52 protein-coding genes and 1 tRNA gene (1 of these 53 only partly in view) are annotated in these 56768 nt (G+C 66.6%); 18 read left to right on the plus strand and 35 right to left on the minus strand.

Annotated elements, in window-relative coordinates; translation table 11 throughout:
* Positions 1-752 precede the first annotated feature (752 nt).
* The 3 genes from ABD243_RS17535 to ABD243_RS17545 form a co-directional block, all read right to left on the minus strand.
* On the minus strand, positions 753-1019 hold the full coding sequence (locus ABD243_RS17535) for a GlsB/YeaQ/YmgE family stress response membrane protein (RefSeq protein ID WP_091256129.1): 267 nt from the start codon (positions 1017-1019) through the stop codon (positions 753-755).
* 569 nt (positions 1020-1588) lie between these two features.
* Entirely contained in the window at positions 1589-1981 is a 393-nt protein-coding gene (locus tag ABD243_RS17540; protein WP_344367653.1) for a hypothetical protein, read from the minus strand.
* A 188-nt stretch (positions 1982-2169) separates the two neighbouring features.
* Positions 2170-2508, minus strand: a complete 339-nt coding sequence (locus ABD243_RS17545; protein ID WP_091256138.1) for a hypothetical protein — start codon at positions 2506-2508, stop codon at positions 2170-2172.
* 131 nt (positions 2509-2639) lie between these two features.
* Between ABD243_RS17545 and ABD243_RS17550 the strand changes: the two genes are divergently transcribed.
* The 3 genes from ABD243_RS17550 to ABD243_RS17560 all read left to right on the plus strand — a co-directional run bounded on the left by ABD243_RS17550 (position 2640) and on the right by ABD243_RS17560 (position 6557).
* Complete coding sequence (locus ABD243_RS17550; protein ID WP_116765659.1) at positions 2640-3458, plus strand: pyruvate, water dikinase regulatory protein; 819 nt, start codon at positions 2640-2642, stop codon at positions 3456-3458.
* A 151-nt stretch (positions 3459-3609) separates the two neighbouring features.
* A complete protein-coding gene (gene ppsA, locus ABD243_RS17555) occupies positions 3610-6015 on the plus strand; it encodes a phosphoenolpyruvate synthase (RefSeq protein WP_344367654.1) in 2406 nt (801 codons plus the stop codon).
* Positions 6016-6254: 239 nt separating this feature from the next.
* Complete coding sequence (locus ABD243_RS17560; RefSeq protein WP_091256143.1) at positions 6255-6557, plus strand: DUF4193 domain-containing protein; 303 nt, start codon at positions 6255-6257, stop codon at positions 6555-6557.
* 1078 nt (positions 6558-7635) lie between these two features.
* Here ABD243_RS17560 and ABD243_RS17565 read toward each other — a convergent pair.
* The 4 genes from ABD243_RS17565 to ABD243_RS17580 form a co-directional block, all read right to left on the minus strand.
* Complete coding sequence (locus ABD243_RS17565; protein ID WP_344367657.1) at positions 7636-8031, minus strand: hypothetical protein; 396 nt, start codon at positions 8029-8031, stop codon at positions 7636-7638.
* Between the two features lie 126 nt (positions 8032-8157).
* Positions 8158-9675: a recombinase XerD gene (locus ABD243_RS17570; protein ID WP_344367659.1), complete on the minus strand. Its 1518-nt coding sequence runs from the start codon at positions 9673-9675 to the stop codon at positions 8158-8160.
* Entirely contained in the window at positions 9665-10003 is a 339-nt protein-coding gene (locus tag ABD243_RS17575) for a helix-turn-helix domain-containing protein (RefSeq protein WP_344367660.1), read from the minus strand. Before ABD243_RS17575 ends, ABD243_RS17570 begins: the two co-directional genes overlap by 11 nt.
* A complete protein-coding gene (locus tag ABD243_RS17580; protein WP_344367661.1) occupies positions 10000-11106 on the minus strand; it encodes a tyrosine-type recombinase/integrase in 1107 nt (368 codons plus the stop codon). Before ABD243_RS17580 ends, ABD243_RS17575 begins: the two co-directional genes overlap by 4 nt.
* Positions 11107-11718: 612 nt before the next feature.
* On the opposite strand from ABD243_RS17580, the gene ABD243_RS17585 reads away from it, so the two are divergent.
* Positions 11719-12816, plus strand: coding sequence for an ATP-binding protein (locus tag ABD243_RS17585; RefSeq protein ID WP_344367662.1), 1098 nt, complete (start codon positions 11719-11721; stop codon positions 12814-12816).
* A gap of 69 nt (positions 12817-12885) precedes the next feature.
* Here the strand turns inward: ABD243_RS17585 and ABD243_RS17590 are convergent, their stop codons facing one another.
* The 3 genes from ABD243_RS17590 to ABD243_RS17600 form a co-directional block, all read right to left on the minus strand.
* Entirely contained in the window at positions 12886-15279 is a 2394-nt protein-coding gene (locus tag ABD243_RS17590; RefSeq protein WP_344367663.1) for an ATP-binding cassette domain-containing protein, read from the minus strand.
* A gap of 119 nt (positions 15280-15398) precedes the next feature.
* Positions 15399-15818, minus strand: a complete 420-nt coding sequence (locus ABD243_RS17595) for a VOC family protein (protein WP_344367664.1) — start codon at positions 15816-15818, stop codon at positions 15399-15401.
* The gene (locus ABD243_RS17600) at positions 15815-16288 is read right to left on the minus strand and encodes a helix-turn-helix transcriptional regulator (protein WP_344368078.1); all 474 of its coding nucleotides are present in this window, start codon (positions 16286-16288) and stop codon (positions 15815-15817) included. Before ABD243_RS17600 ends, ABD243_RS17595 begins: the two co-directional genes overlap by 4 nt.
* Positions 16289-16402: 114 nt before the next feature.
* On the opposite strand from ABD243_RS17600, the gene ABD243_RS17605 reads away from it, so the two are divergent.
* From ABD243_RS17605 to ABD243_RS17625, 5 genes are all read left to right on the plus strand, one after another.
* Entirely contained in the window at positions 16403-17653 is a 1251-nt protein-coding gene (locus tag ABD243_RS17605; protein ID WP_344367665.1) for a type III polyketide synthase, read from the plus strand.
* Positions 17654-17751: 98 nt separating this feature from the next.
* Positions 17752-18429: a class I SAM-dependent methyltransferase gene (locus tag ABD243_RS17610; protein ID WP_237563307.1), complete on the plus strand. Its 678-nt coding sequence runs from the start codon at positions 17752-17754 to the stop codon at positions 18427-18429.
* Positions 18422-19600, plus strand: a complete 1179-nt coding sequence (locus tag ABD243_RS17615) for an FAD-dependent oxidoreductase (RefSeq protein ID WP_344367667.1) — start codon at positions 18422-18424, stop codon at positions 19598-19600. The genes ABD243_RS17610 and ABD243_RS17615 overlap by 8 nt, the downstream gene beginning before the upstream one ends.
* 55 nt (positions 19601-19655) lie before the next feature.
* Entirely contained in the window at positions 19656-20681 is a 1026-nt protein-coding gene (locus ABD243_RS17620; RefSeq protein ID WP_344367669.1) for a hypothetical protein, read from the plus strand.
* A 9-nt stretch (positions 20682-20690) separates the two neighbouring features.
* Positions 20691-21362: a peptide deformylase gene (locus ABD243_RS17625; protein WP_344367670.1), complete on the plus strand. Its 672-nt coding sequence runs from the start codon at positions 20691-20693 to the stop codon at positions 21360-21362.
* Here ABD243_RS17625 and ABD243_RS17630 read toward each other — a convergent pair.
* Entirely contained in the window at positions 21359-23428 is a 2070-nt protein-coding gene (locus ABD243_RS17630; RefSeq protein ID WP_344367671.1) for a S9 family peptidase, read from the minus strand. The genes ABD243_RS17625 and ABD243_RS17630 overlap by 4 nt on opposite strands.
* Before the next feature lie 217 nt (positions 23429-23645).
* Between ABD243_RS17630 and ABD243_RS17635 the strand changes: the two genes are divergently transcribed.
* The 5 genes from ABD243_RS17635 to ABD243_RS17655 all read left to right on the plus strand — a co-directional run bounded on the left by ABD243_RS17635 (position 23646) and on the right by ABD243_RS17655 (position 27633).
* Positions 23646-24086 (plus strand): VOC family protein, encoded by a 441-nt coding sequence (locus ABD243_RS17635; protein WP_344367672.1) that lies wholly within the window; start codon positions 23646-23648, stop codon positions 24084-24086.
* A gap of 123 nt (positions 24087-24209) precedes the next feature.
* Positions 24210-25133, plus strand: coding sequence for a putative RNA methyltransferase (locus ABD243_RS17640; protein ID WP_344367673.1), 924 nt, complete (start codon positions 24210-24212; stop codon positions 25131-25133).
* 206 nt (positions 25134-25339) lie between these two features.
* On the plus strand, positions 25340-25801 hold the full coding sequence (locus ABD243_RS17645; RefSeq protein ID WP_344367674.1) for an NfeD family protein: 462 nt from the start codon (positions 25340-25342) through the stop codon (positions 25799-25801).
* A gap of 98 nt (positions 25802-25899) precedes the next feature.
* Positions 25900-26871: an SPFH domain-containing protein gene (locus ABD243_RS17650; protein WP_344367675.1), complete on the plus strand. Its 972-nt coding sequence runs from the start codon at positions 25900-25902 to the stop codon at positions 26869-26871.
* Between the two features lie 414 nt (positions 26872-27285).
* Positions 27286-27633, plus strand: a complete 348-nt coding sequence (locus ABD243_RS17655) for an RNA polymerase-binding protein RbpA (protein ID WP_026266329.1) — start codon at positions 27286-27288, stop codon at positions 27631-27633.
* A gap of 111 nt (positions 27634-27744) precedes the next feature.
* Here the strand turns inward: ABD243_RS17655 and ABD243_RS17660 are convergent, their stop codons facing one another.
* From ABD243_RS17660 to ABD243_RS17745, 18 genes are all read right to left on the minus strand, one after another.
* Positions 27745-28479, minus strand: coding sequence for a polyprenol monophosphomannose synthase (locus ABD243_RS17660; RefSeq protein WP_091256196.1), 735 nt, complete (start codon positions 28477-28479; stop codon positions 27745-27747).
* A 442-nt stretch (positions 28480-28921) separates the two neighbouring features.
* Positions 28922-30598 (minus strand): amidohydrolase, encoded by a 1677-nt coding sequence (locus tag ABD243_RS17665; protein WP_344367676.1) that lies wholly within the window; start codon positions 30596-30598, stop codon positions 28922-28924.
* Between the two features lie 105 nt (positions 30599-30703).
* Positions 30704-33613 carry a DEAD/DEAH box helicase gene (locus ABD243_RS17670; RefSeq protein WP_344367678.1) on the minus strand — a complete coding sequence of 970 codons (2910 nt, stop codon included), beginning with the start codon at positions 33611-33613 and terminating at the stop codon, positions 30704-30706.
* A gap of 24 nt (positions 33614-33637) precedes the next feature.
* Positions 33638-34432 (minus strand): twin-arginine translocase subunit TatC, encoded by a 795-nt coding sequence (gene tatC, locus ABD243_RS17675; protein WP_344368079.1) that lies wholly within the window; start codon positions 34430-34432, stop codon positions 33638-33640.
* A 48-nt stretch (positions 34433-34480) separates the two neighbouring features.
* Positions 34481-34750, minus strand: a complete 270-nt coding sequence (gene tatA / locus ABD243_RS17680; protein ID WP_344367679.1) for a Sec-independent protein translocase subunit TatA — start codon at positions 34748-34750, stop codon at positions 34481-34483.
* Between the two features lie 35 nt (positions 34751-34785).
* Positions 34786-35142, minus strand: coding sequence for a hypothetical protein (locus ABD243_RS17685; RefSeq protein ID WP_344367680.1), 357 nt, complete (start codon positions 35140-35142; stop codon positions 34786-34788).
* Positions 35143-35147: 5 nt separating this feature from the next.
* On the minus strand, positions 35148-37178 hold the full coding sequence (locus ABD243_RS17690) for a helix-turn-helix transcriptional regulator (RefSeq protein ID WP_344367681.1): 2031 nt from the start codon (positions 37176-37178) through the stop codon (positions 35148-35150).
* Positions 37179-37337: 159 nt separating this feature from the next.
* The gene (locus tag ABD243_RS17695) at positions 37338-37733 is read right to left on the minus strand and encodes an FKBP-type peptidyl-prolyl cis-trans isomerase (RefSeq protein ID WP_091254229.1); all 396 of its coding nucleotides are present in this window, start codon (positions 37731-37733) and stop codon (positions 37338-37340) included.
* A gap of 40 nt (positions 37734-37773) precedes the next feature.
* Positions 37774-38709, minus strand: a complete 936-nt coding sequence (locus tag ABD243_RS17700) for an FKBP-type peptidyl-prolyl cis-trans isomerase (RefSeq protein WP_344367682.1) — start codon at positions 38707-38709, stop codon at positions 37774-37776.
* Positions 38710-38820: 111 nt separating this feature from the next.
* Positions 38821-40185, minus strand: a complete 1365-nt coding sequence (gene pafA, locus ABD243_RS17705; protein ID WP_344367683.1) for a Pup--protein ligase — start codon at positions 40183-40185, stop codon at positions 38821-38823.
* Between the two features lies 1 nt (position 40186).
* A complete protein-coding gene (prcA, locus tag ABD243_RS17710; RefSeq protein ID WP_091254221.1) occupies positions 40187-40894 on the minus strand; it encodes a proteasome subunit alpha in 708 nt (235 codons plus the stop codon).
* 1 nt (position 40895) lies between these two features.
* Positions 40896-41729, minus strand: a complete 834-nt coding sequence (prcB, locus tag ABD243_RS17715) for a proteasome subunit beta (protein WP_091254259.1) — start codon at positions 41727-41729, stop codon at positions 40896-40898.
* An 84-nt stretch (positions 41730-41813) separates the two neighbouring features.
* Positions 41814-42017 carry a ubiquitin-like protein Pup gene (locus tag ABD243_RS17720; RefSeq protein ID WP_026266331.1) on the minus strand — a complete coding sequence of 68 codons (204 nt, stop codon included), beginning with the start codon at positions 42015-42017 and terminating at the stop codon, positions 41814-41816.
* Between the two features lie 92 nt (positions 42018-42109).
* Positions 42110-43783, minus strand: coding sequence for a depupylase/deamidase Dop (gene dop / locus ABD243_RS17725; protein WP_425547242.1), 1674 nt, complete (start codon positions 43781-43783; stop codon positions 42110-42112).
* Positions 43780-45591, minus strand: coding sequence for a proteasome ATPase (gene arc, locus ABD243_RS17730; protein ID WP_344367684.1), 1812 nt, complete (start codon positions 45589-45591; stop codon positions 43780-43782). Before arc ends, dop begins: the two co-directional genes overlap by 4 nt.
* 84 nt (positions 45592-45675) lie before the next feature.
* Positions 45676-46755: a tRNA (adenine-N1)-methyltransferase gene (locus ABD243_RS17735; RefSeq protein WP_344367685.1), complete on the minus strand. Its 1080-nt coding sequence runs from the start codon at positions 46753-46755 to the stop codon at positions 45676-45678.
* Positions 46756-46857: 102 nt separating this feature from the next.
* Entirely contained in the window at positions 46858-48045 is a 1188-nt protein-coding gene (locus tag ABD243_RS17740; protein ID WP_344367686.1) for a site-2 protease family protein, read from the minus strand.
* Positions 48038-48799 (minus strand): HAD family hydrolase, encoded by a 762-nt coding sequence (locus tag ABD243_RS17745; protein WP_344367687.1) that lies wholly within the window; start codon positions 48797-48799, stop codon positions 48038-48040. The genes ABD243_RS17740 and ABD243_RS17745 overlap by 8 nt, the downstream gene beginning before the upstream one ends.
* 153 nt (positions 48800-48952) lie before the next feature.
* Between ABD243_RS17745 and ABD243_RS17750 the strand changes: the two genes are divergently transcribed.
* Complete coding sequence (locus ABD243_RS17750; protein WP_116765682.1) at positions 48953-49858, plus strand: PAC2 family protein; 906 nt, start codon at positions 48953-48955, stop codon at positions 49856-49858.
* Positions 49859-49896: 38 nt separating this feature from the next.
* Here ABD243_RS17750 and mshC read toward each other — a convergent pair whose 3' ends face one another.
* Together mshC and ABD243_RS17760 are read right to left on the minus strand one after the other, a co-directional pair.
* Entirely contained in the window at positions 49897-51177 is a 1281-nt protein-coding gene (mshC, locus tag ABD243_RS17755; protein WP_344367688.1) for a cysteine--1-D-myo-inosityl 2-amino-2-deoxy-alpha-D-glucopyranoside ligase, read from the minus strand.
* A gap of 15 nt (positions 51178-51192) precedes the next feature.
* Positions 51193-52026, minus strand: coding sequence for an undecaprenyl-diphosphate phosphatase (locus tag ABD243_RS17760; protein WP_344367689.1), 834 nt, complete (start codon positions 52024-52026; stop codon positions 51193-51195).
* 52 nt (positions 52027-52078) lie between these two features.
* Here ABD243_RS17760 and ABD243_RS17765 point away from each other — a divergent pair, with 52 nt between their 5' ends.
* A complete protein-coding gene (locus ABD243_RS17765; protein WP_344367690.1) occupies positions 52079-53014 on the plus strand; it encodes an aldo/keto reductase in 936 nt (311 codons plus the stop codon).
* A 67-nt stretch (positions 53015-53081) separates the two neighbouring features.
* Here ABD243_RS17765 and ABD243_RS17770 read toward each other — a convergent pair whose 3' ends face one another.
* Complete coding sequence (locus ABD243_RS17770) at positions 53082-53357, minus strand: hypothetical protein (RefSeq protein WP_091254200.1); 276 nt, start codon at positions 53355-53357, stop codon at positions 53082-53084.
* Between the two features lie 39 nt (positions 53358-53396).
* Between ABD243_RS17770 and ABD243_RS17775 the strand changes: the two genes are divergently transcribed.
* Positions 53397-53630, plus strand: a complete 234-nt coding sequence (locus ABD243_RS17775) for a DUF5703 family protein (protein ID WP_018772920.1) — start codon at positions 53397-53399, stop codon at positions 53628-53630.
* A gap of 31 nt (positions 53631-53661) precedes the next feature.
* Here ABD243_RS17775 and ABD243_RS17780 read toward each other — a convergent pair whose 3' ends face one another.
* Positions 53662-54825, minus strand: a complete 1164-nt coding sequence (locus tag ABD243_RS17780) for an acyl-CoA dehydrogenase family protein (RefSeq protein ID WP_344367691.1) — start codon at positions 54823-54825, stop codon at positions 53662-53664.
* A 14-nt stretch (positions 54826-54839) separates the two neighbouring features.
* Complete coding sequence (locus ABD243_RS17785; protein WP_344367692.1) at positions 54840-56156, minus strand: M20/M25/M40 family metallo-hydrolase; 1317 nt, start codon at positions 56154-56156, stop codon at positions 54840-54842.
* 164 nt (positions 56157-56320) lie between these two features.
* On the opposite strand from ABD243_RS17785, the gene ABD243_RS17790 reads away from it, so the two are divergent.
* A tRNA-Leu gene (locus ABD243_RS17790) sits at positions 56321-56403 on the plus strand.
* Between the two features lie 52 nt (positions 56404-56455).
* Here the strand turns inward: ABD243_RS17790 and ABD243_RS17795 are convergent.
* A protein-coding gene (locus ABD243_RS17795) for a S1 family peptidase (RefSeq protein WP_344367693.1) crosses the window boundary here: on the minus strand, positions 56456-56768 show its 3' portion. 536 nt of this gene lie beyond the right edge of the window; only the last 313 of its 849 coding nucleotides appear in the window; its start codon lies off the right edge, out of view — the gene reads right to left on this strand; it ends in the stop codon at positions 56456-56458.

The following is a 56768-nucleotide window of genomic DNA, read 5'->3' on the forward strand; positions in this document are numbered from 1 at the left end:
AGCCAACCCGTCCAACAACCCATCCGCCAAATCCCGCAACGGATCACCACCACACGGGCCACCGGTATCCCGGAGCCGACTAGCGTCCCGGATGGCATCGGTGCCGGGCGGATCAGACCGGTCGGCGCCGGCACCCATCAGGCCAGCCAGCACAGCCACAGACGCCGCAACGGCCTCCACCGCCGCGTTGGCGTCCGCGCCGCAATCCACACTCGAGGCTGCTCTGCTCTCCACACCCACAGCATCTCAGGACCCTCCGACAAAAATAGCGGCATGGCCTGTCCTCGACGCGGGTGCTGACCCAATAACCAAGAATCGTTTGAGAGCTGGTGTCCGGGCGCTGCGCTTCTCCAACAATCGAGCTGGGCCGGTCCATATCGAACTGCTCGCAATTTCGCCGGCAGTTCGAGGGCCACCAGGCAGGAGAAAAGGAATGTCCCGCCTGGTCGGGTTGGCCAGTGCAGCAAAGAGCAGGTCGGCTGGCGAGGCTTTCGTTCTGACAGGCACAGCACCCTTTTATTTAGGAAAAATCCTACGCGTCAACCGCTGCTGGACGGAAAATCGGATGGAGGCCATGCCGGGACCGGCGCGGCGGGTGCGATTTCCCGGCGGCGGCGCACGCTCACGCGGCATCGGTCCAATAGGAAAGCCTCCGCGCGAGTCAAGGACTCAAGCGCGGAGGCTCCCGACTCTCCAAGCTGGGGGGACTGGAGGGTCAACACAATTCTAGCGCCTGGACGGCCTGGCGGCCCCTATGCCCTGCTTCTGCGACCGGCTACTGCGCCGAAGATGAGCAGCACAATGACGGCGCCCAGAATGGAGAGGAGCCAGGTCCGCAGGTCGAAGAAGTTCCCGAGACCTCCTCCGAAAATCAACGATCCGATCCAGCCGCCGAGGATCGCGCCCACGACGCCCAGCACGAGCGTGACTACCCAGCCGCCTCCCTGCCGGCCGGGAAGCAGTGCCTTGGCGATGGCCCCTGCAATAAGCCCGAGAATGAGAAAAGCGAGAATCCCCATGACTGTACTTCCTTTCCGTGGACTGGCCGTGGAATGCGGCCGTAAGCATGATTCGATCAGCATGCTTAGTAGTTCGCAATACCGGGTGAACGGCGAATGACGAAGTTTTTCGACTCGTCAGTCCGGCTCCGCCCTTCGTGTTCGCCGTTGTTTAGGCGAAAACCTGATTGCGCCACATGGAGGGCCCGCTGGGCCACCTGCTTCATCCGGGCCTTCTACCAGCACAGTCGCGGGCGCCTGTGGTCCACGGGGGAGCGAGGGGAACCCGTGCGAGATTGGCGATTCGATCGGCCGTCGGACGCGTGGCGCAGTTGCCCTGTTCGAGAATAAATCCACTGTCTTCCTGTTTGTAACGACCGCGGCGACACGCGGTCCACAGGCGCTTGGCGTGACGCAGCGCCGCAGTGTTGAGCTTGATTGTCATGCGGGGCCTTCTGAGCCGTATCTTTCCGGGTCCGGGGGTGTACCGGGTCAATGGGTGCTCAATACAGGTGCCCCAGGCGGGAGTCAGCTCTGAACGCGGACGGCGGTGTTCGCCGACCGGGGTAGTCGATGCTCGGGCCGCTGGACTACTTCTGGGTATGTGGGCCGGAATCCTCACCGGGTTTACGGGTGGCATCTACGGTGCCGTCCGCGCCGTAGTCGCCCTCTGAATATCGGCCTATTTCAGATTCTGCCGTGCGGCCGCGAATAGTCCCGGCGTCGCCATAGTCGGCCTCCACATACCGTCCCGATTCCGTGGCTTTGTCGCCCAGAGGCTCGGGCAGGCCGCCCTCGCTGCCGGCCGCGCCGTAATCCCCTTCGGTATATTGGCCTTCCTCGTCCTCCGCGTGGCGGCCGGGTTGCGCGCCGGCTTTGCCATAGTTGCCTTCCACGTAACGGCCCCGCAGGTCTGGCTCTTCGGGCTTCTTCTTCGTTCCCGCTTCATCCGGGCTGTTCTCGAAGCCGCTGTTGTCGGTCATGATCGTGCCTTTCCCGAAGCGAACTTTGCGTCTTCTGCGGCGCAATTTAAGTTTAGCGAGGGCCGCCTCGGAGTTATAGGGAGCGGTCACCGCGGGGGAGAGGCACTCCGCGGCCCTGTGCTGGGGTAGTCGGGCTACGTCGTCAAAGTAAGAAGGCCATTTTCAGCCTGCGTACGCCGGGAAGTGTCCTAGACGGCGTCGGGCCGCTGATCACCCTTGTGGCTCCGCAGGTTCTCCTGCACCTTGCCGAACAAATCCTTGATGGTCGACTCCGTGTTAGTGAGCATGTCCGGCTGGACGTAGACCTGTTGGGCGGGAGACAAGCTGTAATGGGACGGCAGGCCACCCGTGCCGTCCACGCCTTCCAGTGCGATGGTCACGCTGCCTTCCTTGCGCGCAATGGCGCCGATCCGGCCGAAGACCACGGTAAATTCGTCCGGCTGGAAGCTCACGGTCAGCCCGACATGCGCCCGGCTCAGGTCGCTTGCCGCGACGGCCTTCTCGTTCCCGGTTCCTGCATAGCTCATGTCCATCTCCCCGACAGTTGGTGGCATTGGCGACTCGTACGCGAGCAGTCTACGTCTGGACCCAGAGGCCGGAAAGGACCCCGCCGGCTGCCCGATACCGGACCAGGTCCGCTCTGGTGGAGAATGCGTTCATGACCAAAGACGATCTTCGGCCTGTCTACTTCCTTTCGGATAGCACCGGCATCACCGCAGAAACCCTCGGTAACACCCTGCTCACCCAGTTCCCCGCGAATAACTTTGACCGCATCACGGTCCCTTTCATCACGACCGTAGAGCAGGCCAAGACCGTGGTCGGCACGATCGACAGCCTGGCCGTCTCCGGCCTCCAACCGATCGTCTTTTCCACCGCGGTCAGCAGCGACATCCGGCAGGTCCTGGCGACGTGCAACGGGATCATCGTGGACCTGATCGGTACGCATGTCGGACAGCTGGAGCGGGCCCTCGGTTCGCCGGCCAGCGGCGAACCCGGCAGGGCGCATGGCCTGGGCAATGCGGAGCGGTATCAATCCCGGATGGCCGCCGTCGAATACGCCATGGAACACGACGACGGCCAGAGCCTGCGTGCGCTCGAAAAGGCCCAGGTCATCCTGGTGGCCCCGTCACGATGCGGCAAAACGCCCACCACCATGTACCTGGCGCTGCAACACGGCATCTTCGCCGCGAACTTCCCGCTGGTGGATGAAGACTTCCAACGCGAAGGGCTCCCCAAGCCGCTGAGGCCTTTTGTGGAGAAATGTTTCGGTCTCTCCTCCAACCCCCTGCGCCTGAGCCAGATCCGCACGGAACGGCGCCGCGGCTCATCGTACGCTTCGCTGCGGCAGTGCGGGTTCGAGCTGCGCAGCGCCGAGCAGTTATACGTCTCCCATAGGATTCCGTACCTGAATTCAGCCACGGTCTCCGTGGAGGAAATGGCGGCCACCATTCTGCAGCGGATGAACCTCAAGCATTAGGGAAAAGTTTCACAAACCCTGTGTGGCGGACGTCATATGGAAAGAGAGCCTCAGACCTGTCAGTGTGGACAGGACTTGCGCCCATCAACCGGCCATCGCCGCGAGCGGGGCGGTGCACCTGCATGCCATCTTCTGCAAAGGAGCAGTAATTATGACGACAGACATCCTGTGGTTTTCAGAACTCGGACTCAAGGACCTGGACCGGGTGGGCGGAAAGAACGCTTCCCTCGGCGAAATGGTGCAGAACCTGACCTCGGCCGGGGTTCAGGTCCCCGACGGCTTCGCCACGACAGCGGATGCCTACCGCAACTTCCTGGCAGATTCCGGCCTGGACCAGAAGATTGCCGACAGGCTGGTCGGCCTGGACACTGACGATGTGACGGCCCTGGCCTCCGCCGGGCAGGAGATCCGTGCCCTGATGCGCGAGACGCCCTTCCTGCCGGACTTCGAAGCGCAGATCCGGAACGCCTACCAGCAACTGGTGGACAAGCACGGCGGCTCGGAGGACCTGTCCTGGGCAGTCCGTTCCAGCGCCACCGCGGAAGACCTTCCCGATGCCTCCTTCGCCGGGCAGCAGGAAACGTTCCTGAACGTCCGCGGGATCGAGAACATCCTGCTCGCCATCAAGGATGTGTTCGCGTCCCTCTACAACGACCGGGCGATCGCCTACCGCGTGCACCACAAATTCGAGCACGCTGAGGTGGCGCTCTCGGCCGGCATCCAGCGCATGGTGCGCTCCGACGTCGGCGCCTCCGGCGTCATGTTCACTATGGACACGGAGTCCGGGTTCCAGGACGCCGTGTTCGTCACGTCCTCCTACGGTCTCGGCGAGGCCGTCGTTCAAGGCGCGGTCAACCCCGACGAGTTCTACGTCTACAAGCCCGCGCTGCAGGCCGGACGCCCCGCCATCCTCAAACGAGGACTGGGCGAGAAGGCCCTCCAGATGACCTACACCACCAGCCGCGAAATCGGCCGCACCATCGACTTCGTGCCGGTTGAGGCGTCATTGCGGAACCGCTTCAGCCTCAGCGACGCCGACGTCGAACAGCTCGCCCGGCACGCTGTCGCCATCGAAAACCACTACGGCCGCCCGATGGACATCGAATGGGGCAAGGACGGGATCGACGGCGGCCTGTACATCCTGCAGGCCCGCCCGGAGACCGTGCAGTCCCGCCGGGCCTCCGGAAGCCTGAGCCGTTTCCGCCTCAACGGAACCAGCCGGGTGCTGGTCGAGGGCCGTGCCATCGGCCAGCGCATCGGCGCCGGCAGCGTCCGCATCCTCACCGCGATCGACCAGATGGCCGCTTTTAAGACCGGCGATGTCCTCGTCGCCGACATGACCGACCCGGACTGGGAACCGATCATGAAGCGCGCCTCTGCCATCGTGACCAACCGCGGCGGCCGCACGTGCCACGCGGCCATCATCGCCCGGGAACTGGGGATTCCCGCCGTCGTCGGCACCGGGGACGCCACAGAAGCCCTGTCCGACGGCCTCGAAGTGACCGTCTCTTGCGCCGACGGTGAGACCGGTGTTATTTACGAAGGGCTTCTGGACTTCAGCGTCGAGGAAACCGAGATCACCCAGCTGCCCGAGGCTCCCATCAAGGTCATGATGAACGTCGGCACCCCGGAACAGGCGTTCACCTTCGCGCAGCTGCCCAACCACGGAGTGGGACTGGCCCGGCTCGAATTCATCATCAACCGACAGATCGGCATCCACCCGAAGGCACTGCTTAACCTGGCCGAGCAGCCGGCCGACGTCGCCGCGGAAATCCGCGAGCGGATCGCCGCGTACGACAGCCCGCGCGAGTACTACATCAAGCGCCTGGCCGAAGGCGTGGCCACCATCGCGGCGGCTTTCGCGCCGGAACCCGTGATCGTGCGCATGTCCGACTTCAAGTCCAACGAGTACGCCAACCTGATTGGCGGTCCCGCCTACGAGCCGCACGAAGAGAACCCGATGCTCGGCTTCCGCGGCGCCTCACGGTACCTGGAGCCGTCCTTCCGGGACTGCTTCGACCTCGAGTGCGAGGCCCTGTCCTTTGTCCGCAACGAGATGGGGCTGACCAACGTCAAACTGATGATCCCGTTCGTGCGGACCCTGGACGAGGCCCGCGGCGTCATTGACCTGCTGGCGGAGAACGGCCTCACCCGCGGTGAGAACGGCCTCGAGGTGATCATGATGTGTGAGATTCCGTCCAACGCGCTGCTCGCCGACGAGTTCCTGGACTACTTCGACGGATTCTCCATCGGTTCCAATGACATGACCCAGCTGGCCCTGGGCCTGGACCGGGATTCCGCGATTGTCTCGGGCGGCTTCGACGAACGCGACCCTGCCGTCAAGAAGCTCCTGAGCATGGCCATCAAGGCCTGCAAGGCGCGCGGCAAATATGTGGGCATCTGCGGCCAGGGTCCCAGTGACCACATGGACTTCGCTGAGTGGCTGGTGGCGGAAGGCATCGATTCCGTCTCCTTGAACCCCGATACCGTGGTGGATACCTGGCTCAGGCTCGCCGGCGGGGCCGTCGAGGCAGGAGTCGGCGCCGAGGCGAACTGACGGCACGACGCCGAGGGAGCGGCAGGCGGCACACCCGCCGGGCAGCACGGTCTATCTATTTCAGACCGTGCTGCTGCGGCCGCACCGACCGCCTGGCGGGACACGCACGACGATGCGCCGTCGGCTCGCGACACATTTCCCGCGGCCGGCCAACCGGTCCTCTCGACTGGGGAACAACGGAGCCGTGATATACGTTGCAGTTCCGTCAGGTAAGAACGTCAGAGAAGAGAATGACCCCAGTGGCAACTGATTACGACGAAGTACGTTCCGACGTCAAGGAATCCCAGGACCGGTCCCTTGAGGCGTTGCAGTCCGCCAACGCACCGGATGCCCGCAGCGTTGCACGTGAGTTGGACGAGGCCGACGCACTGGATGAAGCGATGACTCCGGGCGGCGAGTTTGTCGCCGAGGAGCTGATCGTTCAGGTGATTCCCCAGGCGCAGGATGAGTTCACCTGCTATTCCTGCTTCCTGGTCCGGCACCGGTCCCAGCTCGCTCGCGAAAAGGACGGCCACTCGTACTGCATTGAGTGCGAAGGATAAGACGGATCACGTCCCGACGCCTGGAAGCAGCCGCAAGGCCGAAATTGATTAGAGTAGCTACCTCAAGGGCTGCGGGGGACCGGGCCGCTCATGGTGGCGTCGGTAAATGCTGGAGACGGATTGACCGCACTTAGCCTGGCCTATGAATGGTTCGCAGAGGACGTACCGAACAAGACCTGGATCCGCGCCGTTGAGAAATCACAAACCCTTGAATCCCGCAGCGCAACGCACATTGGGTTTGTCCAGGCCGGGGGAGAGGCCCAGAGCTTCGCCGTAGGGTTGAACCGCCGGTTAAAAGCGGATTCGGACACAAGTGTGTCGCGTTCGGAGGGAAAGAGATCCAGCCCGTCGTTCATGTGCTCCTGACCGCGCTCGAACCAGTCGGCGGCGATTTCTCCCGGCCCGTTGAACACGCTCAGGACACTGCAGGCTTGGGGGAGAACCCCGCGGTGTTCCAGTCAAAGCAGACCTGGACAGGATGCGTTCGGAAAAACACTTCACAGAGCCGTTCCCAGCCGCCGTCCGGGGCCGAACTTAGCCACCCAACACTCCTAGCGCAGAATCAACCGCCGTGAACCCTCCGTCACATTGCAGTTGAGGAATGATCCATGCAACTAATGCAAAATTCATGCCAACCCCCGGGTCAGGAGCACGTCTCACGCAATGCACGGACGGTCACGCTGGTTTTACGCCAACGCTCCAACCCCGATTCCAGTGGGCCCACGAACGCAGTATTCCCGCAGGCCAGAGCAGGGTATTGGGGTCGAGGTGATGCGCGCCGGAAAGGTTTGCGGAGGAGGGGCGATATTGCATCAGGTGCAATAATCACGATTCTACTGGCACCTCTGCGTATCAGGTTCGGGCGTATTTAGCAGAAGCAGCCCGGGTTGGGTCGAGCTTGACCGCGTCTCATCTGTGACTTTGCCGGTCATCAAGAGCGCGTTGCTTTCATGTCCCCTTCGCCGGGCTTTGCGCGGTGCCGTTCTTGCCCTTTTCGGTGTGCCGACGGCCCAACTTGGAGTTCTTTAGCGGCGCTCTGCTCTGTGTTTGACGGCTGTGGTGCCGGTGAAGCCGGCCATCAATCGGTTGGGATCCCTGCCCAATTATGCGGAGTCCAATCCACGGGGTAACCGCATTCTTCCATTGTGAGGAGGATCGGTTCGGGGCGTTCCGGCGACCAGAACGTCCACCACTCACTCGGGTCCGTGGTGACGATCTCAATGTTCCAGGCTATGGGCGGGAACAGGTTCCGCCGCTGCTTGGCGAAAACCTTCTTGACCTGCTCGCGCGGCACTGTCCACGGGCCAAGGCGGAGGATGCGCAGCAGTCCGCGGCCACGGAACTCCAAGTGTTGCGGAGTCACTGTCAGACGAATCCACGGCGGGCCAGCCTTGACCTTGTAGTTGCAGTAGGCTCCGCCCGTAAACTCACACCTCAGTGCTGCGTCAAAGATCCCGTCATCGGTGTCCCCCATTGGGGTCAGTCTAGGCCTTTGCCGGAATAGGGATCACTGAAGGGTAAGCCGAGTCGCTCGGGCCGCTGCGAACCGGCGCAAGGAGCGGTCCGAGGGAACGTCGCTTTCCTGACGAAGTCGAACTCGTCAGGGTTCAGTTCGCCGGTCGACGTATCGGGTCCAAGCTTCTCCTGCGTTGTCGGCGTGGAAGAATGCGACCTGGTAGCTGTAGCCGAGTGCGTCGGCGACCAGTGGTGGCGGGGTTACGGAGAGGTGCTCGTCCAAGGCCGTGTTTCGTGCGCCGAGCAGTTCGATTCCGAGGCCGCGAAGTCGAAGCATGATCGTGTTCGGGTGGAGGTGCTGGCCTGCCCGAATTCCGGGGAAGAGCCACGGGCTTCCGGCGCCTGCTCCTGTTCTGAGGTTGGGGCGGGTCCGGAGATGCTGGCTGAGGAGTTCCGCGAACGGCTGTGGGACAGGCACTGGATGCGTGCCAAAGGAGATCTTGATCGTGCCCGTGGTGTCGTTGACGTTTATTGCGTCAGTGCGGAGCGCGGCCACCCGAACCAGGGGTTGGGCATAGAGGAGCAGTAATGTTCCGGCGACTCTGTAGGGCAGGGACTCGCTGGTGCCGGTGAGTAGTTCCCGTAGCCAGGCAAGGCGTTGTTCCTGCGGGAGGGCAGGCCGGCCTTCGGCCTTGTAATGGCCTATTTCGACCCGCGTGTTCGTGCCCGTCTTTCTGGCAAAGACGAAGAAGGTCCGGATGGCTTTCCTGGTGGTGGGTCCTGTCGTGAGCCAGGTGTCCGCGTCCTGCTGGGTGCAGGTGGAGGCGGTGCGGTGGTGGGTCTGCCAGAGCCAGTCGAGGAACTTGATGGTTTCGGTGATCTCCTGTTTGGCTGCGTGCACCGGGCCGCGGGCCGTTTTGTCCGGCGTTGCCATGGCCCGGATGCGTCGGAGGTGGTGCCATTTGGCGAAGTGCTCGACGGGTTTAGCGACGTCGGCGGGCAGGGGGCGCAGCTTGTCGTCGATCCAGGCTTCGAAGCGGTTCAGGTAGGGGTCTTGATAGGGGAGGAGCCCGTGATGGGCAAGCAGCGCCCGGAGATGGTCGGCTGCCCGTCCCGCCGTATCGCGGTGGCTGTCGAGGCCTTCATGGGTCAGGGGAGTCTGTCCGCTCGAGACGGAGGTCAGGAGCTCCTGGACCTTGGCGGAGCGTTTCCAGGTGATGATGCTTTCCGGTCGATCGGCCTGGCAGAGGACATCGATCAGGCGGTTTGCGGTTGTCGGATCTGCCGTATTCGTGAGCAGCAGGGCCGTGAGGTCATCCCTGAGCGCGCAGCGGGCGCAGATGCCGCGGCGGTAGAACTCACCTTCCTGGTTGCAGCGGGCGCAGTGGAAGTCGTGGAGGATACCGGCGCACGGAGCACACCGCGGTCCTCCATCGCGTGCGGGCGGGCCGGGGAGTAGCCTGTGGCGGCCGCAGTCGGGGCAGGTGCCGTGGGTGCGGGTCGCGACGGTGAAACAGGGGCCGCAGATCCTGCCTTCCGGCCAGCTCGCCCTGGTCTTGCCTGCGTTGCGGCCGCAGCGGTCGCACTGGACGGAGCCAGTTGTGGGTGGGCGTCCGCGGACGGTGTTACGCGGGACGAGTCCTTCCGGGCGGTCAGTGGTCATCGTCGATGATGCGGGCCCGGCGCGGGCGGACGGCGCGGTTGAGATCCACGACGTTGGGGGAGTTGGCGGTTCCGGTCTTGCGTGCCCGGACGTCGGCGGCGGTGACGGTGATGAGGTCTTCGGGGCCGCAGGAGAAGATGTCGCAGATCGCCGCGATGACCTGCAGGGCGACCCGTTCGGGCTTCTGGTTGACGATTCGGTAGACCTGGGGCCGGGACAGGATGATTCCGCGCTCGGCGAGCAGGGGGATGAGGTCGGTGGTGTTGTGAAGGCCGCGTGCTGCCATCAGCTCGGACAGCCGCCACGTGTATTCGACCTGGCGCTTCATCGCTGACCTCCGGATTGTTTGCCGAGTGCCTGGTCCATCGTGCGGTCCAGGGACGTCCTCAGTGTGGTGCTGCGGAAGTCGTCGCTGACGAATTGGTAGATGCCTGTGGTGGAGGCGTACTCGTGGCCCATTTGGTATTGCACGAATCTAGGATCCCATCCGGCCTCCAACAGGTGGGTTGCGTAGGAGCGCCGGAGGGAATGCAGGTCCAGTCCGTCCGAAGGCATCCCCAGCTCATTCAGATACCGCCGGAGCCGGCGCAGGAGGGTGGACTCGACGATGAGGCCGCCGCGTTCGCTGGGGAAGAGGTCGAGGCTGTGAAGGGTTCCGCGGCCGTTGGCGAGCCAATCCTCGAGGACGCCGGCGGTCCAGTCGAAGACCGTCAGGACGCTGCGGGGCTTGGGCGGTGATGCCTTGCGGGACTTGCCGAACCTGACCTTGCAGACACCGAACTTTCCGAACTTACGCGCGTGCGGGTTGGTTGCGAAGTCGACGGTCTGCAGGTGCCGCAGCTCATTGAACCGGAGCCCAAAAGAGTACGCCATCTTGAGCATCACGGCGTCGCGGTAGGCCGCCTGCCAGCCCTTCTTGCCCGACGCCTCGATGAGTTCGACCTCGTCGTCGGCGTGGTCGAAGAGCATCTGGAGCTCCTCCCTGGTGAAGGGGCGTTTGGATGGCCTGCCTTCGAATTCCTGCACATGGCTGGAAGTGTTCCACTCATAGAAGACCTGGGCCGGATGAGTACCAAAGCGCTGTTCGCAGACCCGGTCCCAGCCATAGTCAGGGTTGGCGACATAGGACGCGAAGTGCCGCAGCGCAGACTGATGGGCCCGAAGCGTCGAGTGGCTCAAGTGCCGGATCGAGCGCAGATCCCCGAAATACTCCTCGACCTGGGCCGGGGTCCAGTGCCAGGGAAACTCATTCACATGGTCCACGAACCTGCGAACGTACCGGATGCGCTGATAAACAGTGTCGAACTTCAGATTGCGAGACAGCTGCTGGTTCCGCCAGCCATCGAGCATCTGATCAAAGGTCTGCTGTTCGGGATGAAGCAGCTGAACGGAGCCAAGAAGGTGAACCCGTCCTGATCCATCGACTGCCATTCCGCCTCCCAACCTGATCCAAAATCTGAATCAATGTTTCATTAAATGCATCATCTCAGCAAATCCGCAGGTCAGAGGCGCACTTTTTGTCATTCGACGCACGAACCAGCCTGCCCAGTCACGGCTGGGAACATCGATTGGAGTCGAAGAAAACCGCTGAACGCCGCGGCGCAAGGCGCCTCTAACGCGTGGCGCGGAACTCCGCGGGAGAGGGCCTGAATGATTCATCTGATGAGATACGCAGAGTACTACTTTACATAATGTTGATTATCGGCGTTGAGTAATCAGCCGGAAGTGGCTTAGCGGAGCCCGACCCTGTGCGTGTCGGTGCTATCAGAGCTGCGTCTCAGAGTTCGGCGCTTGAGCTGCATCGCCCAAGTATCGGCGCCTGCCGCGACAATCAGAATCGGCGGCGTTCCGGCGGCTGAGATCGACCTCGGAAACCGGCGAGCGAGCTGGACGTGACGAACAAGCCCGCCGGCAACCTGGATCCATTCCAGCCAGGTTATGGACGCCCAAACGTCACGTCACGCGAGAACTCACAAAACTCACATATGCTCATAGCGTTCAACCAAACTCACAAGACACACAGGAACTCATAGGAGCCCGCCGATGGAAAACCCGTTTCGACCCTCGGCAGGTGCCACACCGCCGGAAATCCTCGGCAGGGCCGGTGTGCTGGATGAGTTCGAGTATGGGCTGCGCCTGGGCTCCGGCGCCCCCGGCCTCCTGACGATCTTCACCGGCGCCCGGGGAATCGGCAAGACTGTGATGATCGGCGCCGCCCACGATGTCGCCCGCGAACACGGCTGGGCCGTGATTTCCGAGACCGCCACCGCAGGTTTCATGGGTCGCATTGGCGAATCCATGCGCCAGCTCGCCGAAGAGCTCGGCACTGGCCCGGTGGTCCGGCGCATCACTGCGGTGGCCGCCGCAGGTTTCAGCATCACTACGCAGCTCCCGCCCGAACGCCAGGTAGCGTGGCGGACCCTGGGCCAGGACCTCCTGACGCTTCTTGACAAGCACGGCACCGGCCTGGTCATCACGGTAGACGAGATTCATGCCGCCGACCGCGGCGAACTGGCCCAGCTGGCCGCCAGTGTCCAGCACTTCACCCAGGACCGTCTCCCCATTGGTTTGGTCTTCGCCGGACTGCCGGCCGCAGTGTCGGACCTGCTCAACGAAGGGGTCGCCACTTTCCTCCGCCGGGCCGACAAGATTGACCTTCACGCTGCCGCCGTGCGGGAAGTGGAAGAGTCGTTCGCCCACACCTTCGCCGAAGCGTCCTTCGAGGTCTCCCCCGCCCTGGTCCGCCGTGCGGCAGAAGCCACGGGAGGGTATCCGTTCCTCATCCAACTGGTCGGATACTTCCTCTGGAGGGAAGCGGAGATCAACCAGGGAACACTCACTCCCGAGTCAGTCGAACGCGGTATCGCGGCGGCACACCGGCGCAACGCCCGTACCGTGATCGAAGCCGCGCTCGCCACCGTCTCCCCCAAAGACCTCGACTTCCTGCACGCCATGGCAGAAGACGACGGACCCTCTGTGGCCGGGGACATCGGACGGCGCATCGGAGCCAGGACAAATCTTGTCGCGAACTACCGCTCAAGACTGCTGGCAGCGGGCCTCATTGAAGCCGCCGGCCACGGAAAAGTCGGCTTCGCCATCCCCGGCCTGCGCCAACATCTCAGGGCACAAACCAGTGACTAGGCCCTTCGGGGACAGCCCGCGGATGCGGTGCTTGCCGGCTCCGGACAAGCCGGCAAGCCGCCGCCGTGTTCAGGCGCCGACGTAAGCCGCGAGGTGCTGGCCGGTGAGTGTGGAACGTCCGGCGACGAGGTCAGCGGGTGTTCCCTCAAAGACCAGTCTGCCGCCGTCGTGGCCGGCGCCGGGGCCAAGGTCGATGATCCAGTCGGCGTGCGCCATGACCGCCTGGTGATGCTCGATGACGATGACCGATTTGCCCGAATCCACGAGGCGGTCCAAAAGACCAAGCAGTTGCTCGACGTCGGCCAGGTGCAGGCCGGTGGTCGGCTCGTCGAGGACGTAGACGTCGCCCTTTTCGGCCATCTGGGTGGCGAGCTTGAGCCGCTGCCGTTCCCCGCCGGACAGCGTGGTGAGTGGCTGGCCGAGGGTCAGGTAGCCGAGGCCGACGTCGGCGAGCCGGCCCAGGATCTTGTGCGCGGCGGGTGTTTTGGCCTCGCCGTCGTCGAAGAAGTCCAAGGCCTCGGCCACCGACATCCCGAGGACTTCGGCGATGTTCCGGCCGCCCAGCCTGTACTCCAGCACTGACGCCAGGAATCGCTTCCCGTCGCACTCCTCGCAAACGGATTCGACCGTGGCCATGACTCCCAGGTCGGTGTAGATGACGCCGGCGCCGTTGCACGCGGGGCAGGCGCCCTCGGAGTTGGAGCTGAAGAGCGCCGGTTTCACCCCGTTGACCTTCGCGAACGCCTTGCGGATCGGGTCCAGCAGCCCGGTGTACGTCGCCGGGTTGCTCCGCCTTGAGCCGCGGATCGCGCTCTGGTCGACCACCACTACGCCCTCGCGGCCGTCGATTGAGCCGTGGATCAACGAACTCTTCCCGGAGCCGGCGACGCCAGTGACGGCGCAGAGCACCCCGAGCGGAATGTCGACGTCCACATCCTTGAGGTTGTGCATGGACGCGCCGCGGATCTCCAGCGTGCCCGACGACGAACGCACCAAGTCCTTGAGGCTGGCCCGGTCGTCGATGTGACGCCCGGTGATGGTCCCGCTCCCCCGCAGGCCCTCTACCGTGCCCTCGAAACATACGCTGCCGCCCCCGGTGCCGGCGCCGGGGCCGAGGTCGACGACGTGGTCGGCGATCGCGATCATCTCCGGCTTGTGCTCCACGACGAGCACGGTGTTGCCCTTGTCGCGAAGTTGGAGCAGCAGCCTGTTCATCCGTTCGATGTCATGGGGATGCAGGCCGATCGACGGCTCGTCAAAGACGTAGGTGACGTCGGTCAGCGAGGAGCCAAGATGGCGGATCATCTTGGTCCGCTGTGCCTCTCCCCCGGACAGGGTGCCCGCCGGCCGGTCAAGGGAGAGATAGCCCAAGCCGATCCCCGCGAACGAGTCGAGGATGTGCTGGAGTCCGGCGAGCAGCGGGGCCACGGAGGGTTCGTCAAGGCCGCGGGCCCAGTCGGCGAGGTCGCTGATCTGCATGGCGCAGGCCTCAGCGATGTTCTTCCCCTTGATCTTCGAGGACAACGCCTCCTGGCTGAGCCGGGTGCCGCCGCATGCGGGGCAGGTCGTGAACGTGATCGCCCGTTCCACGAACGCGCGCACGTGCGGCTGCAGCGCGTCGACGTCCTTGGATAGCATCGACTTCTGGATCTTCGGGATCAGCCCCTCGTACGTGAGGTTGATGCCCTCGACCTTGATCTTGGTCGGCTCCTTGTAGAGGAGGTCGTCCAGTTGCTTCTTGGTGAACTTGCTGATCGGCTTGTTCATGTCGAAGAATCCGGAACCGCTGAAAATGCGGCCGTACCAGCCGTCCATGCTGTAACCGGGGATCGTGAGCGCACCTTCACTGAGTGACTTGGTGTCGTCGTACAGCGCCGTGAGGTCGAAGTCGGTCACCGCGCCCATGCCCTCGCAGCGCGGACACATGCCGCCCTGGTACACCACGTCGCGCACCACGTTCCTCTCGACCCTGCCGCCCTTCTCGGTGGTCATCACCCCGCTCGCCTTGCGCGTCGGGACGTTGAAGGAGAACGCGGTTGGCGAACCGACGTGCGGCTGCCCGAGTCGGCTGAAGAGGATCCGGAGCATGGCGTTGGCGTCGGTGGCGGTGCCCACGGTGGAGCGCGGGTTGGCGCCCATCCGTTCCTGGTCGACGATGATCGCCGTCGTCAGGCCTTCCAGGAGGTCGACATCGGGCCGTTGCAGCGTCGGCATGAAGCCCTGCACGAAGGCACTGTAGGTCTCGTTGATCATCCGCTGCGACTCCGCGGCGATCGTGCCGAACACCAGGGAGCTCTTACCCGAGCCGGAGACGCCGGTGAACACCGTCAGGCGGCGCTTCGGGATCTCGATACTGACATCCTTGAGGTTGTTCTCGCGGGCGCCCTGCACACGGATCATGTCGTGGGTATCGGCAATCTGCTGCGCGGGCGCCTCCGTGTCCGTCCCCGTGGCCATGCTCATGGTGTCTCCATCTGTTCTACGGGACCGCCTTCGCGGTCTCTGTCGGCGTCGCTGTGCTCTATCTAACCAGCATCGGGAGGCGGCACCGGTCCTGTTTCATGGGCTGGTCCGCGGAGGGCTCAGCGCGGTTCCTGGATGCGGATCAGGTTGCCCGCGGGATCGCGGAAGGCACAGTCACGAACCCCATAGGGTTGGTCGGTGGGCTCCTGGACGACCTCGGCGCCTCTGGCCTGCAGCCGCTCGAACGTGCCGTCGACGTCGGTCGTGGCCAGGAGGACCCGGGCGTAGGTGCCTTTGGCCATCATCTCGGCGATGGTGCCGCGCTCGTCGTCGGTGATGCCGGGGTCCGCGGCCGGCGGTTCCAGCACGATTGACGTGCCCGGTTGCCCGGCGGGGCCGACCGTAATCCAGCGCATCCCACCATAGCCGACGTCGTTGCGGACCTCGAAACCGAGGGTGTCGCGGTAGAAGGCCAGAGAGGCGTCCGGATCGGTGTGTGGGAGGAAAGTCGAGAGAATGGTGATGTCCATGGCGTTCATGCTAGCTGCGGCTCGGGGGCCCGCGCTTCTCGATTCCTGACCGGTCGGGTGACCTGTTTCGCCACGCAGGACGGCATGCCCGCCGTCGTGCGCGTTGCCTCCCGCCGAAAGACGCTGGGAGGCACCCCGACCAGCTCGGTGAAGCGGCTGCTGAAGGTGCCCAGCGAGGAGCAGCCGACGGCGAAGCAGACCTCAGTGACGCTGAGGTCGCCGCGGCGCAGCAGTGCCATGGCGCGCTCGATCCGGCGCGTCATCAGGTAGCTGTACGGGGACTCACCGTAGGCCAGACGGAACTCGCGGCTGAGGTGCCCGGCGGACATGTGCACGCCGCGGGCAAGGGCCTCGACGTTTAGCGGCTGCGCGTACTCCCTGTCCATCCGGTCGCGGACGCGGCGCAGCCGCGCGAGATCGCGGAGGCGTTGCTCGTCTCGTGGCTGTGGATCACTTTGCTGCGGATCCGGGGCGGGCATGCTGGTCACATCTGTGATCGTGCTACGCTCCGCCGGACTTGTCCAGCGCCGCCGGCGCCCCCGAATCTCCGTCCCATGCATTGTCTTTGACGCCGGGCTCACTGAGAATGAACCATGACGGTCTACCTGAGGTCTTTGGAAACTGCAGTCCCGCCAACCATTCTGGTCCAGCCCGAGGCCAGGGCCGTGTTCGCCGCCCAGCCGGGCCTGACGCGGCTCGGATCCCGGCTCGTCAACACCTGTTTTGACTCCGCAGCCATCGACACCCGGCATACGGCCGTCAAAGAGCTCACCACCGACAGCCGGGCGCAAGATCCGCAATTCTTCGACCCTGCCACGGGCCTGCTGCTCAGCCCCAGCACCAAGGTCCGGAACGACATCTTCGCCACGGAAGCCACCAAGCTCTTCATTGAAGCCGCCCAAAAAGCCCTGGATGCCTGTCCCGGGGTCGATGTGCTGGACGTAACCCACCTGATCACTGTTTCCTGTACCGGATTTTTCAATCCCGGGCCGGACTACAAGATCGTCCGCGCCCTGGGCCTGAACCCGGCCGTTCAGCGGTACCACCTGGGCTTCATGGGCTGCTACGCCGCCTTCCCGGCGCTGCGGGCGGCGAAGTCCTTTTGCGAGGCAGATCCCGAGGCTGTGGTCCTGGTGGTCTGCGCCGAACTGTGCTCGCTCCACGTCCGGACCTCCAACGACCCCGACACCATCATGGGGTCGGCACTGTTTGCCGACGGCGCCGCTGCGGCAGTCGTCACCGCCCGGGATATCCCCGGTGAGCCTGCCCTGCTGCAGCTGGACCACTTCGAAACCGTCCTGACGCCGGTCGGGGAGGAATCCATGGCCTGGAACATCGGCGACGAAGGCTTCGAGATGGTTCTGGGGAACTATGTCCCGCACATCATCGACGACCACATTATCGGCGCCCTCGAACCTCTCCTGTCACGGGACGGCTCGCTGCACGGACTCCGCTACGGCGACATCCAGCACTGGGCCATCCATCCCGGCGGCCGGAGCATCCTGGACAAGGTTCAGTCCCGGCTGGAGCTCAGCGATGAACAACTTGTCCCCGCCCGGGAAACATTGCGAAACTTCGGCAACATGAGCAGTGCCACCGTCCTGTTCGTCATCAAGCACATCCTTGACCTGCCGGCCGCCGGCGAGGACCGGGACGGGAAAGACGTTCCTGCAGTCAATCCGGGTGCGGAACGGATCTGCTCCATGGCCTTCGGCCCGGGCCTGACCGTGGAAACAGCGCTCTTCACCCGACTTCCGGTGCGGCGGGCCGCCGCAGCCGCGGAAACTCCCGACGCCGAGACCGCCGGCGCAGACCCGGCGCGCCCGGTCTCGGTGCGGGCCTGAAAGCGGCCACGCTGAAACCCTCCAACGTGCGGCTATTCACGACGGACCGACTCCGTTCGGTCCTTCTGCGGGACCGCGCGTCCGACGCCGTCGAGGAAATGGACCTGCCCGGCTGCGATCCCGGCCGACTGGAGCGCACCTATGCCCAGTTCGCGCTCGTCAACCGCGCGGTCGCCGGGTGGCGCGGCATCTATCGGCGCCGTGTGCGGCCGCGGCTGACCCCGGACACCCCGATGACCCTGCTGGACATCGGTTGCGGCGGGGGCGATGTTCCGGTCCTGCTGTCGCGTTGGGCCGGCCGGGACGGGCTGCGGCTGGACATCACGGCCATTGACCCGGATCCGCGGGCCAGCCTGTTCGCCACGGACCGGCACGCGTCTGCGGGTATCACCTTCCGCCAGGCGGCCGCCGCGGAGCTTGTCGCAGAAGGCCGCCGCTATGACTTCGTGGTGTCCAACCATGTACTGCACCACCTGGACGGACTGCCGGGATTCCTGGCCGAATCCGCCAGGCTGTCCCGCGGCACGGTGATCCACAACGACATCCGCCGCAGCCCCGCCGCCTACGCGCTCTTCGGTGCAGCCTCTTGGGTGTTCACCGGCTCCTACATCCGGCAGGACGGGCTGACCTCGATCCGGCGAAGCTTCACCGCAGCGGAACTGACCGCCGCCGCTCCCCCGGGCTGGACGGTTGCCCGCCACGCCCCCTTCCGCAACCTCCTTTTGCTGGACACCGCCGACGCCGGCCACCCGGAAGGACCACCCGCCGGTGGCTGATGTGCTGATCATCGGCGGCGGCCCGGTGGGACTTTTCATGGCCGCCCTGCTGCTCCAGGAGGGGGTGGAGGTGCAGGTGCTGGAGCAACGGAGCGCGCCGGAACCCCATTCGCGGGCCATCGGCATCCATCCGCCGGCCCTCGAGGCCCTCTCCCGCGCAGGAGTCGGGGAAACCTTGGTTGCCGAGGGCGTCCAAATCCGCCGCGGCATCGCCCTGGCCCGCGGAAGGACGGTCGCCACGATGTCCTTCGCCGGAGTCTCGGACCGCTTCCCGTTCGTGCTGTCCCTGCCGCAAGGCCGTACCGAGGCGCTGCTGGAACAGCGGGTCAACGAGCTCGACGGCGGCGCTGTGCACCGCACCGTCCGTGTCACCGGGTTGTCTGACGACGGCGTCCGGGTCACGGTGGAAGCCGCATCCCCGGGGGGCGCCCTCCGATACACGGCGCCGCTGGTCATCGCCGCCGACGGCGTGCGATCCACCGTGCGGTCCGTGCAGGGCATCGCCCTGCGCACCAAGGACCATCCGGACAGCTACCTCATGGGCGACTTCGCGGACGGGACCGGCTTTGGTCCCGACGCGGCTTTGTTCCTGGCCGGTGCGGGAATCGTGGAGTCGTTTCCCCTGCCCGGTCGTCTGCGCCGCTGGGTGGTCCGGCTGGGCCCCGGAGACTTCATTGGCCGTGAACTCGCTGCCCGCGACCCGGCCGCCGGCGATCGTGACGGCGATGCCCGGTGGCTGATGCAGTGTGTGCGGGACCGGACGGGATTCGAGATCGATGCCGGGACCAACAGCATGCTCAGCAGCTTTGGTGTCCGCACGCGCCTGGTGCGCCGAATGGCAGCCGGCCGGGTGGTGATGATCGGGGATGCGGCCCACGAGGTGAGCCCCATCGGCGGGCAGGGCATGAACCTGGGCTGGCTGGATGCCGCGGACCTGGCGCCGATCATGACGGCAGCGGCGCGCGGTCACGATGTGGCGGACCGTCTGCGGACTTTTGAACTCGCCCGCCTGAGGGCAGCCGCCAAGGCCGCCCGCCGGGCGGAAATCAACATGGCCCTGGGCCGGCCCCTCGCGGACGGCCTCTTGGCAGCGCGGAATCGGGCCATCGGCGGCGTGGCCGCGGTCCCGGCGATGAATTCGTTGATCGCGCGCCGGTTCACCATGCATTGAAGCTCCCGTGGCCGCCCGGCCAATGGGTGACCGTGGCGCGGAATAGACTGTGCACATGGAGGGCCTTTCGGTGCCGCGGCGGCGCCGCACAGTGTTCCGCACAGTGTTCCGCACACTGTGCAGCGCAGCGTCCGCCGTGGCCGTACTGGGTGCCGCAGCGTCCTGCAGCACGGACACCGGTGGCGGGTCCGCCGGCACGCCCTCCGCTCCAACAGCCGCAGCGACAGCCACCTCCGCCGGGCCGGTGACCGTTGAACTCAACCAGTTTCGCGACAACTACAGCAATCAGATCATCGAAATCCAACTCACGAACACCACGGTCGCTCCTCTGACGGTCCTCGGTGCTGAACTGAGCACGCCGCTCTTCGCGGCCCCGATCGCCTGGCCGGCGACCGCCGGCGGTATCGTGCTGCCGCCCGGCCAGACGAAGAGTCTGCCGGCACCGTTATCCGCGCCGGAATGTAACAGCACTGGCGCATCCCGCGGGGTGCCCGGGGACGAAACCGGCGGGACCACCCGAACCACCGGATCAGCGCAGGTGACCCTCCGGCTGGCGCCGCCAGCAGCCGCTGCAACAGACCCGGCCACCGGCCCAACCACGGCTGAAGATCCCTTCGGGGTCCTGGCGCGTAACAACGCTGAGATGTGCCTGACCCGCGAAGCCGCAGCGGTGGCGGCTTTCGCACTGGCTCCGGACCTTGAGGTCGCCGCGGACGGGCGGACCGCCGTCGTGCGTCTGCTCGTTACACCGGCCGCCGCCAAGGCAGGGGGCACCGGCGGAGCGGGCGCCGGTGAGTTGGTGATAGACCGAATTGACGAAACCACCCTGCTGGCGGAGTCGCCGGTTGCCCCGTGGCCGCGGGCGGTCACGGTTCGCGCCGGCGGGGCGGTTGCGGAACTGCGGCTTGGAATCCGGCCAGCCCGCTGCGATCCCCACGCCGTGGCCGAAGACAAAGTGGGCACGCTCCTGCCGCTGCGCATCACGGTGGCGGGCCGGGAGGGCGTCCTAAAGATCGCTGCCGGCGACAAACTTCGGGGACAGATCTACGATTTTGTTACAACTGCCTGCGGCCGCCAGTAGTCTGAGGGCATGTCCATTGACGCCAGGCCCACCGACTACAGCGCCGCCCGGATCCAGGAGACCGTCCAGGAGCTCCTGAGCGCGGGCATCCTGCCGCCGATCGTCCAGGCCGGGCATCCAGTCCTCCGGCACGTGGCCGCGCCGTTCGAAGGCCAGGTGACCGACGCCGAACTCGGTCACCTCATCGACCTCATGCGCAGCGTGATGCACAAGGCACCGGGCGTTGGCCTGGCAGCACCCCAACTCGGGATCCCCCTGCAGATCGCCGTCCTTGAGGACCAGTTTGCCGTCGATCCCGAGGTGGCTGCCGTCCGCGGACGGGAACCGCTGCCGTTCTTTGCCATGCTGAACCCGCGTTATCAGTCCGTTGGCAGCACGTCCGTGGCGTTCTATGAGGGGTGCCTCTCCGTCGGCGGCCTGCAGGCTGCCGTGCTGCGGCCGGAGTCGGTCCAGCTGGACTTCACAACACCGGACGGCACACAGCTGCAGCGGACGTTCACTGGCTGGCAGGCCCGGATTGTCCAGCACGAAACCGACCACCTTCACGGCATCCTGTACCTCGACCGGGCCGAGCTGCGCTCCATCAGCAACAACGCTGAATACTCCGCCCGCTGGGCCCAGCCGGACATCAGCCGGGCCCGGCAGGAACTCGGTTTCCTGCCGGACCCGGCGGAGGACTAGGGCTGCGGTGCCGGATTCTTCCCGGACGGCAGGTAGCGGGCCCACCACTTGAGGATTTCGTCGAAGCGCTGCTTGCGGTGGTGCGGGGTGCCGGAGCGCGATAGCTCGTGGTTCTCGCCCGGGAAGACCAGGAATCCGGTCTCAACCCCCTGCTGCTTGAGGGCCGTGAAGTAGCGCTGGCCCTGCTCCACGGGGCAGCGGAGGTCATCCTCGCTGTGGATCACCAGCGACGGCGTCCGCACGTTGTGCACTCGCGCCATGGGACTCTGGGCGGCCATCTGCTCCGCCGTACGGCCCGTGTATTCACCGCCGAAGAACCAGCCGATGTCCGAGGACCCGGTGAAGCTCACCGGATCCAGGAAGCCGCGTTCCACGATGGCCGCCCGGAAGCGGTGGTCGTGGCTGATGGTCCAGGCCGTCAGGTAGCCGCCATAGGATCCGCCCATGATGCCGACGTTGGCAGCGTCCAGTTCGTCGAACTTCTCCACGGCCCCGTCCAGGAAGGCCAAAACGTCCTGCATGTCCACGGTGCCCATCCGCTCCTTGATGGACCGTCCGTGGGCCTGCCCGTAGCCGGCCGAGCCCCGCGGGTTGCACATGAGCACGGCGTAGCCGGCCCCGGCATAGACCTGCGCTTCGTCGAACAAGGCCACGCTGAACTGGGCAAACGGGCCGCCGTGAATGGTCAGCAGCACCGGGTGCGGGCCGGGGCCTGCAGGTTTCACGAGCCAGCCATGGACCGGGTAGCCGTCGGTCGAGGGCATCGTGAGTTCCTGCGGCTCGCCGATGTCCGCAACGCTCCGCAGCGCCGCGGAGAAGTCCGTCAGCCGCCGCAGCTGCCCGCCGTCGAGCACGGCAACGTCGCCGGCCGTGGTGGAGTCGCTGAAGCTCACCACCAGGGAGCCTCCGCCGTCCACGGCGCCGGTGACTACCCGGTTGCCGTCCAGGAGCACGGTGTGGCCGCCGTCGACGAGGAACTCGTGCAGTTCCACGGTTCCCCGCGCGTTGTTCAGCACCAGGGCGCCCGCGGCGCCGCGCAGTTCGATCCGGCTGCCGCCGGACAGGTCAAAGGTCTCCACATCGCTGAGCGCAGTGGCGTGGCCGCCTGTGGCCGGCATGGCAAACAGGGCGGTGTTCCTGGCGACAAAGTCGTGGCCTGAGGGTCCCATGTCCTGGGCCAGGAAGAAGATCCACTGGCCATCGGCGGACTGGCGGACGGCACTGATGCTCTGCCGCCCGGCATCGGCCGGCCGGATGGCCTCCGGCTCCCCTCCGGCGGCGGGGATCGAGTAGATGCCGCTGACGAGGTCGGTGTCGCTCCCTTCGTGGAGGGCCGCGGTGAAGAAGATCGTGCCGCCGTCGGCACTGAAGCTTGCACCGTCGTGATCGGCTGCCCCGCTGGTGAGTTGCCGGGCGGCCGGCAACAGGCTGGCGGCGGGCTCATGCGGATCGGCCGCGGCGCCGAGGGCCTTCAATGCGCGTCCGGCCGGGGCGACCTTCGGTGCAGCGTCAAGCTGCGGCACGTCCACGAGGAACAGTTGCAGCGGCTTGTCGGCGGTGTAGCCTAGGCCGTTCATCCGGTACTTGAAGTCGGTGATGAGCCGGGCGTCCTCGCTGCCGGCACCGACACCGTCGACGCTGCCGTACCGGCCCTCCTCCGGGGTCCTGGCACTGAAGACGATGCTCCCGGAATCGGGCGACCACGCAAACGAGCTGACACCCAGCGGTGCTGCGGTGAGTTGCTGGGGTTCGCCGCCGGCCGCTTCCACGACGTGGAGCTGCGGCTTCCCGCCCGCGGCCGCCCGCAGGAACGCAAGGGCCCGGCCGTCCGGGGAAAAATCCGGCGCCGTGTCACGGAAACCGCGGGTCAGGCGGCGGGGCCGCCGGTCCGGATCGAGGGGGACCTGACCAGGGTGGTCCGAGCCCAGCGGGACGGTCCACAACTGGCCCACGTAGGTGTCGGCATCGAAGTCCGGGCGGATCACGGACACCACGGCACGTGAGCCGTCCGGATGCACGGCGGGGGTGGAAACGGAATTGAGCAGCGGTAGATGTTCGGATTTCACGCTTGCGAGCCTAACGCGAGGTACGCAGACTGTGAAATACCTCACGCCGGTCCGGTGCGGCGCGGACTGGGGACATGTCCTTTGTCGATTCCCGCCGATACCGACGGCATGTCTTATCCCTTCGATCAGCTCCTATTTCGAGAGTGTTCCTCGCGCCGTGATTTCACCGTAGGCTCGGTCTTGGGCGGCTTGGAACGAACACTTGGAGGCTTTGCTCATGTCGCGCATCATGCGGTTCGACCACGTCGGCGTCACGGTCCGGGACCTCGACAAGGTGACAGCGTTCTTCGTTGGACTCGGTCTCGAGATTGAGGGCCGGACGTTCGTGGAGGGCGAGTTCATCGACACGGTCATAGCGATCCCTGATTCCCGTACAGAGATCGTTATGTTGCGAACGCCTGACGGAGGTACAGGGGTGGAGCTTTCCAGCTTCGTCCGGCCCGACCCCGAGCCGGGATCGCCCGCCGCCATGGCCAACGAACTCGGGCTGCGCAGTGTTGCCTTCGAGGTCGATGATCTCCAGGCGCACGTCGGTCGGCTGGCCGGGGAGGGGTACGGTCTGGTCGGTGGCATCGGCCAGTATGAGGACGTCTGGCGCATGGCCTACGTGCGGGGTCCGGAGGGAATCATCGTGGCCTTGGCTGAGCGGAGCAGCTGACACGGCGGTCCCAGCGGCGATGCCTCCGGCCCACCCCCGATCCCCCGAGGCTGATTCCGTAGGGGCGATTCCGCAGGGGCGATTCCGCGAAGCGCCCCCGGCATCCGCGCTTAGGATGAAGGTATGCCTCCCGCCCCCGACTTCCCCCTGCTGTGCCCGGTGTGCAGGACCAGCCTCCGGTCCAGCGACGCTGGCGCCCCGACCCTGCAGTGCGGCGCCGGCCACAGCTTCGATGCCGCCAAGCAGGGGTACTTCAACTTTCTGGTCGGCAAGGGGACGGTATTTGAGGCGGACAGCGCGGACATGGTCGCGGCCCGCTTCGACTTCCTCTCCGCAGGGCACTATCAGCCGCTGGCCGATGCCGTTGCCGAGGTGGCCTTACCGGCGCTCGCAGCTTCACCGGGCGGGCGGCCCACGGTGCTGGATGCCGGAACGGGCACAGGTCACTACCTCAGGACACTGCTGGACAGGTTTGACCAGGACAGGGCTGAATCGGAGGGGGCGGACCCCGAGCGCCCTCCGGCGGGTAGTGTTTCGGCTGCGGCCATCGGTCTGGACATTTCGAAGTTCGCGCTGCGCCGCGCCGCCAGGATGAACCCGGAAGCCCTCAACGTGGCCGGGGACGTCTGGCAGCCTCTGCCGGTCCAGGACAACGCCGTCGACGTCGTTACGGTGGTCTTTGCGCCGCGCAACGCGCCGGAGTTCGCCCGGGTGCTCCGGCCCGGCGGCCGCCTCGTGGTGGTCACGCCCCGGCCCGGCCACCTGGCCGAGATCGCCGGACAGACCGGCATGCTGGGGATCGAGCCGGCCAAGGACGAGCGGCTCGCGGCATCCCTGGGCACGCACTTCGCTCCCGCCGGAACCCGGGATCTGGACCTGGCTCTCTCCCTGAGCCCGCGCGACGTCACCAACCTCGCCCTGATGGGTCCGGCGGGACACCATCTGGACCGGAGCGCCCTCGCGGCGCTTGAGGCCGGACTTCCGCCGCGCACCGCCGTCTCGGCCCGATTCCGGATCAGCGTCTTCGAACCGGTTCCCGCGAGCTGACCCGGCGCGGCGCCGCGGCACGCCTTCACCGCGTCCGCACCGCTGAACCCGTCCCCGGGGCGGGGAATCAGCCCGGCACGTAACGACTTGGCCACGTTGTCCACCAATTTTCGGCGCCCGGGTCCAGTCGTTGCCCTTCAGTTTAGGATGGAAAGACAGTTACTGAGGAGCTGTGCTTCCAGCTCCCGGAACTCAAGGGGGAATTGATGTCTGTATGGCTGGTCGAGAACTGGTGGGCGCTGTGGCTCACCCTGTTCCTCCTGTTTGCCGTGGTCGAGATGCTCACCCTGGACCTGTTCTTCATCATGCTCGGCGGAGGTGCCCTCGCCGGATTGGTGGCGGACTTCGCCGGCGCCGATCTGTGGCTGCAGATCATCGCCTTCTGCGTTGTGTCCCTGCTGATGATCGGCTTTGTCCGGCCGGTGGCCCTCAAGCACCTCCACAAGGGCCCGGCGGACCAGCGCAGCAACATCGAAAGACTTATCGGCGAATCCGCCCTCGTCATGGAGGCAGTGAGCGAGACCGGCGGCCTCGTCAAGATTGGCGGGGACGTCTGGAGCGCACGGTCCGAATCCGGGGTGCTCGCGCCAGGCCAGCCGGCCGTGGTCAGCGCCATCGAGGGTGCCACGGCGATCGTGGCCCCGCAGCCGGAATCGGCCATCCAATAAAGAGGCGGCAGGACATCCTGCGGCACCGGCAGCGGGCCGCACCGCCGCGGATCTGCCACAGCGACACCAAAATCAAACAACTGGGGAATAGGTGATGTATGGATATCGCAATCGCAATTGTGCTGCTGGTACTGATTGCGTTCGTAATTATTGTGCTGGTCCGGTCGGTCCGGATCATTCCGCAAGCCCGGGCCGGCGTCGTTGAACGGCTGGGCAAATACCAACGCACCCTGAATCCCGGCCTCACCCTGCTCATTCCGTTCGTGGACCGCCTGCTGCCGCTGCTGGACCTGCGCGAGCAGGTGGTTTCCTTCCCGCCGCAGCCCGTCATCACCGAGGACAACCTGGTGGTCTCGATCGACACCGTGGTGTACTTCCAAGTCACCGATGCCCGCGCCGCCACCTATGAGATCGCGAACTACATCCAGGCCGTGGAGCAGCTCACCACCACAACACTGCGCAATGTGGTCGGCGGGCTCAACCTCGAGGAAGCGCTGACATCGCGCGACCAGATCAACGGCCAGCTCCGCGGAGTGCTCGACGAGGCGACGGGACGATGGGGCATCCGCGTCTCCCGGGTGGAGCTCAAAGCCATCGATCCGCCCCACTCGATCCAGGACTCGATGGAGAAGCAGATGCGGGCCGAACGCGACCGCCGCGCCGCCATCCTGACCGCGGAGGGAACCAAACAATCGGCCATCCTCACCGCCGAAGGCCAGCGCCAGTCCTCCATCCTGAAGGCCGAAGGCGACGCCAAGGCGGCGATCCTGCGGGCCGACGGCGAGGCGCAGGCCATCCAGAAGGTCTTCGACGCCATCCATAAGGGCAACCCCGACCCGAAGCTGCTGGCCTACCAATACCTCCAGACCCTCCCGAAGATCGCCGAGGGCTCGTCGAACAAGCTGTGGATCATTCCCAGCGAGGTCGGCGACGCACTCAAGGGGATCGGGAGCGTCCTGGGTACCGGACCAGCTCCGGTCCCGGCTCCAGCTCCCCCGACGGCGACGTCGTCGGATGCCGAAACGCTGGCCGCGCCCGGCGGGGTCGACACCCCGGGAAGCAAGGCCTAGGCGCCCGGCACCTTCCGGATCCTCGGGCACCACCCGCATCACGGTTCAAGGCAGCCCCCGCAGGCCCCATGGCCCGGTCATTGAGGCCCGGCCGTGGGGCCCGCCGTTTAAGGCCGGACCAGGCAGGCGGGTACTCCTTACGTGGTCCGCGCCGCCCGGCTACTCGCTTTACCTCGTGTGCACCACTGCCGTATACTTGGGTATTTGTCCGGCCGGTACAGCCGTCCGGAACAAAAACGCTTCGTACAGCGTTGATTCCAATGACGTGCCAAACAGTTTTTGTCACTGGTGACTGTCATCCGGCCCGGTCAGCGGGCCACTCGCGGTACAGCACAGTGCAACCATAAGTCCGGCGCCTGACGGTCCCCGGATAACGCAGGGCTGGACCCTGCGAACCGAATAGAGGGAGAAAAGATGAGCGATCGCAGCCTGCGGGGTATGCGCCTTGGCGCACAGAGCATGGAGACCGAATCCGGCGTCGAACCGGCTCCGCGCCAGCGGGTTGAATACCGTTGCGAGGACGGCGAGCAGGTGTTTGTGACGTTCTCCTCGGAAGCCGAAATCCCCCCGGTTTGGGTTTCGAAGACGGGCAAGGAGGCCTTGCTGGTGGACGGCGAACGCCCCGTCAACAGCAACGAAAAGGCAGTGCGCACGCACTGGGACATGCTGCTGGAACGCCGTAGCCTCCCCGAGCTTGAGCAGATCCTCGAAGACCGTCTCACGATCCTGCGCGAACGCCGCGGCGAACGCCGGTCGGCCTAGACGGCCAGCTGATACCACCGGCTAAAAAAGGACCGGGCCCGCATCACTAGTGATGCGGGCCCGGTCCTTTCTCGTGGGCGGTCTGCTTCCGGGACGGTGCCGTCCGGGCCGCTAGGCGTCCTTCTTGCCCCTGAGCTTGTTCCAGCGGGCAGTCAGGCCCCACTTCGTGACGTTGATCATGGCTTCGATGACAATGTTGCCGCTCATCTTCGAGGCCCCGAGTTCACGCTCAACAAAGGTGATGGGGCGTTCCACGATCGTCAGGCCGAGCTTGGCCACGCGCCAGGCCAGGTCCACCTGGAAGCCGTAGCCGACCGAGTCCACCGCATCCAGGTTCAGCTTCTCGAGCGTCGTCCGGCGGAAGGCACGGAAGCCGCCGGTGACGTCCTTGATCTTAACGCCCAGCATGATCCGGGCGTACGTGCTGCCGACCCGGCTGATGGCCTGCCGGTAGAGCGGCCAGTTGACGACGCTGCCGCCGGGAACCCAGCGTGAGCCCATGGCGAGGTCCGCGCCCTGCTCCACGGCCTCGATCAGCTGGGGCAGCTGCTCGGGCTGGTGCGAGCCGTCGGCGTCCATCTCCACAAGGATGTCGTAGCCGGCATCCAGGCCCCACTTGAAGCCTGCGATGTACGCGGCGCCGAGCCCTGCCTTACCGGCCCGGTGCAGGACGTGGATCTGGCTGTCGTCGGCGGCCATGCGGTCCGCCAGCTGTCCTGTGCCGTCCGGGCTGTTGTCGTCGACAACCAGCACATCGGAGGCAGGCACGGCTGTGCGCAGGCGACCGAGCGTCTTGGGCAACGATTCCAGCTCGTTATAGGTGGGGATGATGGTGAGGACACGCACAGCGAGGCCTTTCCTTGAAGGGAGCAGTCGGTGCGCCGGCAGAGAATCGTCGAAGACTTTCAGGCGCAACTTCCCATTATAGGGAGTCGCACGCGCGTGACGGGCCGCATGGCGGCCCCGGGCAGGTCCACCCGCTTCGGGCCAGTACCGGCAGGCCTGAAAATTTCGGCGCCGGAACCGTTTTCTGCTGCGGAGTAGACCCGCCCCCTCGGGGTGCCCGTGGTCATGACCAGTAAAGCTCCCGCGGGTGCGGCAACCTGGAATGGACCGGGGACTGCGGAGCCTGCGCCGTACGCAACCCTCCGTTGACCCTCAATGCTACGGCGGTGCCCCAATCTGTCAACCGAGCCGTGACCTGCCGTTTCATCCATCGCCCCAGCTCAGGGCAGGGGTCCGCGGGTCAATGTTTCTGGGCAGCCGGCTGTATGCGTCGCCCGTACGGTCAGGCGCCGAGCGCACCGCTGGCATAGAGTTCCTGGCCGTCGCGCACCGTCTGGAGGCAGACGGGGTCCGTGCCCGTATCCAGTGCCGGCAGGAGCGGCGTGCGGGCCCGCGGGTCGGTGCTCCAGGACTGCACCCGGCCGTCGGCAACCTGGACCATGAGTTCCTCGACCTCCCAGACCGCGAAGCTGGCCGGGGCCCCGGGCACCAGCTGCCCGGCCATCGGGTTGCGGTAGCGGGCTGCCCGCCAGCCGGCCCGGGTGTGGCCAAGGAACGCGGCGCGGGCCGAGATCCGCTCCGCCGGGTTGGTGTGCTCCAGGCACGCCCGCACGCTGGACCACGGCCGTAGCGGCGTGACGGGGGTGTCGCTGCCGAAGCAGATCGGCACACCGGCCGCGTAAAGGCTTGCAAAAGCGTTCATGCCCAGCCTGCGGTCGCCGAGGCGCTGCTGGTACAGGCTGTCCCCGCCGCCCCACAGCGCGTCGAAGACCGGCTGGGCGCTGACGGTGACGGAGTAGCGGGCCAGCCGGGTGATTGCCGCGGGATCCGCGAGCTCGACGTGCTCGAAGCGGTGCCCCGCGGCGCGGACGCGCTGTTCGCCCACCTCGGCAGCGGCCAGGTCGAGGGCATCCAGGGCTGCGTCCAGGCCGGCGTCACCGATCACGTGGAAGCCGGCCTGAACGCCCAGGAGCGAGCACGCCGCAAGGTGGGCGGCCGCCTCGGCCACGGAGAGGTACTGGCTGCCGCGCTCCCCCGGCGCGTCCGCGTAGTCGGCACGCAGGGACGCGGTCCGTGAGCCGATCGAGCCGTCGATGTTGAGGTCGCCGGCAAGGCCCAGAACCGGGACGCCCAGCCCGTCAAGGATGGACCGGGCGTGGTCCTCGGAGGTGGCCAGCTCGCCCCAATAGGGCAGGATCTCCGGCACCGGATGCGCGGCATCGACCACTGCGCCGGAGGCTCTGTTCCAGCCCGCGGCGACCCGCAGGTCCTCAACCGTCCCGATGTGCGGAGCGGCCATCTCCGCGAGGGCCACGTATCCGTTCGCGGCCGCCTCGGCGAGGGCGCGCCGCTGGTAGCCGCGCAGGGTGTCCGCCGGCAGCTGGCGGGCCACCTGGCGGGCCGCGGTGTGGGCGCCGCGCTTGACCTGGCTGTCGGCGGCGAAGCCGTCGAGCCCTTCCAGCCCCGCCGATGCCGCCAGGGAGCTGGACACGAGGGCCGAGTGGGCATCCACACGGGCCAGGTAGACCTTGCGACCGCCGGCGGCACGTTCGATTTCCTCCCGGCTGGGCAGCGCGGGGTTGGTCCAGGTGGTCTCGTCCCAGCCGTGGCCTAGCACGGTACCGCCCGCGCTGGAGGCGGAGGCGCTGGAGGCGGAGACGGCGTCGAGCAGTTCAGCAGCGGAGCGCACGCCCGCCAGCTGCAGCGAATCGAGCGCGATACCAGCTTCCGTCAGGTGGACGTGGGAGTCGACGAAACCGGGGGCGAGCAGCGCGCCCTGCAGATCGATCACCTCCATCGAAGAGTCCGCAATGGAGGTGGCAGCCTGTTCGGAACCGACCCAGGCGACGGTATCGCCGTCGACCAGCATCGCGGTCGCGGAAGGGTCGGCCGCCGTGTAGACGGAGCCGTTGCGGTACAGCGTGACTTTGCGGGCTGCGGCAGCCGGCGAATCGGTCATGGGTCGGTAACTCCTTGTAACGGTGGCCGGCGTGGCGCCGGCGGGTTTAAAAGTCTTGGCAGGCCGCGTTAGCGGGCCAGCGAGCGGCCCGGTACGGCCAGCAGCCTAGGCCACTGAGGAATAGGCGACGACGCCGCGTTTGATGAGCTTGATCGCCTCCGCACAGAGCCGCGCAATCCGGGGGTCGAGGGTCGGGATGTCGGCGAGCTGGTCCAAAAGGTCAATGACCTGTTTGACCCAGCGGACAAAGTCGCCTGCGGCCAGGTCGGTGCCGCTGAGCACGTCCTGGAGGTGCCGGCCCTTGGCCCATTTGAAGATCGGCCAGACCAGCCCGAGTTCGGGCTCACCGGTGAGCGGCAGCTTGTTGGCCTCCTCCACGTCCTCAAGGGCTGACCACTCGCGCACCACCGTATCGACGGCGGATTCCAGCGAGATGCTCGGCATCTTGGGCCGCAAGCCGCGGTCCTCGCGCTTGGCCTGGTAGACGAGCACACTGGCCAGGGCGGTGATCTCGGCGGCGTCGAGGTCATTGAATGCACCCATCCGCAGGGACTGCGAGATCAGCAGGTCCTTTTCGCCGTAAATCCGCCGCAGCCGCTGACCGTCCGGGCTGATGGACAGCACGCCGGTGTCCGAGGTTTCCAGGTAGCCGTAGCTCGTCAGGACGCCGCACACACGGTCGAATGTCTTGGCGATGGTGTTGGTCCGGCCCTGGATCTGACGAATCAGCCCGTCCGTCTCCTGGCGGAGCTTCCACCAGCGTTCGGACCAGCGGGCGTGGTCCTCACGTTCGCTGCAGCCGTGGCACGGGTGGGCGCGGAGCTCCCTGCGCAACTCAGCGATCCGTTTCTCCTGGTTGGGCGCGGCCGCAGACCGGCCGAAGTCCTCGTCGCGGCGCGGCGGCGCCGGCGGACGGTGCTCGCGGATGGCGTTGCGCACCGAGGACGCCAGGTCGCGGCGCGACTTGGGGACCTTGGCGTTGAAGGACTTGGGAATCCTGATCCGCGTGATGGGCGACAACGGACCCTCGACGTCCTGCAGGCCGATCCGGCGGAGCTGGTTGTCCAGCGTCATGACGGCAGGGCGGGGCTCCCTGGATTCGTGGTCGGAGCTGAGCACCACCGCCAGGCCCGGCGACTTTCCGGAGGGAACATCCACCACGTCGCCAGGAAGCAAACGGCTCAGGGAGTCCTCCGTGAGCGACTTCACCGCCCGGGAGCTGCTCCTGGACGCCATCTTCTCGGCGTCGGCCAGCGCGCGCCGCAACCGGGCGTACTCGGTGAAGTCGCCCAGGTGGCAGGTCATGGACTTGCTGAACCCCTCGAGGGACTCCTCCCGGCTCCGGACCTGCCGGGCCAGTCCCACCACCGACCGGTCGGCCTGGAACTGCGCAAAGGACGATTCGAGGATTTCCCGGGCGCGCGGCCGGCCGAACTGCGCCAGGAGGTTGATGGACATGTTATAGGTGGGACGGAAGCTTGAGTTCAGCGGGTACGTCCGGCGTGAGGCGAGACCGGCGACGGCGGCCGGATCGGTGCCGGGCTGCCACAGCACCACCGCGTGGCCCTCGACGTCGATGCCCCGGCGGCCTGCACGGCCCGTCAGCTGGGTGTACTCCCCCGCCGTGATGTTGACGTGCGCCTCGCCGTTGAACTTGTCCAGCTTCTCCAGCACGACGCAGCGCGCCGGCATGTTGACGCCCAGGGCGAGCGTTTCGGTGGCGAAGACGGCCTTGACCAGGCCGTCGACGAACAGCTTCTCCACGACCTCCTTGAACGTCGGCAGCATGCCGGCATGGTGCGCGGCGAGTCCGCGCAGCAGGCCGTCCCGCCAGCTCCAGAAGCCGAGCACATCGAGATCATCCGAGGGGATGTCCTGGGCAGCTTCGTCAACGCGCTGGGCGATGATCTGCTGCTCGCGCTCATTGGTCAGCCAGAGCCCGGCGGAGACGCACTGCGCCACGGCCGCGTCGCAGCCGGCCCGAGAGAAGATGAACGTGATGGCCGGCAGGAGGTCCTGCCGGTCCAGGCTGGCGATGACCTGGGGTCGGCTGGCCTTCCGCACCGGGCTGCGCTGGCCGCCCTGGGGTTCGTCCCGCTGGCCACGCTGCTGGCGGCGCTGGTTCCGGCCGCCATGGCCGAAGCGGCCGCGGAAATTCATCTGGCTCTCGGCCCGTGCCATGGAGAGCAGCTCCGGGTTGACCTCGAATCCGGGCCGCCCGGGCACCTCTGCCGTCACGGCGGTCGCTGTCACAGCAGTGGCAGCCGCCTCACTGCCAGTGCCCTCACCGGCCGGTGCGATCTCGTCGAAGCTGGTATCGCCGGCAAACAGGTCCACGATCTTCCGGCCCACCATGACGTGCTGCCACAAGGGCACTGGGCGGTGCTCGGAGACGATCACGTCTGTCTGTCCGCGCACGGTATCGAGCCACGCGCCGAACTCCTCGGCGTTGGAGACCGTGGCACTCAGGGAGGCCACCTGGACCTCGCTGGGCAGGTGGATGATGACTTCCTCCCACACGGCGCCGCGGAAGCGGTCGGCCAGGTAGTGGACCTCGTCCATGACGACGAAACCAAGGTCATCCAACGTGTCCGAATCCGCGTAGAGCATGTTGCGGAGCACTTCGGTGGTCATGACCACCACGGGTGCGTCGCCGTTGATGCTCGTATCGCCGGTGAGGAGGCCCACCTGGGCGGCACCGTACTTGGCGGCCAGTTCGGAGTACTTCTGGTTGCTCAGGGCTTTGATGGGCGTGGTGTAGAAAGCCTTGAGCCCGCGCTGGAGGGCCAGGTAGATGGCGAACTCGCCCACGATCGTCTTCCCGGCCCCGGTGGGGGCGGCCACGAGCACGCCACGGCCGGCCTGCAGGGACAGGCATGCCTCGCGCTGGAACTCATCGAGTTCGAATTCCAGGGAGCGGATGAAACCCCCCAGGTAGGTCTTGGCTTCGGCGGCCCGCTCGACGCTGGCGCGGTAACGTTCGGACGGCGACTCCGGCCCGGGGTGTGACGACATGCTTCCAGCCTAATGCGCGAAGGCCTAGAGATTCTCCAGCTCGGAACTTGGGGTGGCCTGGTCCGCGGTGGCTTCGGTCTCAGCGGCGCGTTTGACGGCGCGTCGTTCGCGCCGGCGGTCGTTGAGCATGCACAGCCCGATCGCGGCGAAGAACAGGGCCAGCATGGGGACGGCGAGGTAGAACATGCTCGTGGCGTCGGCGCCGGGAGCCGCCATGGCGGCGAAAAGGCAGACCAGGAACACGGTGATCCGCCAGCTTTTGAGAAGTTGCTGGCCCTTGACGATGCCGGCCAGGTTCAGCCCGACCAGGACCACCGGCAGGAGGAAGGCGATGCCGAAGGCCAGCAGCAGCCGCAGGACAAAGGTCAGGTAGACCTGGGCGCTGATGAAGTTGGAGCCGCCCGCCGGCGTGAATTCGGTCAGCACGCGCACCGCGTTGGGCAGCACGAGCCAGGCCAGCAGGACACCGCCGACGAACAACGGCACGGCCGCTGCCACGAACGACAGGGCGATGCGGCGTTCCTTCTTGTGCAGCCCGGGCACGATGAAGGCCCAGAGCTGGTAAAGCCAGACGGGGCTGGCGATGATCAGGCCCAGGAACACGGATACCTGGATCATGAGGTCGAACGAGCTCGCGACCCCGTCAAAGTTCAGCGTCGCCTGCCGGCCCTGCTGTTCGTTCAGGTCCCGGATCGGCTTGGTCAGCGCAGCCAGAAACGGCTGGTAGACGAGGAAGCCCGCCACCGTCCCGATGACGACGGCGATTGCCGCCTTGAAGAGCCGGTTGCGCAGCTCTTTCAGGTGGTCAAGGAGCGCCATCCTCCCCTCGGGGTTTGATCGACGGCTCATGGTTACTGCCATGCGGACTTAGGCGCGGGTCGACGGCGGAACGTCGGTTCCGTCGCCCGTGCGGCTTTCCGGGGCGGCGGCCTGCGGGTGGTTAACAACCCGGCCCTCCACCGGCTCGGAGCCGTCCTTGGCGTCGGAGGTGCCGTCCTTCTTCATTTCCCGGACTTCCGACTTGAAAATGCGCATCGACTGGCCCAGGCTGCGGGCCATGCCCGGCAGCTTCGGTGCAGCGAACAGCACCAATGCCAGAACGATAATGATGATGAGATGCCAGCCTTCAAGCCTCATGTCAGGAGGTCCTTTCGTTTGAATACATCCTACGTCTAACCCAATTCGATGTCGCGCAGCGCCTGGGGCTGCCCGCGTTCCTTCTTGCGCTGGATGCGGCGCAGCCGGCGGGCGTCCTGCCGGGCGAGCTTGGATGCGTCGTAATCATGACGCATCCGGGCAGGCGAGGCAAAAACGGCGCCACCGGGTACCGGTTGAGGGGCCGCGCCGCCCGAGGCGCCGGCGCCATCTTCAGCGGGTGACGGAAGGCGGGAAAACCGGTCCATGGCTTCACCGAGTTCCCTGAGCGCGGTGGTGGCTTGCCGGTACAACCGCACGCCGAGCACGCCATAGAACAACAGCGAAAGCGCGACGAGCGCTATCCAGATCAGGATCCAGGACCACCAAGGCATGCTGATTAGTCTATCGGGAGGTCCGGTAAGTCCTCGTATTGCGTCAGGGCGGCGGCGAGCCACTGCCGCGACGCCTCGGCGAGGGTGGCCGGCTGCAGGATCCGCACCATGCCTCCGTGCTGGGAGACGAACATCGGCAGCCAGTCCGTGCTGCCGAACCGGATCTCGGCCAGCAGGCCGCCATCAGGCAGGGCGGCGGTCCGTTCGGCATAGTAGTCGTCGGCGAGGCCGGTGCCGCGGGGGGCAAGTTGCACCACCACCAACGTGTCGTCGTCGTTCGGTGTGAACAGCTTTACCGGGAAGCTGTCCGCCGGTGTCGCCGTTTCGGCTGCCGGGCGCCCGTTGGGGGTGAGATCCTCAATCCTGTCCAGGCGGAAGTTGCGCAGGCCCCCGGCCAAGTGGCAGTAAGCCTCGAGGTACCACGTGTTGTCGAGCGAATACAGTCGCAGGGGGTCCACGTCGCGTTCGGAGACGCTGTCGCGCTGCGGGGAGAAGTACTTCAAATGAAGCTGCGCGCCGGACCGGATCGCGGCGCGGGCGGTCTCCAAGGTGGCGGAGTTGCCGGGGGCCACCTCGGGGCCGGAGAGCGCGGCCGCTTTGAGCCCCTCCTCCCCCGCCGCGGCCATGAGCTTGAGCGTCACCGATTCGAGCGCGCCGCCTCCGGCCAGCTCGGGCAGGCCGTTGAGCGTCTCCAGGCCCGTCAGGAGCGCGCAGGCCTCGTCCACGGTGAAACGTACCGGGCGGGTCAGGTCCAGGTCCTGGGTAATGAAGACGTGGTCATCGTCCCACTGAATGTCCAGCAGATCGTCGGGGTAGCCTTCCGGCAGGCCCGAGCAGATCAGGATGCGCAGATCGTCCTCGAGGGCCTTGCGGGTGATTCCGAAACGGGCGGCGACCTCGCTGATGTGCAGCCCCTGGTTGTGGACCAGGAAGGGAACCAGTTGCAGCATCCGCTTGAGCTGGTCCTCGGACGTGCGTTTTCGGGGCCGGGCGGCGCGGCCGGCCTCCGGGAAGGCCACCTCCGGGACCGGCGCGGCGGCGAACGCTGCGGCCGCGGCGAGGCGGCGGCGGACGGCGGCGGCGAGTTCGGGCGGCGACACCACGACGGCCCGGGGACCGTAGGAGGCGAGCTCCTCGCCCAGCGTTTCGGCGTCGCGGAAGGGCACCGTAAGGCGGTCCCGTCCCGCCGCAGGCTGCTCCCCGGCTTCGAGGGCGGCACCGGCTTCCGGGGCGGCGGGCCCTGACAGGGCGCGTTTGCGCAGGCCGAGCAGCCGTCCTTGGTCGACGTCGACGACGGCGGTCTGCAGCGGCAGCTCGGCCAGGCCCGCCAGTTCGGCGCGGACGTTGAACCCGGCCGGCGGGGTGAAGCTCTCCTTGTCCAGCACTGTCACGGCGGAGGTCAGCCGGGACAGCCGGAAGAACCGCTTGTCCCCACGGTCCCGGTCGTGGCCCACGAGGTACCACTGGCCGAAGCGGCTGCCGAGGCCCCAGGGCTCCACGAGGCGTTCCTGCTCCTTGCCGGTGCTGCCGGCCAGGTAGCTGAAGCTGACCGGGTGCTGTGCGTGCATGGCGGCCACCAGGTCCTCGAACGCCTGTCCGGCAGGTCGGATGCGCGGCTGGACCCCGACGGGGAGTTCGGCGTCGACGAGGCCGCCGGCGGCCTGCAGCTTGCGGACCGCGTCGACGGCGGCGGAGCCGAGCGCGGCTTGCTCCCAGAGCTGCGCCGCGAGGATCAGCACCGTGCACTCTTCGGGGGTGAGGCTGACGTCCGGGAGCCGGTTCGATTCCTTGCCGATCCGGTACCGGGTGGTGGCCGGGTCGTCGGAGCCCCAGCCCTGGTCCGTCACGGCCTCAACATCGAAGCCAAACTGGCGCAGCTCTCCTTTGTCGCGTTCGAACATGCGGCCGAACGCGACATCACTGCTCGTGGTGTCGCGGTAGACCTTTGCGCGCAGCTCGCTGCGGCGCAGGCCGTACTTGGTATTGAGCAGGGCAATGAGCAGGTTCAGGAGGCGTTCTGTACGTGAGGCGGACACCCCGCAAGGCTACTAAAGCCGATCCCCGAAAAAGACGAAAGCGCGGCAACAGCCGGAAGAACTTTTCCGATTGTTACCGCGCTTGCGCCCCAAGGGGGTGATCAGGTGCCGGTTCAGTCTGCTGATGCAGCCGGCCCTGCTAGTGGTGCTCGGCGTCCCTTAGCGGACGGCGACGAGGTCTACGACGAAGATCAAGGCCTCGTTGGGGCCGATCGCCCCGCCGGCGCCACGCGAACCGTAGGCAAGCTCGGAGGGGATCTCGAGGCGGCGGCGGCCGCCGACCTTCATGCCGAGGAGTCCCTGGTCCCAGCCCTGGATGACCTGGCCGACGCCGACCCGGAAGTCCAGCGGCGCGCCGCGGCCCCAGGACGCGTCGAATTCTTCACCGGTGGACCAGGCGACGCCCACGTAGTGGGTGGAAACGGTGTCGCCGGCCTTGGCCTCGGCGCCGTCGCCTTCGATCAGGTCCGTGATGACCAGTTCGGTGGGGACGTCTCCTTGGGGGAAGTCGATTTCCGGCTTTTCGCGGTCGAGGTTGCGCTGTCCAAATGACATGGTTGCTCCTTTGGGGGTGACGTGTGGTGAATGCGGTGGATTACTTGACGCCGAGGATGTCGACGACGAAGACGAGGTCGCCCTTGGCGTCGCCTTGGCCCTGATCACCGTAGGCGAGGTCCTTCGGGACCACCAAAAGGACGCGCGAGCCGACCGTCTTGCCGGTCAGGCCCTGGGTCCAGCCCTTGATGACGCCGGTGAGCGGGAAGGTGGCCTTCTGGCCGCGGTCAAAGCTGGAATCGAACACCTTGCCGGTCGCGAGGGCAACGCCCACGTAGTTGACTGTGATGGTGTCGGAATCCTTGACGGCCTGGCCCTTGCCGGTGATGAGGTCCTGGGAGATCAGCGCGGTCGGTGCCGGGACGCCTGCAACGGAGATCTCCGGAACGCCCTTGTCGTTTTCCTTGACGGTCGGCAGTCCGGCCGGCGGGGTGACGGCGTCGCCCTGCGGCTTGTCCAGGACCGGCGGGGCGTCCTTGGCGGAGAGCACCTTGACGATCAGGAGCTGCGTGGGCTTGGCCTCGGTGCCTTCGGCTGCGGCCTGGCCGGGGACGGCCAGGGCAATGTGGGAGCCCACCTTGGCGCCCACGAAAGCGTTGTAGATCACGGGGCTGCTGGTCTTGAGCTCGTCGTTCAGCTCCAGCGGCTCGGGATCGTTCGGGAACGTGTCTTCGAGGGTGGAGCCGTCCGTGCCGTTGAAGGCCACGATCGAGATGTCGGCGATCTGGTTGGCTTTCACCCGGTCGCCGCTGCCCTCGGTAACCACTTTGACAGTGGGTTCCTTGACGTCGAGCGGCTTGGTGAATTCAACACCGGGGGCCTTCTTGTCGCCGTTCTCCGTGAGTTTGACCGAGTCCAGCTTGGCGGTCTCACCCGCGGACTGGCTGGTGGGTTCCGGCGCCGGGGGCGCTTCGCTGCCGCCACAGGCGGTCAGCAGCAGCAGTCCGGGCAGAAGAATTGCAAGTAGTCGGCGCACTTGGAAACTTTCGTCGAGGCAGGGTGGACTCAGTGCCGTTCGGTTTCCCGGGGCAAAGAAAGCGGCGGCCGCAAGGCGGCCCTACCTCAGAATAACGTGCAAAGCTGGGTATCAGCCCATCGAGTCCAGCAGGGCATCGACCCGCTCGTCCACGCTCCGGAACGGATCCTTGCACAGGATGGTCTGGTGGGCGCGGTCGTTGAGCTTCAGATGAACCCAGTCCACGGTGTAGTCACGGCCCAGTTCCTGGGCGCGCCGGACGAAGTCGCCGCGGAGTTTGGCCCGGGTGGTCTGCGGCGGGGCGTCCACCGCGTCCTTGACTGTGGTGTCGTCCACTACCCGGCGGGTGGCCCCGCGGGCCTGGAGCAGGTAGAAGAGGCCACGGCTGCGGGAGATGTCGTGGTAGGTCAGGTCAAGCTGCGCGATCCGGGGGGCGTCGAGCCCCAGGCCGTGCCGTTCGCTGTAGTTGTCCATGAGCTTCTTCTTGATGGCCCAGTCCACTTCGGTGTCGATCGTGCTGGTGTCACCGCTTTCGATCGCATCCAGGGTGCGCTCCCACAGGTCAAGGATGAGCGGCACGTGGGCGTTGTGGGCACCGTTTTCGGCCACAAACGCGGTCACCTTGCTCAGGTACTCGCGCTGGATCTCCAAGGCCGTGAGCTGCCGGCCGTTGGCTAGCCGCACCAGGGCCCGGCCGCTGAGGTCGTGTGAGATTTCCCGGATGCTGCGGATCGGGTTCTCCATCCGCATGTCGCGCATGATCACCCCGGCCTCGATCATCCGCAGGATCAGGTCCACCGTGCCGATCTTGAGCAGGGCCGTGGTTTCGGACATGTTGGAGTCGCCCACGATCACGTGCAGGCGCCGGTAGAACTCGGCATCCGCGTGCGGCTCGTCCCGGGTGTTGATGATGGGCCGGGAGCGGGTGGTGGCCGAGGACACGCCCTCCCAGATGTGGTCGGCCCGCTGGGAGAAGGCGAAGGTGGCCCCATGCGGGGTCTTGAGGATTTTGCCGGCCCCGGCGATCAGCTGGCGCGTCACGAGGAACGGGATCAGGATCTCGGCGAGCCGGGAAAATTCCCCGCGGCGCGGGATGAGGTAGTTTTCGTGGCTGCCGTAGGAGTTTCCGGCCGAGTCGGTGTTGTTCTTGAACAGGTAGACGGTGCCGTTGAAGCCCTCGGCCGCCAGCCGTTCCTGGGCCTCGTCCACGAGGTCACATAGGATCAGTTCCCCGGCGCGGTCGTGCGCGATCAGTTGGGCGAGGTCGTCGCACTCGGCCGTGGCGTACTCGGGGTGGGATCCGACATCCAGGTAGAGGCGCGAGCCGTTGGTCAGGAAGACGTTGGAGGACCGTCCCCAGCTGACCACCTTGCGGAAGAGGTAGCGGGCGACTTCCTCCGGCGCGAGCGGCCGGGATTCCGGGCTTGAATAGGAAATTCCGAATTCGGTTTCGATGCCGAATATGCGCTTGTCCATCTCACTTCTCCTCAGCCAGCAGTGCCACGATGTCCGCGTCCTCGAGCCGCCTGAACGCCCGGCGGGTGCCGCGGCCGGTTTCCGAACCGCGGTCCAGTACCGCAACTTCCAGCGCGGACGCCGGCAGGGTGGTTGTTTCCTTGTCCGCGACGAGCCCGGCGAGGGCCAGCCGGATGGCTCCGGCGAAGTCGAGTTCGCCCTGCCAGCCCGCCGCAACAGCCTCGGACACCTTGTCCGCCTGCCCGCCCATCACGATGAAGCCGTGTTCATCGGCGATGGACCCGTCAAATGTCAGCCGGTAGAGGTGGTCCGCCTCCTGGGTCTGGGCGACTTCGGCGACGGCCAGTTCCACCTCGAAGGGTTTCTGCTCGGCCGTGAACACCGCTCCGAGGCTCTGGGCGTAGACGCTGGCCAGGCCGCGGGCCGTGACGTCTTCACGGTCGTAGGAGTAGCCGCGGACGTCGGCGTACCGCACCCCGGCCTGTCGCAGGCTCTCGAACTCGTTGTATTTTCCGACGGCGGCGAACGCGATTTTGTCGTAGATCTCGCCGATCTTGTGCAGTGACGGGGACGGGTTCTCCGCCACGAGGGCAATCCCGTCCTTGCAGCTGATGACCACCACCGAGCGTCCGCGGGCGATGCCCTTCCGTGCGAAGTCCGCACGGTCCTTCATCAGCTGTTCGGGGGATACATAAAACTGTTGCGTCATCTTAGGCCTCCCGCTGGGCGACGGCCCGGGATTCGATGATGCGGCCGGCCACGGCGGCGAGGTCGCGGTCCGGGACCCGGACGGCGCCCGTCCGGTTCACCACGTAGACCACCGGCCACAGTTGCCGGACCGGGTCGGGTCCGCCGGTGGCGGAGTCGTCGTCGGCGGCGTCGTAGAGTGCCTCGACGGCGACCGCCACGGCATCCTGCTCCGAGAGCCCGGGGCGCCAGAGTTTCTTCAGCGCGCCGCGGGCGAACATCGAGCCGGATCCCACGGCATGGTGTTCCTGTTCCTCGTAGCGGCCGCCCGTGACGTCGTAGGAGAAGAGCCTGCCAAAGCCGGCGGGCCGGTCGAACCCCGCGAACAGGGGGACGACGGCGAGGCCCTGCATCGCCATGGGCAGGTTGCCCCGGACCATGGCGCCGAGCCGGTTCGCCTTGCCGTCCAGGCTCAGGAGCGTGCCTTCGATCTTCTCGTAGTGCTCCAGCTCAACCTGGAACAGCCGGGTGATGTCGAGGGCGATTCCGGCGGTTCCGGCGATGCCCAGTACGGAGTACTGGTCGGCGGGGAAGACTTTCTCGATGTGCCGGCTCGCGATGACGTTGCCCATCGTGGCGCGTCGGTCGCCGGCCATCAGCACTCCCCCGGCGTAGCTCATCGCCACAATCGTGGTGCCGTGCGGGGCCTGGAGGGGTGCTGCGGCCTGGCCGGCGGCGGGCAGCTGGTTGAAAGGCATGTGGCCGAAGGGCATTAGGTCGGGCCGCTCACGCTGCAGATGCTCAGTGAATGAGGATGTCGCGTTGGCTGCTACGCGGTTGGCTGTTGTTTCCTGCACTGACGCTCCCTCAACGTGGTGGATCAACGACTCTTCCGGCTCTTAGCCCCTCCTGCCGCCCTCATCCGGCGGCCGGCGGCGCTCCTACTGGCCGCCCTTTTGGACGAATGCGCGGACGAACTCCTCGGCATTGGATTCCAGCACGCCGTCGATCTCGTCGAGGAGATCGTCAACGCCCTGGGTGGCTGCCGATGCCTGGGCGTCTGCGGGGGCCGGCGGCGCGGCGGGGACGTCCTCGTCAACCTCGGTGTCCCGCGACTGCGGCTGCTGCTGCTCCTGGCCTGCCATTGTTCTCTCCTTCATGTCCGTCCCTTTTTCTCGTAAGGGACATCCTGTAGCAATAGTGCCACGCGCGGGGCGCCCGCGGGGGCCTTTTGTTCCTAGGAACCGGGGCTGAGTCCCAGCAGCTCGGCCAGGAACGTCCCGGCCTCCCGGTGCCGGGCGAAGAGGCCGCCGGTGAGGGCTTCGGTTCCGCGCAGCGGCTCCCGGGTGGGGACCCGCTGGAGCCGGCCGCGGCCGGGAAGATCGAAGATCACCGAGTCCCAGCTCGCTCCCGCAAGGTCGGCGCCGAAACGGCTGACGCAGCGTCCGCGGAAGTACGCGCGCGTGTCCGATGGCGGTTCGGTCACCGCGCGGCCGATCGCGGCGTCGTCCACGATCCGTTGCATCCGGTCGCGGGCCAGCAGGCGGTAGTAGAGCCCTTTTTCGGGGCGGATGTCGGCCCACTGCAGGTCCACGAGGCCCAGTCGGGCATTGTCCCACTCGAGGCCGTCGCGCTGGCGGTAGCCCTCCAGCAGGGACAGTTTGGCAAGCCATTCCACGGAGGAGGCGGCCGCCGCCCGGTCACCGCCGAGTTCGCTCAAGGTGCCGGACCAGCGTTCCAGGACCTCGTGGGTGTGCCCGTCACCGTCCACGGCATCCGCAACGCCGGTGTCCTGAGCGTGTTTGGAGGCGGCCTCGAAATAGATCCATTGCAGGTCCAGGGCGGTGATCCGCCGCCCGTCGCTCAGGCGCAGCATCGCGGTCAGCGAGGTGTCGTGGCTGACCGTCTGCAGGGCCGCGACGGGCTCGTGAACCTCAATCCGGGGCGCCAGGCCGGCCTCGATCAGGCTCAGGACCATCGCGGTGGTGCCGAACTTGAGGAAGTTGGATGCCTGGCTGAGGTTGGCGTCACCGATGATGACGTGGAGCCGGCGGTACTTGTCCGCGGTGGCGTGGGGTTCGTCCCGTGTGTTGATGATGGGCCGGCGGATAGTGGTTTCCAGTCCCACTTCGGTTTCGAAGAAGTCGGCCCGCTGGCTGATCTGGTACCCCGGCCGGGAGCTGTCCTGCCCGAGGCCCACGCGGCCGGCGCCGCAGATGATCTGCCGGGTGACGAAGAACGGGGTGAGCCCGCGAACGATCTCGCCGAACGGCACGGAGCGGGGCATGAGGTAGTTCTCGTGCGAACCGTAGGAGACGGACTTGTTGTCCGTGTTGTTCTTGTAGAGGTTGACCGGCGGCAGCTCGGGGTCGGCGGCGAGGCGGCGGACGGCGGCCAGCGCCACGAGGTCTCCGGCGGCGTCCCATGTGACGGCGGCGCGCGGGTTGGTGACCTCGGGGCTGGAGTACTCCGGATGGGCGTGGTCGACGTACAACCGTGCCCCGTTGCCCAGCACCATGTTCATCAGCAGCGTGCCGGCCTCGTCCTCGCCGTCGGCCTCCAGCTCCTGACGGCCGTAGGCGAGGGCTATGGCCTCGGCGTCCAGGACCGGAGGCTGGTCGGTGAGCTGTTCGGGGTCCGCGCTGCTGCGCTCCAAGGTCCAGCCGCGGGCGTCGTGCAACGGCTCTTCGTCGGTGTAGTCCCACCGGGTTTCGGCCCCGCCGGCCGCCCGCTGCCGCGTGACCTGGGCGTATGCCTGGATGACGCGGGCAGACATCATGGTGGCGTTGGCGCCGGGGGCCGACGGCGCGTGGATGCCGTACTCGGTCTCCGAGCCCATCACCCGCATCGCACCGCCGACGGGCAGGCCGCCGGCCGTGTCGGCCGGCCGTCCCGGGACACCAGCCGTCACAGGTACTGCCCTGTGCTGGGCATCGTCTCGATGGACTTCCCGGGCTCCTGGCCGGCCTTGCCCTGGACGATGGTGCGGATGTATGTGATGCGCTCACCCTTCTTGCCGGAGATCCGTGCCCAGTCGTCCGGGTTGGTGGTGTTGGGCATGTCCTCGTGCTCACGGAACTCATCCACGACCGCCCGGAGCAGGTGATCGATGCGCAGGCCTTTCTGCCCGATGGTCAGCAGGTCCTTGATGGCGTACTTCTTGGCCCGGTCCACGACGTTCTGCACCACGGCGCCGGAATTGAAGTCCTTGAAGTAGAGCATTTCGGTGTCGCCGTTGGCGTAGGTCACCTCGAGGTATTCGTTGGACTTCTCGGTGGAGTACATCGCCTCGACGGTCCGCTGGACCATGGCGTCCACGGTGGCCTGGACGTCGCCGTTGTGCTCGGCGAGGTCGGACTCGTGGAAGGGCAGGTCCGTGGTGATGTACTTGTTGAAGATGTCGGCGGCGGCCTCGGCGTCGGGACGCTGGATCTTGACCTTGACGTCCAGGCGGCCCGGGCGCAGAATCGCCGGATCGATCATGTCTTCGCGGTTGGAGGCGCCGATCACGATCACGTTGTCCAGCCGTTCGACGCCGTCGATCTCGCTGAGGAGCTGCGGAACGATCGTGGTTTCGACGTCGGAGGAGATGCCGGTGCCGCGGGTGCGGAACAGCGAATCCATTTCGTCGAAGAACACGACCACGGGGCTGCCCTCGGAGGCCTTTTCGCGGGCGCGCGCGAAAATCAGGCGGATGTGCCGCTCCGTCTCGCCGACGTACTTGTCCAGGAGCTCGGGTCCCTTGATGTTCAGGAAGTAGCTCTTCATGTCCGTCTTGCCGGCACGTTCGGCGGCCCGGGCGGCCAGCGAGTTGGCCACGGCTTTGGCGATCAGGGTCTTGCCGCAGCCCGGCGGGCCGTACAGCAGGATTCCCTTGGGGGCCTTGAGTCCGTGCTCGCGGTAGAGGTCGGGGTGCAGGAACGGCAGTTCGACGGCGTCGCGGATCTGTTCGATCTGCGGGCCGAGACCGCCGATGTCCTGGTAGGTGATGTCCGGGACTTCCTCCAGCACGAGGTTTTCGACCTCAGAGCGCGGGATCTTCTCCAGGGCGTAACCGGTGCGGGAATCGATAGAGAGGGCGTCGCCGACCCGGAGCCGCTGGGCGAGCAGGGCCCCGGAGAGCCGGATGACCCGTTCCTCGTCGGCCCGGCCCACCACCAGGGCGCGGTCCGTCCCCAGCATCTCCTTCAGGGTGACCAGGTCCCCGGCGCGCTCGTAGCCGAGCCCGGCGACCACCATCAGGGCCTCGTTCAGGAGGACTTCCTGGCCGACTGCCAGCTGGTTGATGTTCACCAGCGGGCTGATCCCCACGCGCATTTTGCGGCCGGCGTTGAAGATATCGACCGATTCCTCAGTGGCCGCCTGGCCGCTGTTCCCGGCGGTCGGCTGACGCTTCGGGTTCAGCTGAAGGATGGTGCCGAAGCTGTACGGCGGCTGTCCCTCCTGGTCGAGGGCGTTCTTGAGCCGCAGGATCTCCGCCTTGGCGGTCTCCAGCATGCTGACAAGCTTTGAGTTGTTTTGCGTGGCCGCGGCGAGCTGGCGGTCAATGTGCCGGAGCTTGTCCCGGAGGATATTGACCTGCCGCTCGGCGACGGAGAGTTCATTGGCGGCGTACCGCTCCCCCTCGCCGGCAGCGGCCCGAGACGCGTCCGCCCGTGCGGCAGCATCCGCTGCGTCCTCGGCCGGTGTGCGGCCCGGGTCAGTGTTCGGAGTCTCCATCGTGCATCAGCCCCTTCCTGCTCTTCTATTAAGACCTTAGCCCTAAGAAGGCGGGTGCCGCTGGAGACATCCGAAATATGCTGCCTAGTTCGTTATCTCCGGGGTGTCCACGACGTTTGTTCCGGCGATTGCGTCACGGGCGGCGCGACGCAGCTTCTTGTCCGAGACAGCGCGTTCGCCGACGGCGCCGGGAGTCCAGGCGTTGACGTCTTCTTCGTTGAAATCGGTCTTGGACGGGCGGCGCTTCACGGAGATTCCCGTGACGCCGTCGGCGAGCCGGCGGGTGACCAGCAGGAAGCCTGTGTGGGCGACCATGCGGTGGTCCGGGCGCACGGCCAGGCCTTCGAGGTGCCAGCCGCGGACCATGGATTCCCACGCGTCGGGCTCGGTGAAGCGGCCGTCGGCGCGGATGGCTTCGGCTGTCCGCGAAAGCTGCGTCACAGTCGCGACATAATTGATCCAGACCCCGCCCGGCGCCAGGACCGTGGCGACGGCGTCGAGGCATTCCCACGGGGCGAGCATGTCCAGAACCACCCGGTCCACGGATCCCGGCTCTTCGGTGCGAACCACTTCTTCCTGGAAGTCTCCGAGGGAGATCTTCCAGGCCGGGTGCGGGCCGCCGAAGATGGTCTCAACGTTGCCGCGGGCAATATCGGCGAATTCCTGGCGGCGCTCGAAGGAGTGCAGGTAGCCGTTGTCCCCCACCGCGCGAAGCAGGGAGATGGACAGGGCGCCCGAACCGACACCGGCTTCAACGACGCGGGCGCCGGGGAAGATGTCCGCCATCGTGACGATCTGGCCGGCGTCCTTGGGGTATACGACGGCGGCGCCGCGCGGCATCGAGAGCACGAAGTCCGAAAGCAGCGGGCGCAGGGTCTGGTACTGCTGTCCGACGTTGTTCACGACGACGGAGCCGTCGGGCTTGCCGATGATCTCGTCATGGTTCAGGAAGCCGCGGTGGGTGTGGAAGGCTCCGCCGACCTCGAGCGTGATCGTGTTCATGCGTCCGCGCTCGTCCGTGAGCTGCACCCGCTCGCCCTCGCGGAACGGTCCGCGGCGGCGTGCAGCACCGGTCGCGGCAGTACTAGTGCCTGCATCGGCGGTGCCAGTGGCTGCGGCTGTGTTAATGCCTGCGGCGGCGGTGGCGGCAGTATCGCTGCTCATGAAAATGTTCCTCGCTCCTGTAAAGCTGTGTGGCCGCGGACATGCCGGCGGGCACCGGTCCTTGCGCGTGGGGGGCCGGAAATTCACGACCGACCAGTAACTCTACCGGTTCTGCCCCTGGTTCTGGGGTTGGGGCCGGTACTTGCCCGTAATGGCGCCGAGGACGGCGGACTGGTGCAGCAGCCCGGTAACGGCGCCATCGCGGTCCACCACCGCGTACTCCTGGCCATCGAGCTGGGCCAGGTACTGGACGAGCTCTTGGCCCTTGGACCATTCGGGAACGTAGGCCCCGGCGCCCAGGGCGTAGGACACTGCCGAAACAGGGGTCGTCGCGGCCAACGGGGCAGGCACCATGGCCGCTGCGCCGGCGTCGACAATGGCCGCCGGACGGCCGTCCCGGTCGCACACCACCACGGCGGGACTGCCGGACGGCGCACGGTGTAGGACGTCGGCAACCGTGGCGGTGTCCGGAAGGCCGACGGCCGGCTCGGCGAGGGCCGCGGCGTCGACCAAGTACAGCCGGCCCCGCATGCGGGCCTGCTGGATCGACGCCGAAGCGCCCATCCACAGGAAGCTGCCGACGAGGGCCGTGATGAGGGTGAAGGAAATGTCCGGCCGCGCTCCGCTGACCAGGGGCAGGACAATGAACCACAGCGCCAGGGCGATCACGATGATCCGCCCTGCCCAGCCGGCCGCGATGGTTCCCTTGTCCTGGTTTCCGGTGGCCTTCCAGACGGCCGATTCAACCAGGCGCCCGCCGTCCAGCGGAAGACCGGGAAGCACGTTGAAGATGCCGATCAGCAGGTTGGCCCAGACGAAGATGTTGGCCAGGATGTCGGCCACACCGCTCAACTGGCCGTAGGCGAGCAGGAGCCAGCCGGCGCCGGCGAGGACAAAGTTCGCCGCAGGGCCGGCCATCGCGACCAGGACCGAGCGGCCCGGTGAGGCGGTGAAACTTTGGAACTGGGTGTGGCCGCCCCAGAGGTTGAGGACAATTTTCTCCGTGGGCCAGTGGAACACCTTCGCGGTCAGCGCGTGGGCGAGTTCGTGCGCGAGCACGGAGATCAGGAGTAGCAGAGCGTACGCGAAGGCCACGAGGAAGGCAGTGATGCCCAGATGCGGGTTGTTGGTCTCGAGGACCGGCCCGTATGCGATCACGGTGAAGGCCGCGATGATGAACCAGGAGTAGGCGAGATATACCGGGATGCCGGCTATGCGGCCCAGCGGGATACCGTCCTTGCGGGAAGCCGCCACCTTGCCGGGCTGCCCCTGGCCCCCGGTGTCAGCCACGGACGGGACTCGCAGTCGTGCGGGCGACGGAGCCGGCGTCGAGCCCGAAGGTGGCATCGGGGAATTCGTGCCGCAAGGCCACCAGCTCTTCAAGGTCCGCCACCGTGCGGCCCTCGAGGGTATCCCAGGTGGCGCGGCGGGGATCATGCGGGAGGGGCACGATGTGCGGGATGGCGACGGTGACGACGCCCGAGGCCACGGCGGCGGCGACGCCCGGGGCGGAATCCTCCAGGGCCACGCAGTGGTGGTGGCTGAGGTCGGGGTCCTGCTGCTGCAGGAGCTCAACGGCCTTGAGGTAGGCCTCCGGGTGGGGCTTTCCCTGCGAGACGGTGTCCCCTGTGACGAGAAAATCGAAGTAGGGCGCGGGGAGGCTGGCAACGATTTCCCGGGCCAGCGGGGCCTCTGACATGGTGACGAGGGCGCAGCGGACGCCGGCGTTGTAGAGCTCGTCAAGCAGTTCGCGGGCCCCGGGCCGCCAGGGAACGGACTTGCGGACCTGGCTGACCACATGGCCCGTGAGGGTGTCAATGATGTCGCGTCGTTCCATCGCTACGCCGGCCTCCTGCAGCAGGCCGGCGGAAAACACCAGGGACTGTCCCACGAGCTGCATGGCCTGGTCATGGGACCACTGTCCGCCGTGCGCTTCAACGAGGGTGCGTTCGGCTTCTATCCAGTAGGGCTCGGTGTCGACAATGGTGCCATCCATGTCCCATAGCGCTGCTTTAAGGAGGGGCCGGGAAGCTGAGGATCGCATGCCTTCCAGTCTACGGGGAAGCCGGATGCGGGGCGCCCGCGCTACGCCTACGGCGAATTTTGGCCGGCGGGCCGCAGTCTCCGTGCAGTTTTTTGCCTCTTCGCGGCGCTTCAATGCCTGCACGGGGAAGCGACTTGGACGTAGGGTGATGGCATGAACAGCTTCGAGGCAGACCCCACCGAACCAGGCGCCGTCTCCGAGCCGGAGCGGCTGCTGCAGCCCGTCCCCGAGGGCCGGCGCATCACGGTCATGCTGGCCGCCTTTGAAGGCTGGAATGACGCCGGGGAGGCCGCCAGCGACGCCCTGCGCTACCTGAACAAACTCTGGGGCGGCAAGAAAGTCGGGTCGATCGACGCCGACGAGTACTACGACTTCCAGTTCACCAGGCCTACGATCCGCCGGACGGCGTCCGGCGAGCGGAAGATCAAGTGGCCGTCCACCCGGATCTTCAAGGCAAGTGTCCCCGACTCGAATGTGGACGTGATCTTCGTCCAGGGCACAGAGCCGTCCTATAAGTGGCGCGCCTACACCGCCGAGTTGCTGGTGCATGCCGAAGCCCTGCACGTGGACTACGTCATTCTGGTCGGTGCCCTGCTGGCCGATGTGCCGCACAGCCGGCCGATTCCGGTCAGCACGTCCACCGACGACAACGCCCTGCGGGAGCGGATGGACTTTGAAGCGTCACAGTACGAGGGCCCGGTGGGAATCGTGGGCGTGCTCGGCGAGGTGGCGCTGCTTGCCGGGCTGCCGACGGTCTCGCTCTGGGCGGCCGTGCCTCACTATGTGGCCCAGGCGCCGTCGCCCAAAGCGCAGCTGGCCATCCTGAACCGGATCGAAGAGCTCCTGCAGGTCCCCCTGGACACGCAGGAACTCGTGGAAGAGGCCGACGCGTGGGAGCGCGGCGTGGACGAGCTCGCCACCGAGGATCCCGAGATTGCGGCCTATGTGCGCCAGCTGGAGGAGGCCAAGGACACCGCTGACCTCCCGGAGGCCAGCGGCGAATCTATCGCCCGTGAATTTGAGCGCTACCTCAAGCGCCGCAACAAGGACAAACCCTAACGGCCAGGCCGCGGCTGTCGGCGCCTAGAATCCGGCTCCTAGAGTTCGACGCCGAGCAGGGCGTTCACGGCATCGCCCACCAGTGCGGCGTCCGTGGCTGACGCGGTTCCCGGGGTGGCCAGCGCGGCCTGGGCCCAGGCGTCGATGGCGGCCAGGGCGCCGGGCGCGTTGAGATCGTTGGCGAGCTCGGTCCGCAGCCGGCCGAGGAGGGACCCGGCGGAGCCCTGCGGAGCCACCGCGAGGGCTTCGCGCCAGGTGCGGAGCCGGTCCTTGGCCTCCGCGAACCCGGCTTCGGTCCAGGACCAGTCCGTGCGGTAGTGGTGGGCCAGGATCGCCAGACGGATCGCAGCCGGCTCCTCACCGTCGGCCCGGAGCCGGGACACCAGGACCAGGTTGCCCTTGGACTTGCTCATCTTCTCGCCGTCCAGGCCCACCATGCCGGCGTGCGCGAAGTGGCGGGCCAGCGGAACACCCGCCAGCGAGTAGGCGTGGCCGGCACCCATTTCGTGGTGCGGGAAGATCAGGTCCGAGCCGCCGCCTTGGACGGTGAAGGGCTTGGGCAGGTACTGCTGGGCGATCACGGTGCATTCGATGTGCCAGCCGGGCCGCCCCTCCCCCAGTTCACCGCCGGGCCAGCTGGGCTCACCCTCGCGGGCAACCCGCCACAGCAGCGGATCCAGTGCCTGGCGCTTCCCGGCCCGGCCCGGGTCTCCGCCGCGTTCGGCGAAAAGCTCCAGCATCTCAGCATCGGAAAGGCCGGACACGGACCCCAGGGTCCAGGCGTCGACGGCGTCGGTCGAATGTTTCCCGGCGGCCTCGACGTCGTAGTAAACGTCGCCGTCGGGCTCTCCGCCGGTGCCGGAAACCCGGTAGGCGAGGCCGTTGCGTAGGAGCCGCTCGATGGCGGGAACGATCAGGGGAACGGCCTCGACGGCACCGACGTAGTGGTCTGGGGCCAGGACGTTCAGGGCCTCCATGTCAGTCTGGAAGAGCTCGATTTGGCTGGCCGCGAGGTCGCGCCAGTCGACGCCGGTGGCCGTCGCGCGCTCCAGCAGGGGGTCGTCGACGTCGGTCACGTTCTGAACGTACGCCACGTGTTGGCGGCCGTCCCGCCAGGCGCGGTTGAGGAGGTCGAAGGCGACATAGCTGGCCGCGTGGCCCATGTGGGTGGCGTCGTAGGGGGTGATGCCGCAGACGTACATGGACTGCTCACCCGTGGCCTGCAGGGTGACAATGGCGCCTTTGGCGGTGTCGAAGAGGCGCAGGGCAGGCATGCTGCCCGGGAGCTGGGGAACAGGGCGGGAGATCCAGGATTTCACAGCCCAAGCCTAGTGCTAGGCGCTGATGACATTGAAACCGAGCAGCAGGTACAGGGAAAGACCCAGGAGGATCCGGTACCAGACGAACAAACGGTAGCCGCGGGTTGAGACGTACTTCAGGAACCAGCCGATGATGACATAGCCCACAGCGAAGGCGATGACGGTGGCCAGGGCCGTTTCCGGGAGGCCGTACGGGCCGGTGATGCCTTCCTTGGAGACGACTTTGAACAGCTGGTAGAGGCCGCTGCCGAAGACAGCGGGGATGGCCAGCAGGAACGAGTAACGGGCCGCCGCTTCACGGGTATAGCCCATCAGGAGGCCGGCGCTGATCGTGCCGCCGGAGCGCGACACGCCCGGGAACAGGGCCAGGGCCTGGGCGAGGCCGTAATAGAGGCCGTGTTTGTAGGTCAGTTGCGTGAGCTCGCGGTCCTGCTTGCCGACCGTGTCGGCCACGGCCAGGACCATGCCGAACAAGATCAGCATGGTCGCGACGCCCCACAGGCTGCGGAGCACCGATTCGATCTGGTCCTGGAAGAGCAGGCCGAGGACGATGATGGGGACGCTGCCAAGAATCACGAGCCAGCCCATGCGCGCGTCCGGGTCCTGCCGGGACACTTTGCCGGAGAGCGAACCGGCCCACGCGCGGATGATCCGCAGGATGTCGCGCCAGAAATAGACGATCACCGCCGTCTCGGTGCCCAGCTGCGTGATGGCCGTGAAGGCCGCGCCGGGGTCGGCCGCGTTCGGGAGGAAAGCACCGACAATCCGCAGATGGGCGCTTGAGGAGATCGGGAGGAACTCGGTCAGTCCCTGTACGAGGCCCAGCAGAGCCGCTTGTATCCAGTTCACGTTTATAGACCCTACGTTATGAAGCAGCCCGAATCCCCGTAAGCTTGCTGACATGCAGCAGCGTTATGTCGGCAACAGTGGGTTGCGCGTGTCCGCCCTTTCCCTTGGCACCATGTCCTGGGCCCGGGAAACCGAGGAACAGGATGCCGCCGCCCTGCTGCGGGCCTTCGTCGATGGCGGCGGGACGCTGATCGATACCGCTGCCTCCTACGCCGACGGGCAGGCCGAGGCCATGCTCGGCGGCATGCTGGGCGACGTCGTCGCCCGCTCCGAGGTGGTGATCTCCACGAAAGCCGGCCTGACCACGACGGACGGGCGCCGCAGCGTCGACACGTCCCGCAACGGGATGCTCTCGGGTCTTGACGCGAGCCTGGCGCGGCTGGGAACGGACTATGTGGACCTGTGGTTCGCGCATGCCTGGGACCCCAACGTGCCGCTCGAGGAAACCCTTTCCGCCCTCGACTTCGCGGTACGTTCCGGCAGGGCGCGCTACGTCGGCGTTTCCAACTTCAACGGCTGGCAGACGGCTAAGGCCGCCGCGATCGCGGGCTTTCCCCTGGTCGCCAACCAGTCCGAATATTCTCTCCTGCAGCGCACCGCGGAGATTGAGCTGATTCCGGCGATCGAGGACGCGGGGCTTGGCCTCATGGCCTGGGGTCCGCTGGGACGGGGTGTCCTGAGCGGAAAATACCGGGGTCACATCCCCGCGGACTCCCGGGCCGCCCAGCAGCGGCTCGCCACGTATGTGGAGCCCTATCTCGAGGCGCCGGCGTCCAGCGTGGTCGAGGCGGTCGCGATGGCGGCGAAGGGGCTTGGCCGGACGGCCTTGGACGTGTCGCTGAGCTGGCTCCTGTCCCAGCAGGGGGTGGCCACCGCCGTCGTCGGCGCACGGACCCCGGTGCAGCTCAAGGAGATCCTGGACGCGACACTCGCCCCGCTCCCCCCGGAGATCGCGCAGGCGCTCGAAGACGTCTCCGACCCCGTCTAAGGGCTGACGGGGTACCCTCTGCTAGCCGTGGGCGCCGGCCCGGGCGGACCGACAACGTTCTACGCGTTTAGTTCTCTGAGTTCTGCAGGATTTCGAGGTCTTCTTCGTCGTCGACGTCCTCGTCGTCCTCGTCCTCTTCGTCGCCGTCGATCACTTCGAGGGGCGTCACTTCGCCGTACGCTTCGTACAGAGCGTCGTCGTAGACTTCAAAGGCATCAGCAACGGCGAAGAACGCCGCTTCGACCGCGGGATCCCCGTCACTCCTGCGGGCGGAGACGGCCGCCAGGTGTTCTTCCAGTGCAGAGGTCAGGGATTGAAGCGCGACACGCGGATCGATGCTCATGACTTCACGTTAGCCGGAAAAAGACGAAAATGGAGAGCAATGAAAGAACATTTTCTGAGCAGCTCGGTCCGGCGGGAACGGGACTATGTCAAGCAGTACGAGTACCTCGTCCTGACGGTCGGTCCTGAGGATTCTCTTCCCGAGGCCCGGCGCCGGCTCGTGGAGCATTCCGAGTACGGCAAATGGGAGCTGGAGCGCAGCCGCCTCTATGTCGGCGGCGGACGCCGCTTCTGGTTACGCCGCAAGGTCATCCAGGTCCAGCGCACCGTCTAGGACGCCCCGGGCCGCTCCAGGCCGTGTCCAGTCAGGGCGTGTCCAGCGGACCCAGCCAGGCGTTCGCCACGGTGTTGTGCGCTGATTCATCGTCCGACGGGTGGAACATGCCCGCGAGCACGTCCCGGTACAGCCGCTCGAGCTCGGAGCCGCGGAAGTAGCTGGAGCCGCCGGACACCCGGATGGCGAGATCCACCACGGTCCGGGCGGTTTCCGTCGCCCGGACCTTGAGGCCCACGAGCCGGGGGAACCACTGGTTGCCCAGGTCCGCGAGTTCGTCGACGTCGGCTGCCACGCGGGACAGTTGCGGGTAGAGCGCATCCATGGCCATCGCCGCTTCTGCCACCTTCCATCGGATATCCGGATCCTGGGCGTAACTGCGGCCGCCGTTCTTGAAGGATGTCCGGCGCTTCACGGCCTCCACCCCGAGCGTGAGCGCCCGTTCCCCGATGCCCGCGTACACCGCTGCAAGCAGGGTCTCGAAGCAGGCAAAGATCGCGAAAATCAAGGGATCCGCGTTGGGACCCACCGGAAGCTTCCGGAAGATCCGCTCCGCCGGCACGACGGCACCGTCCAGGACCGTCGTATTGGACTGGCTGGCCCGCATGCCGAGGGTGTCCCAGTCGGGCAGGATCTTGTACCCGGGCGTGTCCCGGGTGATGAATCCGTGGACCAGTTCCCCGGCACCGTCCGCGGCGGAGGCGTCCTTCCCGAAGATCCCCAGCCGGGTCCACGCCGGGGACAGGCTCGTGAAGATCTTGCGGCCGGTGAAGCTGTAGCCGCCGTCGGGCAAGGGGACGGCCTCGGTGCGGGAATCGAACAGCACGGAGTCGTTCCCGGCCTCCGAATTCCCGAACGCGAAGACCTCCCCCTGTGCAGCGTCCTTGAGGACGAAACCCAGTGAGGAGTCGCCCCGGGCGGCCAGGACGTGCGCGACGCCGGTCCACACCAGGTGCATGTTGACCGCCAGTGCGGTGGCCGGCGCCGCCGTCGCGAGCCGGCGTTGCAGCTGCGCCGCGTCGGCCAGACCGAGTCCCAGGCCGCCGTCGGCCGCCGGGACGAAGATCTTCAGGTAACCGGCCGCCGTCAGGTCCGCGAGGTCCTCATGGAAGAAGGCGTTGTCGCGGTCATAGCCGGCGGCGCGGCCGCGGATCCGGTCCAGCAGCGGCCCGGCGAGGATGTCCTCGGGCGTCATGGCGGCGCGTCCGCTCAGTAGTTGGTGAGCAGGGTGTTCAACACCCGCGCACCGAACTTCAGGGAATCAGCCGGGACGCGCTCGTCCACGCCGTGGAACATGCCGGTGAAGTCGAGCTCGTCCGGAAGCATCAGCGGGGCAAAACCGTAACCGGTGATGCCGAGCCGGCTCAGGGACTTGTTGTCCGTTCCGCCGGAGAGCGTGTAGGGCAGGACCTTGGCGCCGGGGTCCTCGGAGTGCAGGGCGTCGATCATTGAATCGACGAGGTTCCCGGCGAACGGCACTTCCAGTGAGACGTCGTTGTGCACGTAGCTGATGTCCACGCCGGTCCCGGCGAGTTCGCGGACGATCTCCAGCACGTGCTCCTCCTGCCCGGGCAGGGTGCGGCAGTCGATGAGGGCCTCGGCGGATTCCGGGATGACGTTGTGCTTGTAGCCGCCCTTGAGCAGCGTGGGGTTGGTGGTGTTCTGCAGCGTGGCGCCGACGAACCGGGCCACGGTACCGAGTTCCTTGAGGATCGTGTCCGGATCGTCCGGATCGAATTCGACGCCCGTGAGTTCGGTCACGCCGTCGAGGAACTGCCGCGTGGTGGGAGTGAGTTCGATCGGCCAGTTGTAGGCACCGATCCGGGAGACAGCGCCGGCGAGCCGCGTCACGGCGTTGTCCGTGTTGATCTGCGAGCCGTGGCCCGCGCGGCCGTGGGCGACGAGGCGGAGCCAGGAGAGGCCCTTCTCGGCCGTCTGGAGCAGATATGTGCGCTGCCCGCCGATGGTCGCGGAGAAGCCGCCGACCTCGGAGATCGCCTCCGTGGCGCCCTCAAAGAGCTCGGGGCGCTTGTCGACGGCGTAGCGGGCCCCGTAGGTGCCGCCGGCTTCCTCGTCGGCGAAGAACGCGAAGATGATGTCGCGCTTGGGCTTGCGGCCCGTACGGGCGAAGTTGCGCAGCACGGACAGGATCATGGCGTCCATGTCCTTCATGTCCACCGCGCCGCGTCCCCAGATCAGGCCGTCTTTGAGTTCGGCGCCGAAGGGGTCCACCGACCACTGCTCGCGGAGGGCCGGCACCACATCCAGGTGGCCGTGGACCACGAGGGCGCTGGCGGAGGGGTCCTCCCCCGCCAGCCGGGTGACCACGCTGGCCCGTCCCGGGGCCGCCTCGAAGATTTCGGCGTCCAGCCCGACTTCGGCCATGAGCCCGGCGGTGTACTCGGCGGCCGCGCGTTCACCGGGGCCGGAGCCGTCGCCGTAGTTGGATGTATCGATCCGGATCAGCTCCTGGCAGATCCTGACGACCTCGTCCTCGGGCCTGATGTCGGTCCGGTTGTCAGTCATAGCGGCTCCTCGTGGCGGGTGGCTCAATTGCTTGCTTCAGCCTACCCACACCACCCCCGCTGACCCCGATTATTTGTTTCCGGAAAAGTCGTGCTAGAGTCTTTCTCGCTGCTTCCGAGAAAAGCAAAACGCTGAAAGGCGAAACGAACTCGGAATTACCACCTGCGCGGGTGGCGGAATGGCAGACGCGCTAGCTTGAGGTGCTAGTCCTCGAAAGGGGGTGGGGGTTCAAGTCCCCCTCCGCGCACAACGGGAAACACCCTGGAATCAAAGGATTCCAGGGTGTTTTTTTGTGCAACTCAGACCCCGCTGTGTGTCGCCCGGATCCAGGATGACTCGTAAGGGATGGACGTCGATAAGTCGAGGTACTTCGCCGCGGGCGGGTCTTCGTAGGCGGAGATGATCCCGACAAGCTTGAGAACGCCGTTTTCCGTCCGCAGCACCGGCCCCCCGCTGTCGCCGTGGTTGGCAGATTTGGCGCGCGAGAAGGTGCAGAAACTCCATTCCCCGGTGATGGACGAACATGACCCCGAGGCGACTACTCTCGCGGACATCGCCGCAAGGCTGGCAGGCAGGCCGAGAGGGCAGCTTTGATGGCTGAGGAACGGGTCT

Source organism: Arthrobacter humicola, assembly GCF_039531445.1.
Taxonomy (GTDB): domain Bacteria; phylum Actinomycetota; class Actinomycetes; order Actinomycetales; family Micrococcaceae; genus Arthrobacter; species Arthrobacter humicola.

Bases quoted from the DNA above. Each gene is read 5' to 3' on its own strand.
- ABD243_RS17765 (WP_344367690.1), top strand. From the start codon at position 52,079: ATGCAGCAGCGTTATGTCGGCAACAGTGGGTTGCGCGTGTCCGCCCTT.
- arc (WP_344367684.1), bottom strand. From the start codon at position 45,591: ATGGAGACTCCGAACACTGACCCGGGCCGCACACCGGCCGAGGACGCA.
- ABD243_RS17670 (WP_344367678.1), bottom strand. From the start codon at position 33,613: ATGTCGTCACACCCCGGGCCGGAGTCGCCGTCCGAACGTTACCGCGCC.
- ABD243_RS17600 (WP_344368078.1), bottom strand. From the start codon at position 16,288: ATGCCCGCCCCGGATCCGCAGCAAAGTGATCCACAGCCACGAGACGAG.
- ABD243_RS17645 (WP_344367674.1), top strand. From the start codon at position 25,340: ATGTCTGTATGGCTGGTCGAGAACTGGTGGGCGCTGTGGCTCACCCTG.
- ABD243_RS17750 (WP_116765682.1), top strand. From the start codon at position 48,953: ATGAACAGCTTCGAGGCAGACCCCACCGAACCAGGCGCCGTCTCCGAG.
- ABD243_RS17735 (WP_344367685.1), bottom strand. From the start codon at position 46,755: ATGAGCAGCGATACTGCCGCCACCGCCGCCGCAGGCATTAACACAGCC.
- prcA (WP_091254221.1), bottom strand. From the start codon at position 40,894: ATGACGCAACAGTTTTATGTATCCCCCGAACAGCTGATGAAGGACCGT.
- ABD243_RS17650 (WP_344367675.1), top strand. From the start codon at position 25,900: ATGGATATCGCAATCGCAATTGTGCTGCTGGTACTGATTGCGTTCGTA.
- ABD243_RS17625 (WP_344367670.1), top strand. From the start codon at position 20,691: ATGTCCATTGACGCCAGGCCCACCGACTACAGCGCCGCCCGGATCCAG.
- ABD243_RS17565 (WP_344367657.1), bottom strand. From the start codon at position 8,031: ATGGGGGACACCGATGACGGGATCTTTGACGCAGCACTGAGGTGTGAG.
- ABD243_RS17695 (WP_091254229.1), bottom strand. From the start codon at position 37,733: ATGTCATTTGGACAGCGCAACCTCGACCGCGAAAAGCCGGAAATCGAC.
- ABD243_RS17610 (WP_237563307.1), top strand. From the start codon at position 17,752: ATGGACCTGCCCGGCTGCGATCCCGGCCGACTGGAGCGCACCTATGCC.
- ABD243_RS17540 (WP_344367653.1), bottom strand. From the start codon at position 1,981: ATGACCGACAACAGCGGCTTCGAGAACAGCCCGGATGAAGCGGGAACG.
- ABD243_RS17550 (WP_116765659.1), top strand. From the start codon at position 2,640: ATGACCAAAGACGATCTTCGGCCTGTCTACTTCCTTTCGGATAGCACC.
- ABD243_RS17545 (WP_091256138.1), bottom strand. From the start codon at position 2,508: ATGAGCTATGCAGGAACCGGGAACGAGAAGGCCGTCGCGGCAAGCGAC.
- ABD243_RS17640 (WP_344367673.1), top strand. From the start codon at position 24,210: ATGCCTCCCGCCCCCGACTTCCCCCTGCTGTGCCCGGTGTGCAGGACC.
- ABD243_RS17785 (WP_344367692.1), bottom strand. From the start codon at position 56,156: ATGACTGACAACCGGACCGACATCAGGCCCGAGGACGAGGTCGTCAGG.
- ABD243_RS17620 (WP_344367669.1), top strand. From the start codon at position 19,656: ATGGAGGGCCTTTCGGTGCCGCGGCGGCGCCGCACAGTGTTCCGCACA.
- ppsA (WP_344367654.1), top strand. From the start codon at position 3,610: ATGACGACAGACATCCTGTGGTTTTCAGAACTCGGACTCAAGGACCTG.
- ABD243_RS17720 (WP_026266331.1), bottom strand. From the start codon at position 42,017: ATGGCAGGCCAGGAGCAGCAGCAGCCGCAGTCGCGGGACACCGAGGTT.
- ABD243_RS17770 (WP_091254200.1), bottom strand. From the start codon at position 53,357: ATGAGCATCGATCCGCGTGTCGCGCTTCAATCCCTGACCTCTGCACTG.
- ABD243_RS17575 (WP_344367660.1), bottom strand. From the start codon at position 10,003: ATGAAGCGCCAGGTCGAATACACGTGGCGGCTGTCCGAGCTGATGGCA.
- ABD243_RS17780 (WP_344367691.1), bottom strand. From the start codon at position 54,825: ATGACGCCCGAGGACATCCTCGCCGGGCCGCTGCTGGACCGGATCCGC.
- ABD243_RS17655 (WP_026266329.1), top strand. From the start codon at position 27,286: ATGAGCGATCGCAGCCTGCGGGGTATGCGCCTTGGCGCACAGAGCATG.
- ABD243_RS17775 (WP_018772920.1), top strand. From the start codon at position 53,397: ATGAAAGAACATTTTCTGAGCAGCTCGGTCCGGCGGGAACGGGACTAT.
- ABD243_RS17605 (WP_344367665.1), top strand. From the start codon at position 16,403: ATGACGGTCTACCTGAGGTCTTTGGAAACTGCAGTCCCGCCAACCATT.
- ABD243_RS17745 (WP_344367687.1), bottom strand. From the start codon at position 48,799: ATGCGATCCTCAGCTTCCCGGCCCCTCCTTAAAGCAGCGCTATGGGAC.
- ABD243_RS17570 (WP_344367659.1), bottom strand. From the start codon at position 9,675: ATGACCACTGACCGCCCGGAAGGACTCGTCCCGCGTAACACCGTCCGC.
- ABD243_RS17580 (WP_344367661.1), bottom strand. From the start codon at position 11,106: ATGGCAGTCGATGGATCAGGACGGGTTCACCTTCTTGGCTCCGTTCAG.
- ABD243_RS17585 (WP_344367662.1), top strand. From the start codon at position 11,719: ATGGAAAACCCGTTTCGACCCTCGGCAGGTGCCACACCGCCGGAAATC.
- ABD243_RS17665 (WP_344367676.1), bottom strand. From the start codon at position 30,598: ATGACCGATTCGCCGGCTGCCGCAGCCCGCAAAGTCACGCTGTACCGC.
- ABD243_RS17590 (WP_344367663.1), bottom strand. From the start codon at position 15,279: ATGAGCATGGCCACGGGGACGGACACGGAGGCGCCCGCGCAGCAGATT.
- ABD243_RS17595 (WP_344367664.1), bottom strand. From the start codon at position 15,818: ATGAACGCCATGGACATCACCATTCTCTCGACTTTCCTCCCACACACC.
- ABD243_RS17685 (WP_344367680.1), bottom strand. From the start codon at position 35,142: ATGCCTTGGTGGTCCTGGATCCTGATCTGGATAGCGCTCGTCGCGCTT.
- ABD243_RS17635 (WP_344367672.1), top strand. From the start codon at position 23,646: ATGTCGCGCATCATGCGGTTCGACCACGTCGGCGTCACGGTCCGGGAC.
- pafA (WP_344367683.1), bottom strand. From the start codon at position 40,185: ATGGACAAGCGCATATTCGGCATCGAAACCGAATTCGGAATTTCCTAT.
- ABD243_RS17535 (WP_091256129.1), bottom strand. From the start codon at position 1,019: ATGGGGATTCTCGCTTTTCTCATTCTCGGGCTTATTGCAGGGGCCATC.
- tatA (WP_344367679.1), bottom strand. From the start codon at position 34,750: ATGAGGCTTGAAGGCTGGCATCTCATCATCATTATCGTTCTGGCATTG.
- tatC (WP_344368079.1), bottom strand. From the start codon at position 34,432: ATGGCGCTCCTTGACCACCTGAAAGAGCTGCGCAACCGGCTCTTCAAG.